Origin of the sequence: Leptospira bourretii, from assembly GCF_004770145.1 — a bacterium.
GTDB lineage: Bacteria > Spirochaetota > Leptospiria > Leptospirales > Leptospiraceae > Leptospira_A > Leptospira_A bourretii.
Genome location: NZ_RQFW01000015.1, coordinates 115343 through 160309, shown reverse-complemented (window position 1 = coordinate 160309; position 44967 = coordinate 115343). Strand labels below are relative to the sequence as shown.

At 39.2% G+C, this 44967-nt stretch carries 47 protein-coding genes and 1 tRNA gene (1 of these 48 running past the window's edge); 3 read left to right on the top strand and 45 right to left on the bottom strand.

What is annotated here, in order from left to right:
- Positions 1–170: 170 nt before the first annotated feature.
- The 3 genes from EHQ47_RS10370 to EHQ47_RS10360 form a co-directional block, all read right to left on the bottom strand.
- Positions 171–1358 carry an NHL repeat-containing protein gene (locus tag EHQ47_RS10370; protein WP_244290299.1) on the bottom strand — a complete coding sequence of 396 codons (1188 nt, stop codon included), beginning with the start codon at positions 1356–1358 and terminating at the stop codon, positions 171–173.
- A gap of 480 nt (positions 1359–1838) precedes the next feature.
- Positions 1839–2330 carry an SRPBCC family protein gene (locus EHQ47_RS10365; protein WP_135749676.1) on the bottom strand — a complete coding sequence of 164 codons (492 nt, stop codon included), beginning with the start codon at positions 2328–2330 and terminating at the stop codon, positions 1839–1841.
- Positions 2317–2646, bottom strand: coding sequence for an ArsR/SmtB family transcription factor (locus tag EHQ47_RS10360; RefSeq protein ID WP_135749675.1), 330 nt, complete (start codon positions 2644–2646; stop codon positions 2317–2319). Before EHQ47_RS10360 ends, EHQ47_RS10365 begins: the two co-directional genes overlap by 14 nt.
- A gap of 373 nt (positions 2647–3019) precedes the next feature.
- Here EHQ47_RS10360 and EHQ47_RS10355 point away from each other — a divergent pair, with 373 nt between their 5' ends.
- Positions 3020–4486 (top strand): flavin-containing monooxygenase, encoded by a 1467-nt coding sequence (locus tag EHQ47_RS10355; RefSeq protein WP_135749674.1) that lies wholly within the window; start codon positions 3020–3022, stop codon positions 4484–4486.
- Positions 4487–4553: 67 nt separating this feature from the next.
- Here the strand turns inward: EHQ47_RS10355 and EHQ47_RS10350 are convergent, their stop codons facing one another.
- The 3 genes from EHQ47_RS10350 to EHQ47_RS10340 all read right to left on the bottom strand — a co-directional run bounded on the left by EHQ47_RS10350 (position 4554) and on the right by EHQ47_RS10340 (position 6190).
- A complete protein-coding gene (locus EHQ47_RS10350; RefSeq protein WP_135749673.1) occupies positions 4554–5201 on the bottom strand; it encodes a hypothetical protein in 648 nt (215 codons plus the stop codon).
- A 148-nt stretch (positions 5202–5349) separates the two neighbouring features.
- Positions 5350–5805 (bottom strand): L,D-transpeptidase family protein, encoded by a 456-nt coding sequence (locus tag EHQ47_RS19830; protein ID WP_279638205.1) that lies wholly within the window; start codon positions 5803–5805, stop codon positions 5350–5352.
- Positions 5806–6114: 309 nt separating this feature from the next.
- Positions 6115–6190: transfer RNA gene (locus EHQ47_RS10340), tRNA-Asn, on the bottom strand.
- A gap of 221 nt (positions 6191–6411) precedes the next feature.
- Between EHQ47_RS10340 and EHQ47_RS10335 the strand changes: the two genes are divergently transcribed.
- Positions 6412–10029, top strand: coding sequence for a vitamin B12-dependent ribonucleotide reductase (locus EHQ47_RS10335; RefSeq protein WP_135749671.1), 3618 nt, complete (start codon positions 6412–6414; stop codon positions 10027–10029).
- Between the two features lie 332 nt (positions 10030–10361).
- Here EHQ47_RS10335 and gspN read toward each other — a convergent pair whose 3' ends face one another.
- From gspN to EHQ47_RS10265, 14 genes are all read right to left on the bottom strand, one after another.
- On the bottom strand, positions 10362–11324 hold the full coding sequence (gene gspN / locus EHQ47_RS10330) for a type II secretion system protein GspN (RefSeq protein WP_135749670.1): 963 nt from the start codon (positions 11322–11324) through the stop codon (positions 10362–10364).
- 1 nt (position 11325) lies between these two features.
- Positions 11326–11850: a hypothetical protein gene (locus EHQ47_RS10325; protein WP_135749669.1), complete on the bottom strand. Its 525-nt coding sequence runs from the start codon at positions 11848–11850 to the stop codon at positions 11326–11328.
- Entirely contained in the window at positions 11850–13472 is a 1623-nt protein-coding gene (gene pilM, locus EHQ47_RS10320; protein ID WP_135777136.1) for a cell division protein FtsA, read from the bottom strand. The genes EHQ47_RS10325 and pilM overlap by 1 nt, the downstream gene beginning before the upstream one ends.
- A 2-nt stretch (positions 13473–13474) precedes the next feature.
- Positions 13475–14575: a type II secretion system minor pseudopilin gene (locus EHQ47_RS10315; RefSeq protein ID WP_244290298.1), complete on the bottom strand. Its 1101-nt coding sequence runs from the start codon at positions 14573–14575 to the stop codon at positions 13475–13477.
- Entirely contained in the window at positions 14538–15179 is a 642-nt protein-coding gene (locus EHQ47_RS10310; RefSeq protein ID WP_135777135.1) for a type II secretion system protein GspJ, read from the bottom strand. The genes EHQ47_RS10315 and EHQ47_RS10310 overlap by 38 nt, the downstream gene beginning before the upstream one ends.
- Positions 15179–15706: a prepilin-type cleavage/methylation domain-containing protein gene (locus EHQ47_RS10305; protein WP_135749666.1), complete on the bottom strand. Its 528-nt coding sequence runs from the start codon at positions 15704–15706 to the stop codon at positions 15179–15181. The genes EHQ47_RS10310 and EHQ47_RS10305 overlap by 1 nt, the downstream gene beginning before the upstream one ends.
- Complete coding sequence (locus EHQ47_RS10300; protein ID WP_167482932.1) at positions 15684–16202, bottom strand: type II secretion system protein; 519 nt, start codon at positions 16200–16202, stop codon at positions 15684–15686. Before EHQ47_RS10300 ends, EHQ47_RS10305 begins: the two co-directional genes overlap by 23 nt.
- 88 nt (positions 16203–16290) lie before the next feature.
- Positions 16291–16752, bottom strand: a complete 462-nt coding sequence (locus tag EHQ47_RS10295; RefSeq protein ID WP_035983713.1) for a type II secretion system protein GspG — start codon at positions 16750–16752, stop codon at positions 16291–16293.
- Between the two features lie 5 nt (positions 16753–16757).
- On the bottom strand, positions 16758–17984 hold the full coding sequence (locus EHQ47_RS10290) for a type II secretion system F family protein (protein WP_135749665.1): 1227 nt from the start codon (positions 17982–17984) through the stop codon (positions 16758–16760).
- A gap of 5 nt (positions 17985–17989) precedes the next feature.
- Entirely contained in the window at positions 17990–19666 is a 1677-nt protein-coding gene (gene gspE / locus EHQ47_RS10285; protein ID WP_135749664.1) for a type II secretion system ATPase GspE, read from the bottom strand.
- The gene (gspD, locus tag EHQ47_RS10280; protein ID WP_135693278.1) at positions 19663–21426 is read right to left on the bottom strand and encodes a type II secretion system secretin GspD; all 1764 of its coding nucleotides are present in this window, start codon (positions 21424–21426) and stop codon (positions 19663–19665) included. The genes gspE and gspD overlap by 4 nt, the downstream gene beginning before the upstream one ends.
- Before the next feature lies 1 nt (position 21427).
- Complete coding sequence (locus tag EHQ47_RS10275; RefSeq protein ID WP_135749663.1) at positions 21428–22342, bottom strand: general secretion pathway protein GspC; 915 nt, start codon at positions 22340–22342, stop codon at positions 21428–21430.
- Positions 22343–22371: 29 nt separating this feature from the next.
- Positions 22372–23292 carry a peptidoglycan DD-metalloendopeptidase family protein gene (locus EHQ47_RS10270; protein WP_244290297.1) on the bottom strand — a complete coding sequence of 307 codons (921 nt, stop codon included), beginning with the start codon at positions 23290–23292 and terminating at the stop codon, positions 22372–22374.
- 96 nt (positions 23293–23388) lie between these two features.
- Positions 23389–23757 carry a type II secretion system-associated lipoprotein gene (locus EHQ47_RS10265; RefSeq protein WP_135693893.1) on the bottom strand — a complete coding sequence of 123 codons (369 nt, stop codon included), beginning with the start codon at positions 23755–23757 and terminating at the stop codon, positions 23389–23391.
- Positions 23758–23877: 120 nt separating this feature from the next.
- Here EHQ47_RS10265 and EHQ47_RS10260 point away from each other — a divergent pair, with 120 nt between their 5' ends.
- The gene (locus EHQ47_RS10260; RefSeq protein ID WP_135749661.1) at positions 23878–25323 is read left to right on the top strand and encodes an ATP-binding protein; all 1446 of its coding nucleotides are present in this window, start codon (positions 23878–23880) and stop codon (positions 25321–25323) included.
- On the opposite strand, the gene EHQ47_RS10255 is transcribed toward EHQ47_RS10260, so the two are convergent.
- The 25 genes from EHQ47_RS10255 to kdsA form a co-directional block, all read right to left on the bottom strand.
- Positions 25324–25524, bottom strand: a complete 201-nt coding sequence (locus tag EHQ47_RS10255) for a hypothetical protein (protein ID WP_100719942.1) — start codon at positions 25522–25524, stop codon at positions 25324–25326.
- A gap of 104 nt (positions 25525–25628) precedes the next feature.
- Entirely contained in the window at positions 25629–25976 is a 348-nt protein-coding gene (locus EHQ47_RS10250) for a YraN family protein (protein WP_135749660.1), read from the bottom strand.
- Positions 25977–26005: 29 nt separating this feature from the next.
- Complete coding sequence (locus tag EHQ47_RS10245) at positions 26006–27193, bottom strand: HD-GYP domain-containing protein (RefSeq protein WP_135749659.1); 1188 nt, start codon at positions 27191–27193, stop codon at positions 26006–26008.
- Positions 27194–27227: 34 nt separating this feature from the next.
- Entirely contained in the window at positions 27228–27488 is a 261-nt protein-coding gene (locus EHQ47_RS10240) for an EscU/YscU/HrcU family type III secretion system export apparatus switch protein (RefSeq protein ID WP_135749658.1), read from the bottom strand.
- Positions 27485–28141, bottom strand: a complete 657-nt coding sequence (locus tag EHQ47_RS10235; protein WP_135777134.1) for a hypothetical protein — start codon at positions 28139–28141, stop codon at positions 27485–27487. The genes EHQ47_RS10240 and EHQ47_RS10235 overlap by 4 nt, the downstream gene beginning before the upstream one ends.
- Positions 28122–28772 (bottom strand): ribonuclease HII, encoded by a 651-nt coding sequence (locus EHQ47_RS10230; RefSeq protein ID WP_244290296.1) that lies wholly within the window; start codon positions 28770–28772, stop codon positions 28122–28124. Before EHQ47_RS10230 ends, EHQ47_RS10235 begins: the two co-directional genes overlap by 20 nt.
- 113 nt (positions 28773–28885) lie before the next feature.
- Positions 28886–29323: a 50S ribosomal protein L19 gene (gene rplS / locus EHQ47_RS10225; RefSeq protein WP_167481627.1), complete on the bottom strand. Its 438-nt coding sequence runs from the start codon at positions 29321–29323 to the stop codon at positions 28886–28888.
- Between the two features lie 8 nt (positions 29324–29331).
- Complete coding sequence (gene trmD, locus EHQ47_RS10220) at positions 29332–29985, bottom strand: tRNA (guanosine(37)-N1)-methyltransferase TrmD (RefSeq protein ID WP_135777133.1); 654 nt, start codon at positions 29983–29985, stop codon at positions 29332–29334.
- Positions 29975–30511: a ribosome maturation factor RimM gene (gene rimM / locus EHQ47_RS10215; RefSeq protein WP_135777132.1), complete on the bottom strand. Its 537-nt coding sequence runs from the start codon at positions 30509–30511 to the stop codon at positions 29975–29977. Before rimM ends, trmD begins: the two co-directional genes overlap by 11 nt.
- The gene (locus EHQ47_RS10210; RefSeq protein ID WP_002974362.1) at positions 30501–30731 is read right to left on the bottom strand and encodes a KH domain-containing protein; all 231 of its coding nucleotides are present in this window, start codon (positions 30729–30731) and stop codon (positions 30501–30503) included. The genes rimM and EHQ47_RS10210 overlap by 11 nt, the downstream gene beginning before the upstream one ends.
- A 7-nt stretch (positions 30732–30738) precedes the next feature.
- A complete protein-coding gene (gene rpsP, locus EHQ47_RS10205; RefSeq protein WP_002973959.1) occupies positions 30739–30996 on the bottom strand; it encodes a 30S ribosomal protein S16 in 258 nt (85 codons plus the stop codon).
- Between the two features lie 47 nt (positions 30997–31043).
- Positions 31044–31706, bottom strand: coding sequence for a ribulose-phosphate 3-epimerase (rpe, locus tag EHQ47_RS10200; RefSeq protein ID WP_100742871.1), 663 nt, complete (start codon positions 31704–31706; stop codon positions 31044–31046).
- A 1-nt stretch (position 31707) separates the two neighbouring features.
- Positions 31708–32727: a PASTA domain-containing protein gene (locus tag EHQ47_RS10195; protein WP_135777131.1), complete on the bottom strand. Its 1020-nt coding sequence runs from the start codon at positions 32725–32727 to the stop codon at positions 31708–31710.
- The gene (gene fmt / locus EHQ47_RS10190) at positions 32724–33692 is read right to left on the bottom strand and encodes a methionyl-tRNA formyltransferase (RefSeq protein WP_135777130.1); all 969 of its coding nucleotides are present in this window, start codon (positions 33690–33692) and stop codon (positions 32724–32726) included. The genes EHQ47_RS10195 and fmt overlap by 4 nt, the downstream gene beginning before the upstream one ends.
- Positions 33693–33704: 12 nt before the next feature.
- Positions 33705–35657, bottom strand: coding sequence for a replication restart helicase PriA (gene priA, locus EHQ47_RS10185; RefSeq protein ID WP_135777129.1), 1953 nt, complete (start codon positions 35655–35657; stop codon positions 33705–33707).
- 1 nt (position 35658) lies between these two features.
- Positions 35659–36477: a hypothetical protein gene (locus tag EHQ47_RS10180; RefSeq protein WP_135749649.1), complete on the bottom strand. Its 819-nt coding sequence runs from the start codon at positions 36475–36477 to the stop codon at positions 35659–35661.
- A gap of 1 nt (position 36478) precedes the next feature.
- Entirely contained in the window at positions 36479–37831 is a 1353-nt protein-coding gene (locus tag EHQ47_RS10175; RefSeq protein WP_135749648.1) for a sigma-54-dependent transcriptional regulator, read from the bottom strand.
- Positions 37831–39654, bottom strand: coding sequence for an LIC_11548 family sensor histidine kinase (locus tag EHQ47_RS10170; protein WP_135777128.1), 1824 nt, complete (start codon positions 39652–39654; stop codon positions 37831–37833). The genes EHQ47_RS10175 and EHQ47_RS10170 overlap by 1 nt, the downstream gene beginning before the upstream one ends.
- Positions 39644–39919, bottom strand: coding sequence for an HPr family phosphocarrier protein (locus tag EHQ47_RS10165; RefSeq protein WP_167483280.1), 276 nt, complete (start codon positions 39917–39919; stop codon positions 39644–39646). The genes EHQ47_RS10170 and EHQ47_RS10165 overlap by 11 nt, the downstream gene beginning before the upstream one ends.
- Entirely contained in the window at positions 39894–40862 is a 969-nt protein-coding gene (gene hprK / locus EHQ47_RS10160) for an HPr(Ser) kinase/phosphatase (protein ID WP_135749646.1), read from the bottom strand. Before hprK ends, EHQ47_RS10165 begins: the two co-directional genes overlap by 26 nt.
- 4 nt (positions 40863–40866) lie before the next feature.
- Positions 40867–42288: an RNA polymerase factor sigma-54 gene (gene rpoN / locus EHQ47_RS10155; RefSeq protein WP_135749645.1), complete on the bottom strand. Its 1422-nt coding sequence runs from the start codon at positions 42286–42288 to the stop codon at positions 40867–40869.
- On the bottom strand, positions 42289–42996 hold the full coding sequence (lptB, locus tag EHQ47_RS10150) for an LPS export ABC transporter ATP-binding protein (protein ID WP_135592366.1): 708 nt from the start codon (positions 42994–42996) through the stop codon (positions 42289–42291).
- A gap of 55 nt (positions 42997–43051) precedes the next feature.
- Positions 43052–44389 carry an LptA/OstA family protein gene (locus EHQ47_RS10145; protein ID WP_135749644.1) on the bottom strand — a complete coding sequence of 446 codons (1338 nt, stop codon included), beginning with the start codon at positions 44387–44389 and terminating at the stop codon, positions 43052–43054.
- Positions 44386–44931, bottom strand: a complete 546-nt coding sequence (lptC, locus tag EHQ47_RS10140) for an LPS export ABC transporter periplasmic protein LptC (protein WP_135749643.1) — start codon at positions 44929–44931, stop codon at positions 44386–44388. The genes EHQ47_RS10145 and lptC overlap by 4 nt, the downstream gene beginning before the upstream one ends.
- A gap of 10 nt (positions 44932–44941) precedes the next feature.
- On the bottom strand, positions 44942–44967 hold the 3' portion of the coding sequence (gene kdsA / locus EHQ47_RS10135) for a 3-deoxy-8-phosphooctulonate synthase (protein ID WP_135749642.1). Its footprint extends 820 nt past the window's final position; the window shows 26 of its 846 coding nt (coding positions 821–846); the start codon falls outside the window, past its right edge — the gene reads right to left on this strand; it ends in the stop codon at positions 44942–44944.

The window sequence follows — 44967 nt, the reverse complement described above, 5'->3', positions numbered from 1 at the left end:
TCTTCGTTAACTTTGAATACCAAGGTTTTGAAGAAACAATCCTACGTTTGAATGCTATTTTTTTGGATCAAGTCGAGTTGCATATTGCTGCACGTAAGAATCTACTAAGAAATGCCAGTCGTTGCATCATAATAAAATGGTATCGAATTAAATGATTTTGAAGCTTACACTTATTTTCCCTTGAAGATAAGAACACGGTTATTTTCAAAATCGCTTACGAACAATTGTTTACCGGCCAGATAAACACCATATGGACTATAAAGCGTTCTGGATGTTGGAGTCACTCCAGCAACTCCGGTTTGCGCGTCGTCATTTGCAGCATTGTTTATAAAATTACTTTGACCCAAAACTGTGTCCGCCGGTTGTCCGTTAGTTGTAGGAATTGAATTCCAGATTAAAACCCGATGGTTATTGGCGTCACCTATGATCAACTGTACGCCAGTAGAAAATACATTATAAACACCACCTACAAAAAGGCCTCCTGCCGTCGTCGTAGAAACTGCACTCTCCATAGAAGACTGCCCCAAAACCAGATCCGCCGGTTGCCCGTTAGTTGTAGGAATCGAATTCCAAATCAACACACGTCCGTTGTTTGAATCCGCAACAAATAATTTTGTCCCATCGGTCCAAACCCCTCCAGGAGTTGATAGAGAACTCGCAGTTGGTGTGGGGCCTCCCCGGTTGGGATTACATGAAGTGAAATCAGCCTGGCCTAGAACAATATCAGCAGGTGTATAATTAGATGTGGGGATTGTATTCCAAATCAAAACACGATGGTGACCTTCATCAGCGATGAATAGTTTACCATTCGCACTGGAAACTCCCTCGCTCGAAGACAAATCAGTGTTGGAACAGGTCCCAGCACCGACCGTTGTAAAATTTGAAATACCTAATACAACATCTGCCGCTACATTTGTTGTGGGTAACGAGTTATAGATCAAATGCCGATTGTTAGTTGCGTCAGCTACAAAGAATCTATTATTAGAAGAAGTTATACTCCATTGGAAACTAAAGGATGTAGCCGTCGGGGGATTTGCCAAGTTAGAAGAAACTAAATCTGTTTGGCCGATCACAAAGTCTGCTGTAGAACCATTCAAAGTAGGAATCTGATGGTAACCCAATATACGATGATTTCTGGAATCGGATATATATAGTTGATTACCACTGACAGTCACTGGTCCCGGTTGGTTCAAACTTGCTCCCGACAAAGGAGTAGACGAATTAGTCTCAAAATTGGGCTGACCAATGACAATGTCAGCGCTCTGGAAATTCGAGAATATAACAGCTGTTCCAGTATTTTTAAACCCACAATGCGGAGTATGGTCTCCGAGAATTTCTTTTAAAAATAGGGATTCCAAATAGGTTTTGCTAGCAGGGTCACAAGGATTTCCCAAATCAATAGCAGAACAATCGCTTAAACCGAGACAGAACTGCAGTACACTTAGGTATAAGCAAGTTTTAGATTTCAGAATCACCTTCAATTTTATACTCCATTAATAGCAAAAACTGTGTGCGAGAATCAGAGAAGAAACTCACCATGGGGTTTTCCCTAATTTTTCGACATTATTAGCAGTAAAGGACTTTAACTAACGAAAGTCGAGAAAAAAAGTTGGCAAAGGTTGATAATAAATAACGAGTATTAAGCGGAAGATGGGATTTAGACAATTAGAGCATTATTTTTTTCTAAATTGAGTATTTGCGTTCGGACTACTTTACCATTCAAAGTTATCATTTTCCCGTTCACGATTGGTTATATTTTACGGTATTCCAACCGTTCGTTTCAACTATCGAACGGATGGTTTCCATGAAATAGGAATGGCTCCCTACTTTTTTCAGATTCAGTTTGGTTTTGAAATTTTCTCCAAATACTTCGCAAGATTTCCAATATGCTGTTTTCCACCTTCAATGGCCCCATATTTCTCATTTACTCTTTCTAACTCTTGTTTGCTGGAAAAAATCTGCTCCATAATGAGATTTGTACCTTCTCCAACTGTTTCAAAAATGATTCTGGATTGGAAATTTACATCTTCATCACCTTCGCCATCGCCAATGTGTTTATACAAAATGGACTTAGGTTTTTGAATGTTGATAAATTGAATTTTATTTTGATAATCATGTCCATCGGGTCCATGCATAATAAATTCCCAAATCCCACCATTTGAAAAATCCAAACTTTTGATTGTTAATGTAAATCCATCTGGTCCCCACCATTCCGTTAAATGTTCAGGCTTCGACCAAACTTCAAAAAGAAGATCTACTGGAACATCAAAATATTTTTTATACGTAACCTTGTTTTCTTCAATAACTGTTTCTAAATTATTTTTTATCATTTGATCTCTCCATTTTTAATTTCATTACATAACGATCCAATTTATCCAAACGTTTCACCCAGAGGTTCTTGATTTCGATAATCCAATCTTCCATTTCCTTCATTCCTTGTTGGTTCAGGCTATAAATACGTTTCTGCGCTTCTTTTTTCACATTGAGGATTTTTGCTTCTTTGAGTAATTTTAGATGTTGCGAGACAGCAGGAGGACTCATTTGAAAATTTTGACTAATTTCTGTGGAAGTGAGCTCTCCATTTTTAGCTACGAGTCGCACAATATCCCTTCTTGTTTCATCTGCCAACACAGCAAAAGCATTCATAACGCAAATATTAAGCAATCACTTAATTAAGTCAATACTTAATTAGAAAAACACGAATCCACTTCTTTTTTTAAATCGAATCCTTTCGAGTAGTTTTGGACCTTTTGGTGTTTGCTCTAGAAATCGATAGGATCTGCTAGTTTAACAGATGTTTATCGAAAGTCTCCTGAACTAATCTGATCTATGTTCATCTGCAAATTTCTAGAATCAGTATGATTCCAATTAAAAATTTACTTTTACCTTTTTTATCATATTTATGTTTTTTTTATTGCAAACGTTCTATAATCCTATGTCATTCTCATTCAGTTGTAAACTACAGAACCATGTTCTCGTAACAGACCAAAGATCGGAAAATACCAAATGAGGAACTTAAATGACAACATCACTTCTTAGAAATCCATCTGTCGTGGTGATCGGTGCAGGAATGACAGGCATCCTACTTGCGATTGAACTAGAAAAAGCAGGGATCACAGACGTTACCATCTTAGAGAAAAAAAACGATCTGGGAGGAACTTGGAGAGAAAATACATATCCCGGAGTTGCCTGCGACATTCCTGCTCATATGTATACTTACAGTTTTGAACCAAATCCGGAATGGAGCCATCGTTTTGCCCACGGAGACGAAATCCAAGCTTACTTCAAACGCGTTAGTGAAAAATACAAAGTCACACCCAAAATCCATTTCAATGAAGCCGTTTCAGAGGCCTCCTACCAAAATGGAAAGTGGACGACAAAAACGAATCAGGGAAAAACTTACGTTTCTGATTTTCTGATTTCTGCAACGGGGATTTTACACCATCCAGCTCGTCCGAACATTCCAGGCCTTGATTCCTTCCAAGGAAAATGTTTTCACACGGCTGAATGGGATCATTCGGTCGACTTAAATGGAAAACGAATTGGAATCATAGGAACAGGTTCTACGGCAGCACAAGTCATTCCTGAAATGGTCAAAGTGGGAAAAAAAGTTTCCGTTTTCCAAAGAACTCCCCAATGGATCGTTAAGGTTCCAGATGCCAATTATTCGGAAAAAGATAAAGAACGTTGGAGAAACGACCGTAATATCCTCAAACGATTTCATAAATGGTATACATTTGCTGTAGAACAAACGTTTTCAAAAGCCGTTATTGGCAAAAAACTCCCTCATATGCTCATGAGTTTTCTATGTAAACGAAATCTAAAAAAATCTGTCAAAGATCCAATATTACGGACAAAACTAACACCTAACTACCGCGTAGGTTGCAAACGTGTGATAGTGAATTCTACCTTTTACGATGCAATTCAAAAACCAAATGCAGATTTAGTAACAGAAGGAATCGAAAAAATCACAGAAAAAGGTGTGGTGACAAAAGATGGAAAACTCCATGAACTGGATGTTTTGATTTTAGCAACAGGATTTCACCCATTCAACTTTATGAGACCAATGAACCTAACAGGAAAAGATGGAATCTCGATCGAAACCGTTTGGAAAAAGAAAGTCCAAGCTTATCGCTCTCTCTTCATTCCTCACTTTCCCAATTTTGTATTGATGCTCGGACCAAATACTCCCATTGGAAATTTCTCTGTCATTGCAATGAGTGAAGTGCAAACTAAATATATAATGAAGATCATCCAAGATTGGAGAAAAAAGAAATTTGATTCTATTGAGACCACAGAGGATGCCTTAAAACAATTTGCGGCTTACCTCAAGGCTGGAATGAAAGATACAGTTTGGCTCGGTGGTTGTCAAAGTTGGTATTTGGATCCAGATGGAGATCCAGCGATGTGGCCTTATACCTGGAGTCGTTGGGAAAAGGAGATGAAAACTCCCGAATACAAAGACTTTGTTTTGCAGTCCTTTTGACTTTTTTTAAAATCCTAAACAACATTTTTACCGGTATTGCAAACCAATACCGGTTTTTTTTTCTACTTTAGTTTAAATTTTTAAAATGACTTTTCCAAATTGTACCTTCAAAACTTTCCGAAAGAACTGGTTTAAATGAATCAATTTCTTCTGGAGAATTTTTAATTTTAGTAATCGTTTCAATTCGAACCTGTTTAGTATGTCCGCCGATGACAGCCGTCAATAAAACATCTGCTCTATTGTTTTCTACACCTGGTGCGATTTTTTTTGACAGTTCTAGCTGGTTTCCTTGTAAGTTCAGACCATCTTTTGCAATCATACAGTATATAGTTCCTAGAATATTCATTTCATTCTCTTTGACTCGAAAGGTCGATTTTGTAATTGATTCATCATCTAAAATTACGAACAAGTCTGCAGAATGGTTGGACTGTTGGTCCAATCGATAAAAGCCAGCTATAACATAATCACCAGGTTCTAAATTTAAAAAAGTTACCTGATCACGACTTTCAAATGTAGATTCAACTACTGGCAATTCCGCATAGTTTTTTTTATCTTTTGATAATTTCATCAAAAATACTTTAGATGCTAATCTATCAGGCACCAAAGGAAAATATATGGGGAAACCAATTTTTAAGGTAACTGCACCTGATTTATTATTAATATTGTTAGTAGTGGGCTTCTTGACTGGAGTTACGCATCCAATGAATGTGATCAAAGAACATATCAAGAGAATGGATTTGAATGATTGTTTCATGGCTAAATAAAACACAAGTTATGTGTCGTTCGTCAAGTGTTAAAACGGGAGTTTCCTTTGTTTTATTGAAAATAAATATCAGAACTTCAATTAGCTTTTAATTTAAGAACTAAAAATTCTCTTCTGTTTCAACAATTACTAGAAAAGGGAATTTGTTTCCATCCAATTGGCTGACCAACTCCTCTAGCCATTTCAATTCGACACCCACACAACCAGATGTGGGTTTGTCCTCATTCCAAGGATGTAAAAAAATCATACTTCCAAACCCAGCCTTAGCCGGATTTGTATTGTGTTCAATCACAACAAATAATTCGTAAATTTCAGAATCCCATAAAGATACCGCACCTTTTTCTTTGTGTTTTATGAGTTGGTTGTAATTTTTAGAACTAGGAGAATCACTCCAATGAGAATTCTTTCGAATTTCAATGTATTCTAAATTTCTAATTTTCCTTTTTTGTTTGCCTACAATCCTTTTTATGGGAAAAATCCCTGCGGGAGTGTGTCCATCCCCTTCTCTTTTTTCCGCACCAAGGATGAGCCCACTTCGCCCAAGACGTACTGGTATTTTTTCAAGGATCGGCGTCCATTCTCCCTCAGTGAGTGTGTAAAAATTTAAAGTTCCGGTGGTCTCACCAGGTTTTGCGGTGATGAAAAGGATCTGTTCTGAGTCCAGGAGAGGAGAATCTGGTAGAGAATTTCCTTCACCAGAAAGCGGGCAGAGTGAAAAAAAACAAAGAAAACTAAAAAGAACAGTGATACAATAGATTTTGGGGCATTGAAATTGCTTGGATTTTAGGGAGAAACCTAAAAAATGGAAAGAGGATGCTAGGGATTTCGGAGAGTCGATGGATGTAAAACTCTAGGATGATTCGGATGGCTCCCCCTGCTGGGCTCGAACCAGCGACCCAATGATTAACAGTCATTTGCTCTACCGACTGAGCTAAAGGGGAATCTCGAATCTGTGACCATGCTACGTAGGAAGGTCGCTAGGTCAACGAAAAAAAATATTTAGAGCCAACAGAAATTTTGCAAAAATTCTAAAAAATCAGGGAAGCCAGGCTGAAAAAATGGATGTTTCCAACGAAAGATACCTTCATTGTGACATAATCCTCTCCGCTCCTGGTAGGGGACAAAAATAGAAATTGTATATGTTGTTGTAGATGGGGTCTGCATGAAAATTGAGAGGCATTTTACCAAAGGGAATACGGGTCTTTACCCGAATTTAACTTGGGTCCGTAAGGATTCTAAAATTACGAATACGGACGGGTCAGTTGTATTTGAGGCCAACGGAGTGGAAGTTCCGGATTTTTGGTCGCAGGTAGCAACAGATATCCTCGCGCAGAAATACTTTCGAAGAAAAGGTGTTCCCAAATATTTAAAGAAAGTAGCAGAAAAAGGAATTCCTGAATGGTTACAACGTTCGGTTCCAGATGATGAAAAACTTTCCGCTCTCAATCCAGAAGATAGATTTGTTGGCGAATCTGATTCCAAACAAGTTTTCCACCGCCTTGCGGGCTGTTGGACTTATTGGGGTTATAAATACGGTTATTTTACTGATGAAGATAGTGCTCGTGTCTTCTATGAAGAAGTTATTTTTATGCTCGCAAGCCAAATGGCTGCACCCAATTCCCCACAGTGGTTCAATACAGGGCTTCACTGGGCTTATGGAATTGATGGAAAATCACAAGGGCATTACTATGTGGATCCAAAATCAGGAAAATTAGTAAGATCAGCCTCTTCTTACGAACACCCACAACCGCATGCTTGTTTCATCCAATCTGTGGATGACGATTTAGTCAATGAAGGCGGAATCATGGATCTTTGGGTTCGTGAAGCACGTCTTTTCAAATACGGATCAGGAACAGGAACTAACTTTTCTAACTTACGTGCTGCCAATGAATCTCTCTCTGGTGGTGGAAAAAGTTCTGGGCTAATGTCCTTCCTTAAAATTGGGGACAGAGCTGCGGGAGCCATCAAATCCGGAGGAACCACTCGTCGTGCAGCGAAGATGGTTTGCCTTGATATGGACCATCCGGACATCGAAGAGTTCATTGATTGGAAAGTGCAAGAAGAGAAAAAAGTGGCATCCCTTGTTACGGGATCCATTCTCAACAACCGCCTCCTCAATGATATTATGAGCGCTTGTTCTTCCGCCAAACAAACACATGGTGAAGAAGCGGCTTACGACCCTGCTGCCAATTTAGATCTTAAAAAAGCGATCCAAAAGGCAAGAAAGGCATTTGTTCCAGACAACTACATCAAACGAGTGATTGACCTTTCCAAACAAGGTTACAAAGATCTACTCTTTGAAGAATTGACAACTGATTGGCAATCCGAAGCTTATAATACTGTTTCTGGACAAAACTCCAATAACTCTGTGCGAATCACAAATGAGTTTATGGAAGCAGTCGAAAAAGACCTTCCTTTCCACCTTTATAACAGAACGGAAAAAGAAAAAGCAAAGGCTGGGAACAGAGAAGCAAAACCTTCCAAAACTTTACGTGCGCGTGACCTCTGGGAAAGAATTGCGAATGCTGCTTGGAACTCTGCAGACCCAGGAACACAGTATCATAGCACGATTAACGAATGGCATACTTGCCCAGAAGACGGAGCTATCAATGCATCGAACCCTTGTTCCGAGTATATGTTCCTAGACAACACAGCGTGTAACTTAGCTTCCGCAAACCTTGTTAAATTCTTAAAAGAAGACGGAAGTTTTGATGTCGCGGGATACCGTTACTTAAACAAAATTTGGACCATCATCTTAGAAGTATCTGTGCTTATGGCGCAGTTCCCTTCCAAAGAAATTGCAGAACTCTCCTACAAGTTTAGAACTTTAGGATTGGGATATGCCAACCTTGGTTCCCTTCTTATGATCATGGGAATTCCTTATGATTCACAAGAAGCAATGGCTGTGACTGGTGCGATTTCTTCCATCATGCATATGACTTCTTATGCAACCTCAGCAGAGATGGCAAAAGAACTCGGACCGTTCGCTGGATACGAAAAAAATAAAAACCACATGCTTCGTGTCATTCGTAACCATAGACGTGCCGCTTACAATGCACCGAAAGAAGAATACGAAGGCCTCACAATCACTCCTGTGGGAATCAATCCATCTTTTCTTCCTTCCTACTTACTCGAAGCGGCGAAAGAAGATTCTGACAGAGCATTGGAACTTGGGGAATTGTATGGATATCGCAACGCACAGGTAACTGTGATTGCTCCAACAGGAACCATTGGTCTTGTGATGGACTGTGACACGACTGGAATTGAACCAGACTTTGCTCTCGTAAAATACAAAAAATTAGCTGGTGGTGGATACTTCAAAATCATCAACCAATCAGTGCCAGTGGCTCTTAAAAAACTTGGATATAGCCAAGCAGAACAAGATGCGATTGTAAATTACTGTAAAGGTCATGCTACTTTCAATGGAGCACCAGGTGTCAACACAGCTCGTTTGAAAGAAAAAGGTTTTACAGAAGATGTATTGGAAAAACTCGAAAAACAACTTCCATTTGTTTTTGATATCCAATTTGCATTCAACAAATTTACATTAGGTGAAGATTTCCTTTCCAAAACATTAGGAATTGATGCTAACGTTTACAACTCTATGAGTTTTAACCTTCTAGAGACACTTGGATTTTCTGCAGATGAAATCGCACAAGCAAACGATTATGTTTGTGGAACCATGACCATCGAAAACGCACCTTTCATCAAAGAGAAAGATCTAGCTGTTTTTGATTGTGCAAACAAATGTGGAAAATACGGAAAACGTTTCTTATCTTATCAATCACATATCCGAATTATGGCTGCGGCACAACCATTCATTTCGGGTGCGATCTCCAAAACGATCAACCTTCCCGAGGAGGCAACCATCGAGGATGTGAAAAACGCATACCTCATGTCTTGGAAAGTGATGATCAAAGCAAACGCACTTTACCGTGATGGATCCAAACTTTCACAACCGCTTAACTCCGTATTCCAGTTGTTAAGTGCTGTGGGCGAGGAAGAGGAAGAACTTCAAACTTCTTCTGCTCCTAAAACGGTCACAGAAGTGGCGGAAAAACTTGTTTATAAATACATTGCGGAAAGAAGAAAACTTCCACACCGCCGTGCAGGTTATACACAAAAAGCAATGGTGGGTGGTCACAAAGTATACCTTCGCACTGGAGAATACGAAGACGGCCAACTCGGTGAAATCTTTATCGATATGCATAAAGAAGGAGCGGCTTTCCGTTCTCTTACGAATGCGTTTGCAATTGCAGTTTCCCTTGGTTTACAACATGGAGTTCCACTAGAAGAATTTGTCGAAGCATTCACATTCTTCAAGTTTGAACCAAATGGTATGGTTTCTGGTAACCCTCATATTAAGATGTCAACTTCTGTGATCGATTACATCTTTAGAGAACTTGCGATTACCTACCTAGGAAGATACGACTTGGCACAAGTATCTCCCGAAGACCTAAGAACTGATGAAGTAGGAAGAAAAGCAGATCCGACAAAGGATCTCGGGGGAAAGCAGGAAAGTAGCGGACTCCGTGTTCCGCTACAAGTTTCTCCCATTTCCATGAAGTCTGTTTTGGAAGAAAAACCGGAACCGGTGGCAGTTGCTTCTGGAACACCAACAGCAGCACAATCGGCAGCAGCAACTCTCAAAATCATTGGAGAAGCGAGAACCAAAGGATATACAGGAGATTCCTGTACAGAGTGCGGTTCCTTCCAAATGGTTCGTAACGGAGCTTGTCTGAAGTGTATCTCTTGCGGATCCACGACCGGTTGTTCGTAAAACCTAAACTCCAATCAAGATCTTAAACTCTGATCGTTTCGACCCGAGTTTAAGATGGATAAAAAAAGAGATCTTTGGAACAAAACCCTTAGGTCTCTTTTTTTATCTCTTTTGCCTCTCTGCTAAATTTGAGATCTGAATGATCATCACCGTGTAGCCCACAAGCACAGTATGCATTTTGCGAGATGACTTATCAATCAAATACAATCTAGAGAATCTAGTTAGGAAATTATAATATTCTTAGAAAGGATGAACATAGTGACCCCTTAACAGGACGGGATGCCATTCTTTCAAAAGATCCTATTCTTTGGAGGGTATACTACGTTAAAAACTCAAGGAACCGGAGCCGGTTCAATCGAAGTATCTTCCGCTTTTGGTGCACCGCCACCTAACTGATTCAAGTTGGGAAGATCCACTTTTGGAGAAGAAAATGTGCCACGAATTGGGATACAAGTTTTTCCTCCTTCTTGGGGAAGTAAGGCAACCATTCCCACCAAATCTTGGCGTTCCTGGGCAAATTTTTCAGTCAGAGTAAAACAAACCTTTAGGTCCAATTGCGAAAATGATAAGGTATCAGAAAGACGGACCACTCCTTGGAATTGGAATTTGGCAAGGGAAGATTCCAAAATCCCACGTTCCAAAAGTAACTTTCCCGAACGAATTTTAAATACTATATTCGCCTTACGGATATCAGTTCCTTTTAAACTTCCTAAAAATGGAATTTCGGCAGATTCTTTTATTTTTCCACCAGAAAGGTCGATCTCCCCCTCTCCATTCCATTTTGTAATTTTGTCATCGATCGGTGATAAGCGAAGGGGAATGTCCAAAGTTTGGATGCTCATGGCCCATTCACTTCCTTCAAAACCAAAATAACCGATATTGGCATCACCTTCTAATTTTGATTGCAAAAGTCCCAAGAGAGAAATTCCTAAACTAATTTCTTCCGCTTTGATTGACGTCCCCGTTGGAAAACTCGCAACAAAACTATCAAAAGATTTTCTTCCAATCATTGGAAAGTGAATTTCTTTGGCATCCATAAAGATACCAGTTTCCTTTCCTGTTTTAATCAACACAGAACGAACAATTTCATTTAAAGGGAAAATAAATAAAGTGAATACCAAGAAGGAAACAACGGCAATCGCAACTAAAGTTAAAATTTGTTTGCGGTTGACTTTTGAATGTTCTTCATCCCCATCTTCATCAAACAAATCACCATCATCTTCCAAAAGACTCTCTTGGATTTCTTGGTCTTCATTGTCTAGGAAATCTTCTTCCAACTCATTTTCTTTTGGCATCTTATTTCCCTTTGGACAAACGACTATAGGATGAGACTTTTAAGTTTACATCATAAATTTCTTTTTCAGCAAACGGTTTTCGAAAACTAAGCAAATCTACCTTTGCTTGGATTTGTTTGTTCTTTTCTATATCATAGACAAGTTTGATAATGTCTTGTAAAAGCACCGAACGAAAGGATACATCAATCGTTATTTTATTATAGTCCTTTTGAATGACATTACTTGTGTCCTTCATGGTTTGAACTTTGTCTTTTAAGTTGTATCGAACGAGGATTTGATCCAATTTCGAATACATGATGCTTACATCTTCTTCACTTCCACCAGACTGCAAACCACGTAAATAATTGTATTCCCGAATCACTCGGTCGAGCTCTGTTGCCTGTGATCTGGTTTCAAAAATTTCTTCCGTTAAGCCATTTCTTAAGTCAGAAAAAAGTGTGATGATTGTATAAATCCCAAGTAAAGCCACAAAACTAATGAGCCCTGTGACTAAAACACGTTCTCTATCATTTAGACGATCAAACATTAAGGTTCATCCTTCGGAGTCACAACATCCATTTTGATTTTAAAACTGACTTTGAATTTGTTAACACCAGTGATGAGTCTTTTGTTTTGGATTTGAATATTCGTAAATTTTTCAGATTTTTCAAGTGCTGATTGGATGGTTCCAATTTCTCCAAATTCGTTCACTCGCCCGTAAATTTGAATTTCCTTTTCTTCAAAATTAAACTGATCCAAAATAAATGGTAAAACATCTGGGGATGGAAATTGTTCCGTGGCTTCATTCAAAACGTCCAAAACACTTTCTTGTGAAAGAAAAAGGCGGTAAATTTCGGTTTTTTTACGTTCTGCTTTTAATTTTTTACTAGCTGCGTCAAGTGGATCTTCATCTTCTCCCAGTTCTCCACCAATCCCATTTTTATATTTCTCCAGTAACACCTGTTTATTGGCAGAAATTTTTCGTTTATCTAAAATAATTCCGATAATGAAAACGCCAAACAAAAGAACAAGAGATATGCTAACTAAAATTAAATGAGGTTTAAAGGCAGATAATTTAAACCGATTTGTATGAATTCTTTTTGCAAACCCGGTTTCTAAAAAATTCACCCGGTTTCTGGATTCAAAATGTGTGCCTGTAGCGACCGCCGTCACAAAACTTGGATCTTCAATTCCTAAAAACTCATACCTTCCCGTTTTAATTCCTAATTTTTCTTCTAAATAAGAAGTAAGGCCAGGGTATAAACTAGCCCCACCTGATAAAAGAATTAGGCTTGGTCGTTCTGTTTCGGGAAGTGAAAAAATACTATTTTCAACTTCGTGAATCAATTGGTCAATTTTTGCTAAAATAAATTTTCGAAGAGATTTCCATTGAACAGAAGTCATATGAAACTTTGAAAGAAAACTACTTTCCTCTGATTTTTCAATAGTTTCAAAAAGAAATCCAACAGGAAGTGATTCCTTAAGAACCCGAGCATCTTCTAGTTCGATCCTTAACAAATTTGAAATCTCTAAACTTACATCCTCTCCACCAATATAAATTTGGCGAGTATGCCGAAGTTTTCCTTCAAACACCACATTGAGAATGCTATACTTTCCACCCAAATCGAGTTGTAAGATGGTTTGTTCTGCAAGTAACAAAGGATAGTTTTTTGTAACAAGAGACGACAAAGCAAAGGAATCAAGAGACAAACAAGATAATGAAAGATCTCCTTTAGCAAAAGGTTTTAGGGCCCGAAGCAATTCCGAGTGGTGTACATTAAAGGAAATGACTTCAGAGTTTTCTTTATTTCCTCTCCATGTTTTACCAATCACTTCCAATTCTTCCATGGGATAAGGAACCAGATTTTCCACTTCAAAAGGCAAAACTTCTTGGATGGCTTTTTCTGAAACCAAAGGAACTGTCAGATCGCGTACAAAAAGATTGTGGATTCCTAAGTTGAGGAGAAAACGATTCTCTTCGGGAAAAAAACTTTGAATGAAACGAATGATATTGTATTCGAAGGGATCCCCTTCTGATTCATCCAGTTCCACAACAGGAAGGCTTTCTGTGCGAAGGATCACAATTTTTCCAAGAACCTTTTTAAAAAGAACTCCTTTGAGAAACGTGGAACCATAATCGATTGCTAGGTATTGGTCAAATGATAACATAATTAATCTTCAGTATAGTATAACATTTGGTTGTTGGTAAGGTCAAAAAGACCCGACACTTTCCGAACCACTTTATCCTTGATAATCCCAACCCCTGTGATTTTATAAACTTCGCCCTTGGTTTTGATACGCCCACCAGAGACATCTGTTCCCTCACCCGCCAGTTCCTTATACAGAGTGAGGTCCCCTGTCGTTTTTACTTGGAATTCTGGTTCGGTCTCCAGATCTTTCAATTCTTTAATATAGCCTCCTTTCTGCAACTTGAGTTTCAAAATTTTCATGGCCGCCTGTTTGGTCATAAAGTCGGAAAGCGAAATTAGGACAAAATAGGGGGCTGTATTGATATTGATCCGATCATCGTAAGAATCGCCCGCAGGTAAATAGGCAGTGATATTGTTGGAGAGCACATAATCCTTATCGGAACGAAGGGCCCTTTCCTCTTCCGTCATAAAGTCCTTTGAGTTATTTTTGTCATAGTCCTTGGGTTTCAAACTTTCATAGACAACAGATCGATCAAATCCCTTCACACTCAAAAGCTCTGAAAGCGAATAGAGGGGTGCATTTTTGATTTTTCGAGGTGGTGAAAGCCTATTGTAATAGTACTGTTCTGCCCCTCCTCCCGTTTCTTGGTGGTTTTCATCAATCCAATCCAAAATAGGAAAAATCATCTCTCGTTTCAATCCAAACTGATAAAATAGACGAGTGACCATTTCAATGGTTCTTTGGTTGGGTTGGTCATCATAAATTTTTACAAGAGAGTTGATATTGATTTTTCCATCTTCCGGACTCATCGTGTAATAGATAACACCCCCACCCAAAGGAATGGGAGGCGGATCCATCGCAAGACCAGATTGGTATAAAACCTCTTCCGGAATTTTCTTAAGTGCTCCCACTGCCCCCATAAAACCTGCCTTGGCTAGCATATGGGCACGAAATCCGTCAGCCTGAGAACGAGCCACTCGGTACTCCGTTGCAGCATCTTCAAAGAATTTTGAGGCTGTGAATAGAGAAGCCGTACCTATGGCCATCACAAGGAGATAGACCATAAATCCTTTTTTGACTTTTTTATTTGTAGAGGATAACCGGATGCGCCAGCGATTCATATTTAACAAAGGCATTCCCCACTAGTGATATAATTTCAAACCGAATGAGTCTTGGAATTTTTTTGGTCGTACGGGAATTCCAATCATCAACCCATTTATCCCCCCGCTCAGAAAATTTCATTTGAAAACTTTTTACATTTTCTAATAATACATGTTCGACTCCACCTTGCGTTGGAAAGGTATCAATCATTTCATCTTCCCGGCGGATTAGATAAGACAATCCATCCATTTTGGGATTGGGCATCTTTCGCAAATAAAAAGAAACTTCTCTGACGGAAGCCTGTCCTTCTTCTTCGGAATTGGGATTAGAAGTGGCGAATACAATCCGGTCGTTTCTTGTACCTGTCACTCCATCTTGTTTGCCCACAAATAAAATTCTCTTTTGATTATCTATAAAATAGGTCCTAGAGAGTGTTCCCCGTATATTTTCCATTGCATAAAGGATGTCTTTACGATTAGCTCCTTTGTTCGAAGCTCCTTTTTTTGAAATCTTATTCGCTGTATAAAATACAGAGAATATTCCTGTAAAAATTACCGCCATAATCATCACAACAATGGAAATCTCCACCAATGTGAATCCACGTTTATGCCGATAAACAAACATTAGTATTTAGTACTCCTGAATGTTTCTACACTATATGTTTCTTTTTTGTTTCCATCCATATAAAAAATGGATACTTTTACTCGAAATACTTTTAAAACTCCACCTGTTTCAAAACTTTTTTTCTGACCTCTTTTTTTCATAAGGTCACTAAGCCCTACATCTTTATCACCTAACATGTCTTTCGGTGCTTTGTTTCGCAGAGCTTCCGCATTCGGACCACCTGCAAGTTTGAGTAGATCCATTTCTTCTTCTTTGATTTCTGTTTCGAAAGTGTATCCAGGGAAGGCATCGATGGAACCACGAGAGGTATCTGTTTGCATGGTAGTAGAGGAATCAACCTGAGCCATTTTAATCTTTGCCAAATGGACTGCGTTGGCTAGTAGGACAGCTTTTTTCTGATAAGAAATTCCTTCTGCAATCAGAGAATATGTATAAGTCATCACCATTGCTGCCATTGCCATTGCAATTGTGACCTCAAAAAGAGTAAAAGCTGGACGGAGATAACTATTTAGGTTGGGTTTTAGCATTGGAGTCTATCTGTTCATCTCTTTCATCGAGCCCATAGGAAATTTTCTGGATCTGGTTTGTTTCTGGTTCTGGAAAAAATTCTGTTTTATGGATTTTGATTTTTCCACCATATCGGTAGATTTGAATGGTTCTTTTAATTTCCGTATCGGAGCCAACGTATAAAAACAAATCAGTAGTGGTTCCTTGAGGAGTAAATACAATTCGAATTTTTCCTTCTGATTTTGGCTTACCACCTAAGTCACGTACGCTGACAATTTTTGAATAAAATGGTAAGGTAACCTTCTTTAAAATGGCTTCTTCTTCCAGACCTCCTTCCTCTCTTTTCAAAAGAAAAAACTGGTATTCTCTTTTTTCAAAGTCGTATTGGAATAAAACAGATTGGTTTGTGAGCTGGGCTTTGTTGTATCCGAATTTAAAAGATTCTTGCAGTTTTACTGCAAGATCTTCGGTAGAAGGGATGATTAGGTTACGAAGCGTTCCTCCGACAATCACCATAATCAGACCAAGAATGGAAATTACAACGGCAATCTCAATCAGAGTGAGACCACCTCGTAATTTCCTTTTGGTTTTCAAAACCGAAATTTTATCGGAAAGCGGCCGGGTAATCATCCGGTGAAAGGATATTAAAATCTTTATTTTTTCCTTCTCCACCTTCTTTTTTATCTTCACCCAAAGTGAGAATTTGAGGAACAGCTCCTTCAAATTTCAAAACATAAGGTGTTTTCCAAGGATCTTTTAATACTGCTTTTTCACGAACGATTGGTTCGTAATCATCACCGATTTTATCATCGTCTGGTTTTTCAATTAAAGCTTGTAACCCTTGTTCTTCGGAAGGGTATTTGTCATACACTTCTAAATAACGTTCCAGTGCCGTTTTCAAAACTGCGCTATCATTTTTAAGCTTCAATTTTTTTTCGCCTTCACCCCGGTTTCCGATACTGGAGTAAAGAATAGCCATAAGAGATCCTAAAATGAGCATTACCACGGTAATCTCGATTAGAGTTAGTCCCTCACGTATCTTTCTGTGTTTCCCTTTAGTTTTCATAAACTCTACATCCCCTGGATTTCTTGAGTTAGTTTGTACATTGGCGTCATAATCGCCGCCATGATTGTAAAAATAATTCCACCCATTACAATGATCATCATTGGTTCTAATGATTGGGTCAAAGATTTTATTGCCGTATCCACCTCGGATTCGTAGATTTCCGAGAGTTTATTCATCATTTCGGGTACTTTGTCAGACGCTTCCCCCGCACTGAGCATCCCAAGAACCATTTGCGGTAGGACCTGGGATCCTTGTAGAGAATCCGAAAGTTTCCCGCCCTCTTTGATTTTAATGATTGCCGCTTCAATTTCTTCTTTAAAAACCGTATGGCCTACAACATCGGATACAATGTTCAAAGAAACGATGAGAGGAACTCGATTCAGAAGTAAAATCGATAAATTCCTAGCAAAATTTGAAACCAAAATTTTTCTAAGTAAGGTTCCAATCACCGGTAACCTTAACAAAAATTTGTCCCAAGTTTTTTTCCCTTCGCCTGAACTTTTCCATTTCATAAAACTGAGGAACCCACCGGCAATGGCACCGAGAATTATAAACCAATAATTGGTCAAAATATAAGATAAAAAAATAACACCTCTAGTCAGTAAGGGAAGTTTGGCATCAAAGGAAGCAAACAACTGTTCAATTTGCGGAATGACCACCACAAGAAGGAAAATGGAAACACCTAAGGAAAGTAAACCCATGATCATGGGATAAATCATCGCCACTTGGACTTTGGATTTTAATTCAGAAGATTTTTCTTCTAATTCAGCTAACCGGTGCAAGGTGTTTTCGTAATTTCCAGTAGACTCACCGACTGAAATTAGACTTGGATACTGGTCAGGAAAAACTGTTTTATGTTTTTTCATGGACTCAGAAAGACTCATCCCTTCTGTGATGTCTGCCCGCATCTCAATCAAAACTTTTTTGAAGTAGATGTTTTCCACTTGGTCAATGATCGATAACAAACATTTATCAAGTGGGATACCCGCACCAAGTAGTGTTCCTAGTTGTTTACAAAATAACCCTACTTCTTTTCTGGGAATTCGATATAATAATTTTGATAAAAACGGGAAAAGTTCTCTTTCTTCTTTTTCACGATCTTCTTGGATGGAACGAACATAAAGCCCTTTCGCCTTTAGTTTGTTACGAGCCGCCTGAAGATTCGGGGCATCGATAATATTCTTTTCTTCTTTCCCCTTTCTGTTGAATGCAACATAAGTATAAAGTGGCATAAAATCTAAGATACCCGAAGGACTTCTTCTGGGGTAGTAACACCCTCAATCACTTTATATTTACCGTAATCTTGCAAAGTGGAAAGGCCATTTTTTACTGCCAGTTCCTTGATCCGATTGGAATCGGCTCCTTGCAAAATCGCACGTTTGATTTCATCGTTCATGGTGAGAAGTTCATACAAACCAGTTCGGCCTTTGTATCCAGAATTTAGACAAGAAGAACAACCTTTCCCCCTGTACAAAACACCATTTTTTAATTCTTTTCTTTGGATTCCAAGACCCGCTAAATCTTTATCAGTAGGTTTGTAACTAGTTTTGCAATCCTTACAAATCACACGAACAAGCCTTTGGGCCATAAAACCCAAAACAGAACTTGTAATGAGGTAAGGTTCGATTCCCATATCCACAAGTCTTGTCACTGCCGAAGAAGCATCATTCGTATGTAAGGTCGAAAACACTAAATGCCCCGTGAGTGAGGCTTGGATGGCAATCCTTGCCGTCTCCTCATCACGGATCTCCCCTACCATCACCACATCCGGATCTTGACGAAGGATGGAACGAAGGCCGGCTGCAAAGGTAAGGCCAATTTTTTCGTTCATTTGCATCTGAGAAATCCCATCCATTTGGTATTCCACTGGATCTTCGCAAGTAATGATATTTCTCTCTTCTGTATTGATTTCGGAAAGTGCGGAATAAAGTGTCGTAGATTTACCGGAACCTGTCGGACCTGTTACTAAAATAATCCCATATGGTTTGTAGATTAAATGTTTAAAATCATTTAGGATTTCTTTATTAAAACCCATAGTTTCAATCGAATACTTTTGGTCCGTTTTGTTTAAAATACGCATTACAATGCGCTCTCCAAACTGACAAGGGATGATGGAAACCCGAACATCTACATCTTTCCCTGCTAATCTAAGTTTGATTCTACCATCTTGCGGCAAACGGTTTTCCGCAATGTTTAGATTCGACATAATTTTTATACGAGTAGAAATACCCGCCAAATATGATTTAGGTGGGCTCAAAACCTTTTGCAAAACCCCATCCACACGATATCTGACTACTACAGATTTTTCAAATGGTTCTACGTGAATATCGGAAGCTCTTTCCGAAACAGCTTGTGATAAAATCACGTTCACCATCTTAATGATGGGAGCTTCATTGGATAAATCGAGTGCATCGGATTCAAAAGCATCGGAAAGATCTCCGAAACTTCCATCCATTTCATCCATCATCTCTTTTGCTTCGGCAGTGGTTTTGTCGAACTGAGAATGGATGATTCTCATAATTTCGTTTTCGGTGGCGAGAACGAACTGGATTTCGTATCCTTTTAGGAAAGATCTCATATCATCCATTGGATGGAGATCTGTCGGATCACAAGTGGCAACGATTACTTTTTTGCCTTTGACAGAAACAGGCACTATTTTAGAACGTTGGACAAGTTTTAGGGGAATTTTTCCAAACACATCCTCATTTCCAACAAACTCAAGTTTGTCGATAAACTCAATACGATGGAGTTTTGCCAGGGCCTTTAGAATGTCAGTTTCAGAAGCGAGACCTTTTTTTTGGATGATATGAGTGATGGGAAGATTCGTTTTTTCCTGTTGTTTGGAAATATCTTCGAGATCCTTTACGGTAAGGATCCCATCTTCTAATAGGATTTGGCCTAAACTCTTTCTCATCGTAATTTCTTTTCTCGTTCGTCGACCATCCTTTCTTGTTCATTTTTCTTTTGGATGGTCATACGATCCGATTTATCGCGGTCGTCTAGAATATGAGGAGTTAAAAATACCATCAAATTGGTTTTACGATTTTGATTGGTAGTCCTTCGGAATAAAGTTCCAAGAAGTGGAATCTCACCTAAAATGGGAATCTTTTGCACTTTCTTTTGTTTGTCATTGGAAAGTAATCCCCCAATCACAATGGTTTGGATATTGTCTACAACGATGGTAGTTTTGATATCACGTTTGTTAAAGGTTGGGTTTCCTCCCGTTGCTTCCGAAGAAATCCCTGCTACGTTTTTAATCTCTTGGTAAAGATCTAAAGTGATTCGATTATTTTTATTAATATGGGGAGTGAATTTGAGTTTAATCCCTGTTGGGCGGTATTCGAAGTTGGCTACTGTGACAGCGTTGTCTCCACCAAGACCTGCGTTACGGTTTTGTGTTCTCACAGGAACATCTTGCCCCACATTGATCTCTGCCTCTTGGTTATCCAAGGTCAAAATTTGAGGAGCAGATAAAACGTTAAAATTTTCATTGGTAGAGTTTGCATTTAAAATACCAATGATCTGTTGGCCCCCACGACGAATGAACCCAAGTGAAAATCCAGAAAGTGTGTTTACATTAGTCGGTCGCCCGTTTTTATCGATGACCCCACCAGTTGCCGCAAGACCCGTGTTAAACTGTCCATAAGCCAACTCTTGGTAACGCCAATCGATCCCGAAGTCATTAAGATCCGTAGATGTTAACTCAACAATCAAAACCTCAAGTAACACTTGTTTTCTGGGTGTATCTAGAATTTTTATAATTTTTTTGATTTCTTCCCATTCTTGGGGAGTTGCCGTCACAATCAGAGAGTTGGACTCTTTATGTGCCACAGCTTTGATTTTATCCTGTTTGCCTGGAACTTTAGCTTGTTGTGCCACAGGTTGTGGAGGTGGAGTCGGTTTTCCATCGGGTCCAGGTTCTCCTGGTTGACCACTTGGTGCTGGTGCCGTTGGTGCATCAGGCATATCCAACTTTACAAGGATTGCAGCAAGTTTTTCTGCTTCGTTGTATTCCAAGGTATAAATATGAATATCACCAGCAGAAGAAATGGATCCAGGTCCATCCACTCTGATATCCAAGTTATCCACTAACTTCAGTAACTTATTGATATCAGAGGTAGAACCGGAAAAAATCAATGTGTTTTGGTTTTTAGGAATGATGATATCTGTATCAGGAGAAGTAACCCTTTTAAGGATTGGCTCTAGTTCCACCGCATTTGAAAATTCTAAGGGAACAATTTGTGTGATGGTTTTATTCAGTGAAACTTCAGATTCAGAAACCGGATCTTTTCCAATTCGTACAATCGGAGACTTAGCAAGTGCATCTTTGATTTTGACTACTTTGATAAGATCATTTTCTTCAATCAGTCCGAAACCTTGGGTTTCTAAAACGGATTTCATAAACCCATAGGCATCTTCAATTTTCACTCGTTTCTGAGAAATGATCGTTACTTTTTTTCCTTTGACCGCATCATCAATCAAGATGTTTCTTTTGATGATCGCACTCATCCCCATAAGGAAATCTTTGAGTTCCGTATCTCTCCAATCGGCAGTAAAACTTGCAGGCTCCGGGGAAGATTTTGTTTTAGGTTTTCCCTTTTCCTGGGAAAAGCCCGGTGTCACAAATACATAAAGGCAAATACTAAGTACTACTAAAGGAAGACGATTTCTCATTTTAATTCCGAATGATAAATTCATATGTGATTATTTTGCCTTGTCTCTCTAAATCCACTGTAATTTTCGGAGCTTGTTTGATCGAACCCCAAATTTCCAACATTTTCTCTGTTTCGTTCAGTGGCATTCCATTGACACGTTTGATGATATCCCCGCCACGAGCACCGAGGGAATAAAACACATGGTCTTTTGCCACCTGATAGATCTTGTAACCCTCGATCTTTCCGTCTACTAAATGAGGACCAAACCTTGCATTTTTATAGATAGTATTCGGGTCCTTCAATTTCCTGTTTACGTCTTCTCGGGAAAGAACTTTTTGAACCGTTTGGCTGGATGGCCCTAAACTTGAAACCGAAGCTGCATCTTTCGGACGGATTCGTTCTTTGGCTTGGGCGGGAGTTTCGCCAATATTCACTCGAAGGCTAAGCCCACCTTTTTTTAGAACCACATAATGTTGTTCGATGGTTTGGACTTTGTATCCACCCACCATTTCACCCGTTCCATATTCTTCCGAATCATTGTTTTGTTTTTCTCGGATGGTCACTCGTGCAAATGACCAATGACCTGAAAGTGTCCCTGTGACAAGCATCTGGTCATCCTCTCCATTGTCCTGAGCAATTTCTGGATCTAGCGGTGTGCCATCTGCCCCGCGTTTGGTGGCGTCATTTGGATCATATACTTGGCCGCGAATCAAATTTCCCGTAACGATGTCTTCGTAGGTACTCACTGCCAAAATCACTTCTTGGCGCATTTGTTTGGGACGAGTGTTACCTGCAACGCTGATCCCGGTTTCTGTGGAAAACAAAAGGAGAAGGACCAACTTCAATAAATAGGCAAGAGAAAAAGAAAAGAGTAAAACCGCCGGAATCAATGTCAAAAACTGACTCGACTGGATTCTTTGAAGGATTAGATTCATGCTCCCCACAAACCGGAGAAAAACTCCGATTACATTCCGGCTACTTCAGATTTAGGGAGTCTTGTGACTTGTTTTTCCGTGATGCTTAAAGCGGATTCAGGATTCATAATTTTCCCGTTTCGAAACACTTCAAAATGCAAATGTGCCCCTGTTGCCGTTCCCGTCCTTCCGACGAGAGCAACCACACGACCCATCTTCACCGTTTCCCCAACCTCAACTAAAATCTGTGAACAATGGGCGTAAACTGTTTTATAACCATTTTTATGTTGGATGGTAACTGAATTTCCATACCCGCCGTTGCGACCTGTAAAAACCACTTCTCCGTCGGCAGCAGATAAAACGGGAGCTCCTACTTTGGCAGCAAGATCAAGTCCCGTATGATAGACTCGATTGTATTTATTAAAAGGATCCACACGTCGTCCAAACCGGGAAGTCACTCGGCTTTGTGGTACAGGCATAATGAAGATTTTTTTGAGAACCACTCTGGAAGAAGAAGCATTTTTTACTTGTACAGGAACTTCCAAAACTTGGCCAATCTTCAACTGGTCACTGGCAAGTCCGTTGTGTTTCTTTAATTTGGCCAATTCAATAGAAAAAGAACGGGCAATCTTTGATAGGTTGTCTTTTTTTTGTACTGTATATTTTTTTACAATGATTCCGGATTCGTGAACGACGGTATTACTCACAACGGGCGACACATCAATGTATTTGGGTAAATCAAGAGAAGCTAGTTCCACTTCCTCTTCATCAGAAGAAACATTGACACCGGCAGAAAAGAGTTTATGAACTTCGGAATCTTGGGATTGAGAACCAAAGAGACGAAACATCCCAGATTCTCCACCGGGGAGAGATTCATTGATTTCGGAATGGATTTTTTGGAAAGGGTTTGCGAGAAGCCCGGATCCAAAAAGAACCAAAAGAGAAAATGTTACCAACCGGAGAACTTTCACGATTAAAATATCGGGACTAAAGGGGAAGAATCTTGAACCAGAAACAAAGAAAGAAAAAAAACGAAATGCTAGCGACAATGGAGACTTCCCAAACCTTTATTTCTTTGTTTTTTTGACACTGGGTTCGACAAGAGTGAATTTTTTAGAAACCCATTCTTCCACATCTTCCAAGTCATACTGCTTCTTTTTTATATCATCATTGATGATATAGGCTGCCAATTTTCCCACAGAAGACTCTCTAGACTCCGCAATGGGATACACCTTCAATTTCAATAGAGAAGGTGTGGATTCGATATAAATCTTAACAAGAGTTCCTTTTTTCCAAACTTCTGTTTGGGAAAATTTGATCTCCTCTTGTAAAGCATATGTCTTTCCATCATAGTATTCATTGATTTCCCTTAATCTTTCTTTTTTGATCAACCTTTGGGAACAATGACTGAACACAAGGAGAAGAACGAAGGGAATTACACGAATGACACTACAATTCAAAGCAAACTCTCAGGAAAAGTCACCATGATGCCTCATTTATGAAAAGTCTTTTTTATTTTTTGGCCCAAAAGAGGTAGAAGATTACCCCTTCTCGTTGTGATCCCCAAACGCGCAGAAGTTGGTAGCCTGTTATATGAATGGAATGGGACAAAAGAAATCCAAGTGGAGGTTGGGATCCGAAGAGGACTTCCCTATTTCCAAATTTTGGGTTCTGCGACACTATCCACCAAAGAATCCAAAGATCGCATCCGTTTGGCTCTGGAGGCATCAGGATACCAGTTCCCACTCGAAACCATCATCATCAATTTAAAGCCGGCTCATATCCCGAAAAGGATGGTTTGCCTGGACCTAGCCATTGCAGTGGGAATCCTCCTTGCAACAGAGCAAATCCAAATTCCCGAAACCCAGATCCTTTTTTTGGGAGGGTTAGGACTTGATGGATCGATTCTCGGAGGAAAGGAACTATTGCCCTATCTTTGGCAAAACCAGAAACAAATGGGGGCTTCCCTCTGCCTGCCTCGTTCTTTGGAAAAAGAAACTCTACCCGATGGCCAGTATTACTTCCTCGAAAACCTGGATGGACTTCGTGAACTAAAAATCTCGATACCCGACACTCGGGACCTGCCTTCCTCACCCTCAGAGCCTCTGACTTGGAACGAAGTACATTTAGATCCTTACCAAATGAAAGTCTTTCAAGGGCTTTTGTATTCTGTTCTTGGAAAACACCATAGCCTCCTTTTGGGTAGCCCCGGTTCTGGAAAAACGATGCTCCATAGAATGTTAGAATCATTATTACCTGTAAAAGAAACAAGAGACCAAAAGAGCCAAGGGATTTGGACTTTGGAAGGAGAGTTCGAAATTCCCTCGAACAAACGCCCTTTTCGTTCCCCTCACCATTCTGCGACAGAAGTGGGCCTTGTGGGAGGAGGACTTCCCTTCCAACCAGGAGAAATCTCTAAAGCCTTCGGAGGAATTTTATACTTGGACGAAGCCTTGGAATTCAAAGACAGAATTCTAGAAAGCCTCAGAATGCCTATGGAAGATTCGTATTTGGAAATTGTAAGGATGAATGAAAAAACAAAGTTAAAAACTGATTTTACCTTAATGTTATCGGCAAACCCCTGCCCCTGTGGAAATTACCATAGTCACCAAACTTGTCATTGTTCCTTACAAAGAATTCGTCTCTATTTACAAAAAATAAGTGGGGCTTTTTTGGATCGAATCACCGTCTTTCAAACGTTATTCGAAACATCAAATGATCGGTGTATCAAATTAGAAGAATTTAAAATGAGACAAATTCTGCTGGAACGATTTGAATTTAGAAATACAAATCTCATTCCAGAAGAAGAAGATAAAAAAATTCAAAAAACTCTGGATACAGAAAATCAAACCAAACAACTGTCCTTACGAAAGAAAAAACAAATCATATCTTTAGCAAGAACCATTGCAGATTGGAATCTATCCCCCCGAACCAAGGAAGTACATATTTGGGAGGCCGTTGACTATTGTATCGGATACCAATGGATTTATAGTTTGGGTTAATTACTTTGAAATAAAGTGCGAAATTTCCATCGCAATTTTATTTATCGCATAATCCATGTAAGCCGGATCATCGATCTTCTTTTTGTAATTTTCGAATTTTTTCTGGATGGTAGATGCCATCCCTCGTTTCCGGAGTAAAACCGGATCTGGACCAAATTCTTCGGTTTCTGCTAAATTCCCAAAAATACTAAATTGACTCATGTGGTTACTTCCTTGTAACAATCAAACTCTCATCCTTGAGAGCGTTTTCCCTTATGGGATACATGATCAATCGGCCCGGTACAAAAATCCCTTGATGAAGTATTTTAGAAGATTGACGAATAAAAACGCACTTCCTTTTTTTCGGTGATATGGATCAAATTAAACGAAGGTGTTAGGTGATAAAAAGCAGGAATCTCTTTCAATAAATAGTAATATACCTTCCGCATTCGCTTGCGTTTTGTCTCATGAAAACATTCCAAAGGATGAAATCCACTGCGTATATCCCAAGTTTTCACCTCAGAACAATGGAGTAAATCGTTCTCGAGGCTAATTATGTCCAGTTCTCCAAAAGATTTTCTGAAATTACGAAAGAGGATGGTATGACCTAAAGAATCCAAAAATTCAGCAGCCAAATCTTCTCCTGACCTACCCAAATCCGTTTTTTTCGGCATTTTCCGGGCCACACATCACCAAAGAAGGATCAGTAAATTTGTGAAAACGGAATCGCTTGTTGGATGTAGAGATTGAGGTCTTTCATAAGATCCACAAATTCTAAATGTTTGAGGCGTTTGCCTTCTGCATCTTTTGTGACTCGGATGACAGGGCGAAGAGGTTTGTCTTTATTAGATTCAATGACCATACCCATCCTTAGGTCAGAAAGAACGACACCGGACCCCACAGGAAACATTGAAAGTTTATTTAAAAATAGTCGTACCATTTTTAAATCAAAACGGTTCACGTTTTCACTGATCATAATCTTCATCGCTTCATAGGGAAGGATGGCTTGTCTATACGGCCTTGGATGGATCATAGCAGCAAATTGGTCAGCGATCATAAATACTTTTGTGAGTTCTTCGATTTGGTTGGCAAGAATCCTCTGCGGATAACCAGAGCCGTCCACTGCTTCATGGTGTTGGAGAGCAACAATCGCAAGAGAGTTTTTTAATTTTAATCTTTGAGTTAGGATTTGGTATCCTGTGACGGGATGGCGTTTGATGGTTTTTAAATCTAGTTCCGAAAGATTTCCTTTTTTTTCAGACACTTCCTCTGGGACAGTCACCATTCCTATGTCGGCAAAAAGAGAGGCCAAAGCCAAATCGATGAGTTTGGGTCTAGAAAATTCTAAAAAGTTTCCAAGCATCACCGAGAAGAACGTCGCATAACAGATATGAGTGTATAAATAATGACCTGAATGAGAATGGGATAAAAGTAAAATGGGAATTTGGGCGTTGGCTTTTGTATGGTCTGCAATCCGTTCCGCAATCTCACGAAATTCGCGAATTTCCGTATAACGACCTTCAGATGCTGATTTATAAGTTTTTTGCACTAAATCAAAACAGTCTTTAAAAACTGCGTTAAACTCAACCTTTGTGGTATTGGTTTTTTCTAATAAATACTTAAAACGTGTGGAATTTTCATCATCTTGGTAAAAAGGAAGGTTGGTATCAAAATATCCAGGACCTGCTCCAGCGGTTGCTTTTTCACCTGCTTCGGCCAATACCTTTTCTCCATCCGTTAAAACAAAGCTGATTCCAAATTGAACCAAGCGGTCTAAATCTTGTTGGGTGATGGGTTGGTCAGCTCCGACAAAAACAGTGTCTTTGTCTAAATAAATTGACTTAGTAAACTTCGAGCCAGGTTCTAAGTCTCGAATGGAAATTTTCCGCATAATTGCGTAAATCCTAGTAAGAAGCTTAGAAACATCAATTGTTTTTCTTTTGTCTCTCTAAAACAAGAATTCGAAACACTGCTGCCACTGCTTCATACAATTCTCTCGGAATTTCTTTCCCATTAGGGAGATGATCTAAGGTTTGAATCATCACTTCATCTCGTATGATAAGAACACCAGACTCTTTGGCGAGCCGAATCAAATTTTCAGCGAACCTTCCTTCTGCCTTTGCCACAAGTTTTGGTGCGGAATGAAAGTTCGGATCATAAGCAAGTGCTGCCATTTTTTGTTTCATCTATAATCTCCGTTAATGGTTTCTTCCTTCCAAGTTTCCACTTGTACCGAACGGATTTGGGGAAAGTCCCGAACAAGGTTTGCCAAAGACTGACTTAAGTTTTGGTTTTGGAATGGCTTTTCTCTTGTGATTTGCACAAGGATCGGTTTTTCTTTTTCTGGATCATAATGGAATTGGATTCCCATTGCACCTGTTATTTCAGATTCCCAAAATACATAGAGAACCAAACCTTTGTTTTTTGGTTCTACTACCATTTGTAATGATTCTTTGGCATCAGGATCAATATAAGTAAGAAGATCCGAAAATCCAGTTTCGCCTAAAAGATAATTCCAAATTGGTTTTAAGTCAGAAACCTCCATCGATTTGGAATCCGATTGTATCGCCATCCACTGGGTCCAACGCAAACGATTTTCAACTTTCCAAGAATTTGTTTGGACTTCTCTTTCGAGTCCGTTTGCCAAGAGAGTTCTTTGATCCGTTGCAATCTTTTTGGTTTGTCCAAGAGAGTAAGAATGCATTCCTTTGGAAGGAACGGATCCTTCTTTAGATGCTTTGGTTTCGAATGGCGAATTTTTTACCTTTTGCTTGTGGGTTAGTTTGCCCAGAGAGAAAAATGGAGAAATAGAATTCTGATTAAAAAAGAGAGGGCTCACTTCCCTCAGATCGGAGAAATTTACAAAAACTCAACCTGTGGATGGGAGAAATTCCGAGTTTTATCAGGGCCTCTCTATGTTCTTCTGTACCATAACCTTTGTGTTTGGCAAACCCGTAACCGGGGTATTTCAAATCCATTTTTTCCATATATTCGTCTCTATAGGTTTTGGCAAGGATGGAGGCCGCAGAAATGGAAGGAATCAAATCATCTCCTTTGGGAAGAGAAAAATATCCTTCTATTGGTTTTGTGATCTTTAGTTTATAATTTCCATCTGCCAAAAGATAAGGCCTACCGTTTAACCATTTGTCTTCATTGCGATTTGTCTTTTCTTCATGAGTAGAAGTAGACAAATGCAATTTTTCATTCGCCGTTCTGTTTGCTTCGAATGGTTGTGGGTTTGTCGGCAAACAGCGGTTCATCCCATAAAAAATAGCTTGGTTGATATTAAACCGATCAATGAACTTGGCACTCACAAAACTCACTCGGAAATAGGAAGCATACTGTATGATTTCCTTTCTGAGTTCGATTCGTTTGGGTTCGGGAATTTTTTTGGAGTCGCGAAGACCTTTTAAGATTTCACCATTTTTGATTTTTTCTAATGTTTCGAGGGTAAAAGAAACACAACCCACTGAGACGGGGCCAGCAAGCGTACCACGACCTGCTTCATCGAGTGAATAACAGGTCAGGTGAGGAATTTGAAATTCAGGAAAGAACGGCCGAGTGACGGCCGCTTCAAGAGAGATTATGCGCTAGGTGCTTCTGCAGCTTTTGCTTGTGCAAGAGCGGCTTTAGAAGCCTCATCCTGTCTCTTTTTATCTTTGGCAACAATTGCTTGTCCGCCTTTTCTTTCTTTGATACGTCCCGCTTTTCCTTTTTTATCACGGAGATAGAAAAGTTTTGCACGACGAACCGATCCTTTACGAACGAGTTCAATCTTTGCAATGCGTGGGCTATGAAGTGGGAAAATTCTTTCCACTCCGATATCATAAGACACTCGTCTTACTGTGAAAGTTTTGCTTTGAGATTTGTTCGCGATGGAGATCACAATGCCTTCGTAAACCTGAACTCGTTCTTTTCCAGATTCAACGATTTTGTAGTGAACTTTTACAGTATCACCAATTTCGAAATTAAGTTCGTTCTTTGCTTCGCCTGCGAGTGCTGTTTCTAGAATCTGATTCATGGCTTCCTCTAAGAATGATTTCTTGTTTTGCGGTTTTTCTGCCGCCATTTACGGATCTCTTCATGATGCCCACCGAGGAGAACATCTGGAACCGTCCAACCCATAAAATCATAGGGTTTTGTATACTGGGGGTATTCTAATTCTTCCGTTTCGTTGTGCGATTCCTCGAGAAGGCTTTCTTCTTTTCCTAAAAACCCCGGAACAAACCGAGATAGGCAATCGGCAACAACGAGAGCAGCTAAATCCCCCGATGAAATAACATAGTTTCCAATGGCCACTTCCCTGTCAATTAAATGCTCCGCGACACGATGATCCACCCCTTCATAATACCCAGAAATTAAGGTAATGGTTTCTGAGGACTCGTAAATCTCCCGAGCGAGCGTTTGGTTGAAAAGTTCCCCCGATGGACTGAGGAGGATGACCTTCCCTTTATTTTCGCCAAGGGATTCTAAGGCCCGGTAAATCGGGCCCACTTGCAAAAGCATCCCTGGTCCCCCGCCATAGATGGTGTCATCTACCTTTTGGTGTTTGTTGTCTGCAAAGTCACGGAGGTGGACAGTATTGATTTCTACCACCCCTTGTTTCACAGCCTTACCTGGAATTCCTGTTTCAAAATAGGAGGTGATTTTTTCTGGGAAAAGCGTGATGAAATTAAACTTCAATCCACTGCTCCCAGTGAATGATTTCTAAGGTTTTGGATTCTAAATTCCAGTCGCCGACAAACCGATTGAGAAAAGGAATAAGAACTGTTTCGCCTTCCCCTGATTTCGGTTTTAGTTCTAAAATAGGATGAGCGGGATTGTCTATGACTTGGGTCACAACATAATGCAGCGATTGACTTGTTTCTTTGGAAATGGCAACTAGTCCCACTAAATCCTCGGTGTAAATTTCGCCTTCAGTCGGTTTGGGAAGATCTTCTCTTTTCCATAACAAAGAAAATCCACGGTATTTGATGACGGTTTCCGGAGTTTCAAAACCCTTTAGTTTGACTAGGAAATGATTTCCATTAGGTTTGATTTCATCGATTTGGATGGTAGTCTGATTTCCACGTGGGTCTTCGACTGTGCAGGTAAACGGTGGTTTGGCGGATAATAGGGTGTCACCTTCGGTGAAAACTTTGATGAACCCTTTGATTCCATGTGAGGATCCGATGACCCCCACTTTCACTAAACTTGGTTTAGTCGACAATTTCTAAAGTATAGTTTTTGCCTTGTTTGGTTCCGGCTGCTTGTAAAACAGTACGCAAAGATTTTGCAATCCTTCCGTTTTTTCCGATCACCTTCCCTAGGTCTTTTGCTGCTACCCGAAGTTCGATCACTGTTTCTTCCTCTCCGGGGACTTGGTTGACAGCCACTTGTTCTGGTTGGTCAACGAGAGATGTAACGATATAACGAACTAAGGATTCCATGTATCAATTAACCTTTGAATTTTGACCAAACGTCGTCTTTTTTCAAAAGAGCAAGAACTGTATCAGTTGGTTGTGCGCCTTTTTTTAACCAAGAAAGAGTTTTTTCTTCGTTGAAAGTAGCTTTTTTCACAGAGGAAGTAGATGGATGAAAATGTCCAATCGCTTCAATGAACTTTCCGTCACGTGGAGCACGGATGTCTGCTGCGACAATGCGATAGTGCGGGTCTGCTTTTGTTCCCGTTCTTTGTAATCTTAATTTAACCAAGGAAAAATACCCCTTTTATAGCGAGTTTTTTAAATAAGGACGATCTGTCAAGAGCGAGTTCTAGCACTTGCAGCGAGTTCCTTTAATTTTTTGCCCTGTGCGTTCGGATCTCCTGTTTTATAGAGACCAGATCCCACAACGGTGATGTCCACTCCGAGTTTTGCAAGCTCCTCCATATTGGATTCGTTCACACCCCCATCCACCTCCAATTCAATATTGTAAGGTTTGGTGAGTTTGCGAACTGCGGCGATCTTCTCAAAGCCGGATTTAACAAAGGATTGTCCATAAAATCCAGGATCGACCGTCATGAGTAAAACAAGGTCCAAATATGGAAGGATTTGAGAGATGGATTCCGGAGGAGTTTGGGGATTCAGAGACACTCCCACTTTGATTCCTGCTTTCCGAATTTCTTCTGCCAGTCTCACAGAGAAGTTCGTGGTTTCAATATGGAAAGTAATACAATAAGGATTGAGGTCAAAGTATTTAGGAACATGGAGTTCGGGATTACTCACCATTAAATGTACATCGAGTGGGATTTGGGTATGGGACTTAACTTCTTTGGTAAAAGCTTCTCCAAAGGAAATTTGAGGTACAAAGTTTCCATCCATCACATCGATGTGAATGAGGTCGATATTTTCCTGTTTGTAAGTGGGTAGTTCCTGAGAAAGGCCCGTCAGTTTTGCCGCAAGGATCGATGCAGAAATTTTCATATTAATAAGTTCCTTTGAGTTTCCAAACCTTAGCCACTCCGGTTTCTTTGCCGATAAGAGTAAGTTTTACATTTCCCGATCGATGGATGAGAAAACGCACAGGTTCATCTTCTTTTAGTTTTTGGTCGGTTAAGATTTCTTTTTCGATTTCTGTATCTTCCCCAGGTTTTGTATAACTAAGTTTGGCTGAGTACAGATCATCATCATCCACTTCATATTCCAAAAATTCATAATCTTGGACAAGTGATTCTGAGGGTTTTAAATAGTAAGCACCCAATTCCGCGCCAGTCGGTTTTAATTCAAACGAAGATGTGAGTCCATGTGAATCACGAAACTCTGGTTTGGTGGCTTCTTTTAAAAGATAAGGAATTTTTTTTCTTTGTAAAAAATCGACAACAAAGGGAACAGGAGTTCCTACAAATTTTGTGGAATCCAAAGGTTCATTTGCCGATTGGTTGGATTTTTTTTCTGTATTTGGTTCTGTTACGAGTAGGTAAATTTTTTCACCGGAATGAGTTTCTTTTCCAGGCCCAGGGATTTGGTCAATGATGGTGTCAGCAGGTTCATCACCCACAGCAGGCACATATGTGATTCCACCAATTTGTAAAGGAACATACACTTCCCCAGAAAGTACCTTTTCTAAAATGGCTTTGGCACGTTTTAGATCCTGTCCTTTGACATCGGGAATGGTGACCCGATCAAATCCAATGTTAACAGTAAGATAAAGTTTAGATCCAGCTTCCACTTCCTTACCGGGATCAATGGATTGAGCAAGAATGATCCCATCTGTTTTTTCAGGAATCCTTTGGGTTTCTAAACGGACTTTGAGTTGGAGTCTTTGTAATTCGTTATGAACCTCTATGTAGTTTTTGCCAATCACATAAGGCATCATTACCTTTTGTTCTTCTTTGGTTCGAACCACGACCACAAGGAAGGCTGCGACAAAAAAAACAAGGAGCCCTAAACCAACAAATAGAACATAACCACTGTAAGGTAGTATTTTTAGAAACTTTTCTTTCACGTAAATGATTCTCCGGCTAAAACCCGAGCCCCATTGAAAAACTCAAATCCTTTCATGGGTTTTTTCCCTTCGGGTTGTAAGGTGTCTATACCAAGCAGGTTTCCGTCTCCACAGAGGCAGAAAAGCCTTTTTTTCTGGTATAGAAAAAAGGAACCAGGGCTGAGACCTTCCGGTATCGGAACCGGTTCCTCTTCGGTACTGGGCAGAAACGAAGAGATCAGGATGAGTTTTTTTTCCCGAAATTCGGTCACAGCCAAAGGATCAGGATACAGGGCACGGATTCGGTTGTGGATGTTTTTGGCAGATTCCGACCATTGGATGGGACGGTCACTGGCTGTTATTTTTTTGCAATGTGTGGCCTCGGTAGCATTTTGTGGCTTCGAGGTCCAAACGCTACCTGTGGATTCTAATTCCTTAAGGAGACGGATAAGTTCTTCTCCCCCTTCTCTCGTGATGGATTGCAAGAAAGAGGCTGTGGTTTCTGTGGTTTCCACCTTCCAAGATTTTTGGGAAATGATATCTCCCGAATCTACTTCCTTGGCTAAAAACTGAATGGTAAACCCAGAGTTTTCTTCTCCACTGAGGAGGAAACTTTGGACGGGAGAGGCTCCGCGGTATTTGGGGAGCAAACTTCCGTGTAAGTTGATGCTACCGAATTTGGGATCTTTGAATACATTATCGGGAACGATCGATCCATAAGCATAAACGATGTGAACAGGAGAACCGTAAGATAAGATTTTTTTTTGAGCTTCTTCATCGGTTCGGAGTTTCGGAGATTGGATGACAGGGATTCCCTTCGACACAGCAAATTCCTTTACTGGTGTGGGAGTGATGATTTGTTTTCTTCCCACAGGTTTGTCAATATTGGTCACAACAAAGTCGATGGTGATTCCTGCTTCGAGTAAGATAGAAAGTAATTCTTTGGAATGTTCCGGGGATCCAAAGTATCCAATTGAAAGTTTCATAAATTATTCCTATTAAACAAGTTCTAAAGGATCCAAATCATATTCAATATAACATTTGGAATCGACTTTAAATTTATTTTTGGTTTCACGTAAAAGATTTCGTAAGTTAGTGATGGATTTTGATTTTAACAAAATATGATAGCGAAAGTTATTATCGATTTTGTAAAAAGGACATTGGCTTGGGCCAAGAAGAGTAATGGATGCATCCATATTTTCTTTTAAAGTTTCCGCATAAACAACAGATTGTTTATTTGCTATTTCCTCATACTTTGATCTGAAAACAAGTCTCGCCAAACGAGAAAAAGGCGGATAAAACAAATCCCTTCTAAACGTTAGTTCCCATTCAAAAAAAGCAGGATAGTTTTGTTCCATCGCCATCTTAAGGACTGGATGTTCAGGATCATTCGATTGGATGAGGACTTCCCCTTTTTTTTCACCCCGACCAGCACGACCTGCCACCTGTGAAATCAGAGAATAGGTTCTTTCGCTACTGCGAAAGTCAGGAACTCCCAACCCATGATTGGCATTTAAAATTCCGACAAGAGTGACGTTTGCATAATCAAGTCCTTTGGCGATCATTTGGGTTCCCGTAAGGATGTCTAAATTTCCTTCGCCTAACTTTTCGAGAACATCGCGGGTGAGTTCTTTATTTTTGGAACTGTCTTGGTCCAATCTTTCAATCCGGGCTTTGGGAAAATGGGAAAGTAAATACTCTTCTAATTTTTGAGTCCCAGCACCAAATAAATCCAGTTCCTCACCGTGAGTCTGTTTTAAATTTTGTAAGGTCGATTTATACCCGCAAAGATGACACCTTACCGTTTTATCCGAATGATAACAAAGTGTTGCCGTACATTTTGGACAATGGATGAATTCTTTGGTGGTTGTGGAATAAATAAAAGGATTATACCCTCTGCGATTCAAAAGGATGATGGTTTGTTCTTCCTTTTTCAATCGGTCTGCAATTTTAAATTGTAAATCCCCTGATAAAAGTTCACTATCTTCCTTTTTCTCTGTGATTTCCACTGCAGGAAGAGAAGCCTCTGGATTTGCCCTTTCCTTTAATTCAGAATATCCAATTTGGCCTGCTTTTGCTAAGTAAAAAATTTCTAAACTTGGAGTGGCAGAACCTAATAATAATTTACCGTTGGTTTTTAAGATTCTTTGTAATGCCACTTGGCGTGCATGGTAACGAGGTGAGCCATGTTCTTTGTACGAACCATCATGTTCTTCATCTAAAATAATGAGGGCAATGTCAGACAAAGGAGCAAAAACAGCGGAACGAGTTCCGATACAAATCCGTTTTTTTCCTTCCTTTAAATCCAAATAGTTTTGGAATTTTTCTGAGGTTCTGAGATGAGAATGTAAAACCGCCACTTGTCCAGGAAAGATCCGTTCAATCCTTGTAATGGTCGGGTAAGTGAGTGAAATTTCAGGAACAAGAAAAATCACTGATCCTTTGGGTTTGGAAAGAACCTCAGCCATGAGGTGGAGATAAACTTCTGTTTTTCCACTTCCCGTAACTCCATATAACAAATGTGTGTTGAAATTTCCATTCGCCTTTATTTCATCGAATGCTTTTTTTTGTGCAGAATTTAAAGGAAGTAATCGATCCAACTGAATTTGAACGGGAGATTGTTTTTCCTGTTTTCTTTTTTTTCCTTTGGGGACCATAAGAAACAAAGCTTCCCCAAGAGAAGAAAGATAATTTTCTGCCATCCACTCGGCAAGATCCAATTGGTCTTCCGTTAGGACTGGTTCCGAATCCAAATTCTTTAGAATGGATAGAGTTTCATAATTTGGTTCATTCGAATGAATCTCGATCACAACCCCTTCCCATTCCTTTCCATTCAGTGGAACGAGAACACGAACACCTCTTACTAAGTTTGGAATGTCCTCGGGAATTTCATAGGTTAAGGTTCTACTTTCCCAAGATAGGTTGAGAGCAACTTCCGCAAATTGGATCATACTAGAGATAAGGTTTTAAAAGAGATAGATGAGAGATAAAACTTTCTTCCAATTCTTGTTTTTCTTTCCCGTATTGGAAAAGGTTACTTTCTGAATCCGTTTTTTTAGCCTTTTCACCAAGGAACACAAGGGCTTCCGGAGACCTTGTCGTGACAATGGGAATCGAGAGTCCAGACAAATCCCACTGGGTTTGTTTTCCAAGAAATTCTTTTGCTTTCTCTGCACCAAACAATAATTTAGCGGATGAACCCAAAATCACGATGGATTTGATCCCATATTCTTCGACAGTATCTTTTACATGAAATTTGCAATTTTCCACTCTGGTTTGCCAATCGTTTTCCTTTGAATCGGTATTCGAAAAATTACAAGCCGGATATTCTTGGTAATAAAATTCCTCAAAGGAAAAACCAAATACTTTTTGGATGAGTTCTCCCCAGCTACTTTCCGTTAGTTTGTCTTTAAATATTTGGTTTGGTTTTGTTTTTGTAAATGGTTTTTCTTTTGGACTTGTGGCCCCAGAATAATGAAGGACCAAAACAGGTTTTCTTCCTTTATGTAAAAACTGCCGAACTCCGCTGAGTTTTCCTTGGCAAAGTGTACAAGAAAAATTAACTAGATCCTTGTTTTTCCTTTGGTTCTCTTTTTGTTGTTTTTTCTGGATTTCAATGGACTCAGGAACTTTAGATTTCCAAGGGAAAACAAAATCATTTGGATCTTGTTCCTCTTGGAACTGATAAACAGAAACCGATTTGTTCTGGATTAAAAATTTAGTTTCTTTAAGAATGTCAGTAAAACGTTCTAAAATTGATTTTTGATCCATACTAACCTTCGTTCAACTGTTCAACAGAAATATTTAGGGAGCGTAATTTCCGATACAAATGTGTTCTTTCAATTCCCAAAGCCTTAGAAGTTCTTGTCACATTCCCTTCACATATTTGTAAGGTTTTGATGATGTATTGTCTTTCGAACTCTTCTTTGGCATGTTTTAAATCCCCACGAGCCACCATTTCATTTGCTTTTTTAAATCCGTGGAGGGCTTCCTTTACATCTTTGGCTCGGATGGTATCCCCTGGAACCAGAATACTCAAACGTTCCAAAATATTTCCAAGTTCTCTTACATTCCCTGGCCAAAAATGAGTGGTGAGGGCATCAAGACCCTCTCTGTCAATGGTTTTTGGAGAAAGTTTATTTTCAGAAATGGATTTATTCAGATAAAATTCCGCAAGTAAAGGGATATCCAAATTTCTTTCTCGTAACGGAGGTAATTCCAATGGAATGACACTCAATGCATAGTATAAATCTTCTCGAAATCGTCCCTCCCTGATGGCCTCTTCCACATTGGAGTTGGTGGCAGCAATGATTCGAACATCGACGGGAACAAATTCCTTTCCACCCATACGTTCTAATTTTTGTTCAAGGATTACCTTTAGAACTTTGGATTGAATGGAAAGTGGTAAATCACAAACTTCATCTAAAAACAAAGTTCCATTCCCAGCAGCTTCCCATTTTCCGATTTTGATTTCTGGAACTGAATGCTTTCCTTGTATTTCAGAACCAAATAACTCTTGTTCTAAGGTTTCTTCAGGAACTGAGGCACAATTGAATTCAATATATGGTTCGTTTTTTCTTTTGGAATTTTGGTGGATGGCCCTTGCTGTCAGTTCTTTCCCTGTTCCGTTTTCGCCAGAAATAAAAACACGAGCATTGGTTTGCGCCGCCTGAAAGATAGCAAACTTAACACGTTTGATGGGAGCAGATTCTCCTAAAATTTCGTCTACCTCGAGTTGAAATTCGGGAATCGCATGGTCTTTGGTTTTTTCTAAAGCAGACTCAATGGTTTGGATGACCTTTTCGATGGAGAGTGGTTTTTCCAAAAAATCAACGGCACCTTTTTTAGTAGCATTCACTGCAAGTTCAATGGTTCCGTGTCCCGAAATCATCACAATCGGCAAACTGGAATATAATTTTTTGCATTCATCTAATATAGAAAGTCCATCTTCCTTTCCAACCCAAACATCCAATAGAACCAGCGATGGCCTTTCTTTAGATAAAGCTTTGAGTAGAGATTTTCCATTAGCAAAATCTTCCACTGAATAATCTTCGTCTTCTAAAATCACCCGCAGGGATTTTCTGATTTCTTTTTCATCATCAAGTATATATATCAATTTTTGCATCAGTGACTATCCAAAGGAAGTTCGATTCTAAACTTACAACCACCTAACTTAGAATCTTCGACAACAATGTGTCCGTGGTGGTCAATAATAGTTTTTTGAACTATGGCAAGGCCAATCCCTGATCCATGGTTTTCTTTTGTAGAAAAATAAGGTTCAAATATCTTTTCTTTCCATTCCTGTTTTAGACCGGGTCCCGAATCATCAATTTCAATCACAATGGATTTGCGAAGTGCTTTCTTTTGTAATTTTGACATGATTCGAATTTTTTTCCGTTTCAGACTTAAAATATCCATTTCCTCTTTGGGATTTTCTGCGGATTGAATGGCCTCAACAGCATTTTTAATTAAGTTATTGATGACACCAAGGAACAATCGTTTGTCGAGAAATACTTCAGGAAGATTTTCAGCTAATTTTAATTCAAATTCAATATCGGTAGTGTCTTTGAAAAGGGCAACTGCCTCTTCCAAAATGGGATTTAGTTTTTGATTAATAAGTACAGGAACAGGCATTCTTGCAAATTCGCTAAATTCTTTGACAAGATGTTCGAGAACGCGCACTTGACCAATGATTGTATCTGTCGCATCAAAAATAACTGATTCTAAATTTTCTGATTTTGGATTCTGAAATTTTCTTTGGATCCTTTGTGCAGAAAGTTGAATAGGAGTGAGCGGATTTTTGATTTCATGGGCCATCCTTTGCGCAACTTCTTTCCACGCAGCAATCCTTTGGGTATGCATAAGTTCTTCTGACTTTGCATTTAAGTCACTAACCATTTGATTGAAACTATCAATCAGAATTCCCATCTCCCCTTCTTCAGTTTTTTCTAAACGAATATCAGATTCACCTAACGAAACTTTTTTTGTAGCATTTGCCAAATGAATGATGGGCCGAGAGATACGTCTTGCAAATAAAAAGGAAAACAAAATGGCAATTAGAAACATTGCAAATGAAAAAGAAGCAATGGTGATCCGAACGCTAAAAGGAATTTTTTCTTTCCACAAACTTACCTTTTCATAGGTAGAAGTTGCATTGACAATATTCTGAACATCTGATTCCAAACCCTTGTGGATTCTTTGTCCAACATAAACTTCCATTCCTTGTCCCAGAAAAAATTTACAAAGGATATAAGAACGATCACTTAAATACAACCGACTCACAAAGATTCCGTTTTGTTTTGATTCTACAAATTCCAATCCTTTGAAATTACGAAACAAACCTCTAGATTCAAAACCGAGTTTTCCTGATTCAACAAAACCTAAATAATACTCATTTTTCTCAAACAATCCGTTTTGTATGCTTTTTTGGAATACAGAGTATCCGTCCGGTTTTATCCCTTTCAGCCTAGAACGCAAAATACCTACTTTGCTTATAAATTCTGTCTCAATTTCTTTTTCCTCATTTTGGATGATCAAATTGGCAGATCTGAGGGCATTGGAAATATCAACACGATAAAACCCTTCAATCAACCTACCCGTCAAATTGGAAGAAAGAATAAATATAGGCAATGATGGGATTAGGGCAACAAATAGAAAAGCAAGTGTTAGTCGGTAACGGATGGAGCTTCTAATTTTCCCAGTCTCTCTATTACGTCGATTGCGATAAACATAACTAAGGATTAGTGAAAGTACAAAAAATGGAATTAGGATGAATACATAAGTATCCAACTTGGAAAAAAAAGAAATGTCTTCTTCCTGGCGAAAAAAAACAAACTCTGAAAAAACTACGGAAACAACTATGGTCAGAAAAAAGATAAAAATATCGCGAAGATAATACCGATTTTCATCGGATAATCTTGGTAGTATTTTAAAGAATCTAATTGGCATTGGCTTCAAAATTTCGACCAACCAAAGCTTCTAAAGCAAGAAGTGCCTCCTCTTCTCCTTTTCCATCTGCTTTGACAAAAAATATAGACCCGGGTCCAAGAGCTAACATCATAAGACCCATAATGGATTTCCCATTGACTTCAATGTCATCTTTAATGACAAAAATTTCACAAGGGAAACTTGCAGCCATCTTTACAAACAAAGAGGCTGGCCTTGCATGAAGTCCCGAACTATCTTCTCTAATCTTTAATTGGATTTGTTTCAATTGAATTCTGTTGAATATAAGTATTTAGTTTATTAGAAAATTCTTTAGCACTATTTTTCCCCATTTTACGCAAACGTTGGTTCATGGCTGCCGTTTCGACAATGATAGGGATATTTCGGCCTGGTTTGACTGGAATTTCAATGTACGGGACAGAAACACCAAGGATCTCTTCCATACTTTGTTCGATTCCGGTCCTTTCGTATTCACCGGAAGTTTGTTCTTCCCATTCTTTTAAATTGATAATGAGTTCAATGAGTTTATGGTCTCTGACAGATCCGACACCAAACAAATCTTTGATGTTCAAAATCCCCAGGCCCCGAATTTCCATATGGTGACGCAGTAAATCAGAACAAGATCCTATCAGATAACTTTCACTTAGGCGACGAATCTCTACCATATCGTCCGCAACAAGTCTGTGACCTCTTTCAATTAGTTCCAAAGCAGTTTCACTTTTTCCTACTCCAGAGCGACCTGTAAGCAAAGTCCCGATTCCAAATACTTCAATGAGAACACCATGACGCATCGTACGGGGTGCAAGAGCCCGATCTAAAATTTGGGATATCAGTGTGATGAACCTGTGAGTGGCAATTTCTGTTTTAAAAAGAGGAATCCCTTTGGCCTTTGCTCTTTCTACAAACGGAACTTGTGGTTCATTACCATGCGTATAAATGATACAATTCAAATGAAATTCAAAAAACTTCTCTGTAATTTCGTGGAGTTTATCTTCAGCAAGAGAATTGAGATAGGCCCATTCTCCTTTGCCTAAAATTTGAATACGATCATTAGCAAAAAAATCAAAAAATCCAGTAAGAGAAAGTCCAGGGCGATTGATTTCAGCATTATTGATCCGATTGGAAAGCCCAGCTTCACCAGTCACTAAAACCAATTGAAGGTCTTCATGATCTCTAAGAATTGTATCAACAGTGATCCCTGGAACTGGCATTGGATTACCCCTTTAAAGAACTGATCCTTTTTCTTTCGTTAGAAGGAAGGATTCTTAAGACCTTTCTATACTTTGCAACTGTTCGACGAGCAATTTCAATTCCTTTTTTCTCCATGAGTTCAACGATATCTTGGTCAGACAAAGGATTGTTTTCATCCTCATCTTTTACCAAATTACGAATGATTTCATGAATTTTTTTGGAACTTTCCTTTCCACCTTCTGCAGACTTCACCCCAGAGGAGAAAAACCATTTGAGTTCAAAAATCCCCCAAGTGGTTTGGATATATTTATTTGTTGTTATGCGAGAAATTGTAGATTCGTGTAAATTGAGTTTTTCTGCTACTTCCTTTAAGGTAAGTGGTTTGATAAACCCGATCCCACCTCGAAAAAAATCTACCTGAAAATCAATAATACAACTCACCACACGTTGTAAGGTCTGTCTTCTTTGTTGGATGGATCGGATGAGCCACTGTGCTGAGCTATATTTTGTTTGAAAATATTCCTTTTCTTTAGGAGGCAGTTTATGATTTAAAAGTTCTTTGTATTCTTCTTGGATCGAAAGTTTTGGTAACCACTCATCGTTAATGAATATATTAAACTCATTTCCAACCGCTTTGACAACTACATCAGCAACTACATAATCAATTTTTCTTCCCTGGTATGTTGTGGCAGGGTATGGTTCTAGTTTTTTGATTAACCTTGCTAAAATTAGGATCTCTTCTTCCGTAATTTTAAGGTTTTTTGCAATTTTTTTATAATCAACTTTTTCTAGATCAGATAAAAACTCCCCAATCAATTGGTGCAAAAGGATATTATCAGGAAAAAGAATTTTTCCCTGGATGAGGAGGGTCTCTTGCATATCCTTCGCGCCAATCCCGATGGGATCCAGTTCATTGATAACTTGTAATACCCGTCGAACTTTTGTTTCAGGGTATCCCATTTCTTTTGAAACAATAGCCAAATCATCGGTGATAAAGCCCTTATCGTCAATCATACTGATCAGCACTTCGCCAATCTCAAATTCTAATTTGGTAAGTTTGATAAGCCTTAATTGATTTAATAGATGTTCTTCTAATGTTTCTCCACGAGTAGAGGATTCGATGTATTTTTGATTTCTATCACTAGCTTCTGTATCATAAGAACGTGGGCCTTCTAAAGAATAAGAATCTTGCCAATTGACATCGGTACTTTTTTCATGATTTAATTTTTCTAATCGTTTTACTTCATCGATAGAAAAGAGTTCCGGCATTTTGGTTTTTTCATCCACCCCGACTTCATCTAACAATGGATTTTCCAAAAGTTCATTTTGGATTTTATCAGAAAGTTCTAAAGTAGATAAAGATAACAATTCAATGGACTGGCGTAAGTCTTGGGTCATCACCAATTTCTGCGTTTGGCGTTGTGAAAGTGAAGCCCCGAGTTTCATTTATAGTTTAAAATCCTCACCCAAATAAATTCGTCTGGTTTCTGGATCATTGATGAGGTCATCGGCTGTTCCGGAAATGAGAATTCGACCACTATACATGATGTAGGCTCTGTCCGTAATTTTTAGCGTTTCTCTAACGTTATGGTCGGTGATTAAAATTCCAAGACCACGTTCCTTTAAGGATTGAATGACATTTTGGATGTCTTTCACCGCAATCGGATCCACACCCGCAAATGGTTCATCCAAAAGTATAAAATCGGGATTCGTCACGAGGGCCCGTGCAATTTCACAACGCCTTCTTTCACCACCGGACAAAGTGTACCCTTTTTGGTTAGCCACTCGCATGATCTGTAACTCCATTAGGAGTTCATCCCGACGACGAATGATTTCATCCCCTGGAAGATTCATCGTTTCCAAAATGGCTTCTAAGTTTTCAGCAACGGTTAATTTACGAAAAATACTTGCTTCTTGTGCCAAATAACCAACACCCATTCTGGCTCTTATATGCATGGGAGCTTTTGTTAGGTCTTCATTATCTATAAAAACATGGCCTTCATCTGGTGTGACAAAACCAACACTCATATAGAAGCTTGTAGTTTTTCCGGCACCATTGGGACCAAGAAGTCCAACAATTTCCCCTTTTCGAATATAAAAACTTACGCCATCAACTACTTTTCGTTTGTTATATATTTTAACAAGATTTTCCATCCGGAATGTTTTTACATTCGGATCAATCTCTTGTTTCTGCGTTTGTGTTTGAGTTTTACTTTTTTTCGCCATTCGGTATTACCTTCAGCCCATCTGTCAGATAGGCTTTGTCCGATTTAGGAAAGAGAATGATCTTTCCTGCAGAGACCTTTGTATTGTCCTTTACCAGAGTCGGATTTCCTTCTAGAACCAGTTCATCCCGTTTTTCAAAATACGTTGCATATTCTCCAGTGGCGGTGGCGGTTTGTGTTTCTACTTCCACATTGCCTCTTGCCACTGTTTCAAACCGCTCATCAAACCTTTCCAAAAATACAGCGGTTAATTTTCCCCGTTCTTTTAATTCTTTTTTGTCCAAAAAAATAATTTGGGGGTTTTCTGTTAGATAGGAATATCCTTTCTCTTTATCATAGGATAAGAATCCACCTTCCATACGATAAGCGTTTTCGCGATCTAAATAACTGACGTTTCCTGTGGCTTTGATATCTTTATTGTTTCGACGACTTTCTAAAAGATTGGCTTTAAACTCAGAATTTTTCCGATACATAAAGGCATCTCCACTCATAGAAGTTAGAGTATCTTTGCCTTTATTTTTGTGAGTTAAAGTTTTTCCGGTAAACAAAGTGACAACGCGTTCTTTTGTTGTCGTATCTTTTTCTTTGTCTTTTTTATTTTCATAAGATACTTGGTAGATGGTTGCATCTCCATCCAATTGAATGTTTCCTTCTTTCACAAAATAAGAAAGAGTTTGGCCAATTAAAAAACGATTTTCTGAAAAGAGGAATGGTTCCCCAGCCAAATCAATCCGATCTTCTTTTTCGGAAAATACAGCATCTTCACCAAAAACTTGGAATTCATCCGAAGTCACCACTACCTTACCTGCTAAATTTGTTTTGGCTTCTTCTAAATAACGAACTATGGATTGGCATTGGATTTTAACGACCTTCCCATCTTTTTTCTGCACAAGCACGGGATTGTTTTCTAAACTTACCGTTCCGCCTATTTTATTATAAATCCCTTTGGTAGCTGTCAACGTGACTCCATTTTGAAAGTCTTCCACAACCACCTGACCTTTTAAATTCCCGATGAGAGCATCTTCTCCAATGATTTCAATTTCACGAGCACTCAGTTTGATGGTTTTATGCATAATATAAGCACCACCACCTAGAATAAAAACCTTCATGGGTATTCCATTGATGGTTCTTTCTTCCTGAGTTAGACTGCTCCCTCCCCAAATGACTGGGATCTTGTCCTTCTTATCTTTTTTCTTATCTGGAGAAAGGAATGAATCTTCTTTTTTCAGAAGATCTTCTGATCCGTATAACACAGGTATTGGCGAAGGATTTGCAGAAAGCATAGAAATAGAAAAACAGAAAATTAGAATTATCTTTTTCATTGTTTTTCCTTCAGCGGGTTACTCCCACCCACAGTCACTGCTTTGGGTTGGATGATGGTAAATTTATTCAGTCCTTTGTCTGCACGAAGTCCCTTTCCTCGAATGGTTGTCCCATCGGAATATACCAAAACGTCTTCTTCTGAAGATAAAGTTTTTTCATCCAAATTGTAAGTTAAGGATTCTGATTCTATAAATTTCCCATCATTGGTTTTGAGTCTCACCTTTCCACTTAAGAGCACTGTTTTTGTTGAATGATTGATCTCACCGCGCTCTCCAGTCATTGCAGAAGTGGCATTTCCCTTTTCATACTGTTTGAATTCGAAACCGTAAATGATGGTTTTATTTTCTTTTGGAAAAATATAAGACTCTTCTCCTTTTAGTTTCCATTCCAATTCCCCAGAATCTTTATAAGAGGAACGAGAAAAATGACGCATTGAAACCATGGAACCCGATTCTCTTTCCACTTCGATGCGAAGGTATTCCTTATCTTTGCAATTGATCATTGCCAAAAGAAAAATGGAAATCATCATCCTGCGCATCATAGAAGTTGCTTTAGGCCTCTAAAAACTTGGTTTTAA

Coding starts and splice junctions, on each gene's coding strand:
- EHQ47_RS10365 (WP_135749676.1), bottom strand. CDS start 2,330: ATGATAAAAAATAATTTAGAAACAGTTATTGAAGAAAACAAGGTTACG.
- EHQ47_RS10360 (WP_135749675.1), bottom strand. CDS start 2,646: ATGAATGCTTTTGCTGTGTTGGCAGATGAAACAAGAAGGGATATTGTG.
- EHQ47_RS10355 (WP_135749674.1), top strand. CDS start 3,020: ATGACAACATCACTTCTTAGAAATCCATCTGTCGTGGTGATCGGTGCA.
- EHQ47_RS10335 (WP_135749671.1), top strand. CDS start 6,412: ATGAAAATTGAGAGGCATTTTACCAAAGGGAATACGGGTCTTTACCCG.
- gspN (WP_135749670.1), bottom strand. CDS start 11,324: ATGCCAAAAGAAAATGAGTTGGAAGAAGATTTCCTAGACAATGAAGAC.
- EHQ47_RS10325 (WP_135749669.1), bottom strand. CDS start 11,850: ATGTTTGATCGTCTAAATGATAGAGAACGTGTTTTAGTCACAGGGCTC.
- pilM (WP_135777136.1), bottom strand. CDS start 13,472: ATGTTATCATTTGACCAATACCTAGCAATCGATTATGGTTCCACGTTT.
- EHQ47_RS10315 (WP_244290298.1), bottom strand. CDS start 14,575: ATGAATCGCTGGCGCATCCGGTTATCCTCTACAAATAAAAAAGTCAAA.
- EHQ47_RS10310 (WP_135777135.1), bottom strand. CDS start 15,179: ATGTTTGTTTATCGGCATAAACGTGGATTCACATTGGTGGAGATTTCC.
- EHQ47_RS10305 (WP_135749666.1), bottom strand. CDS start 15,706: ATGCTAAAACCCAACCTAAATAGTTATCTCCGTCCAGCTTTTACTCTT.
- EHQ47_RS10300 (WP_167482932.1), bottom strand. CDS start 16,202: ATGGTGATTGTCGGAGGAACGCTTCGTAACCTAATCATCCCTTCTACC.
- EHQ47_RS10295 (WP_035983713.1), bottom strand. CDS start 16,752: ATGAAAACTAAAGGGAAACACAGAAAGATACGTGAGGGACTAACTCTA.
- EHQ47_RS10290 (WP_135749665.1), bottom strand. CDS start 17,984: ATGCCACTTTATACTTATGTTGCATTCAACAGAAAGGGGAAAGAAGAA.
- gspE (WP_135749664.1), bottom strand. CDS start 19,666: ATGAGAAAGAGTTTAGGCCAAATCCTATTAGAAGATGGGATCCTTACC.
- gspD (WP_135693278.1), bottom strand. CDS start 21,426: ATGAGAAATCGTCTTCCTTTAGTAGTACTTAGTATTTGCCTTTATGTA.
- EHQ47_RS10275 (WP_135749663.1), bottom strand. CDS start 22,342: ATGAATCTAATCCTTCAAAGAATCCAGTCGAGTCAGTTTTTGACATTG.
- EHQ47_RS10255 (WP_100719942.1), bottom strand. CDS start 25,524: ATGAGTCAATTTAGTATTTTTGGGAATTTAGCAGAAACCGAAGAATTT.
- EHQ47_RS10250 (WP_135749660.1), bottom strand. CDS start 25,976: ATGCCGAAAAAAACGGATTTGGGTAGGTCAGGAGAAGATTTGGCTGCT.
- EHQ47_RS10245 (WP_135749659.1), bottom strand. CDS start 27,193: ATGCGGAAAATTTCCATTCGAGACTTAGAACCTGGCTCGAAGTTTACT.
- EHQ47_RS10240 (WP_135749658.1), bottom strand. CDS start 27,488: ATGAAACAAAAAATGGCAGCACTTGCTTATGATCCGAACTTTCATTCC.
- rplS (WP_167481627.1), bottom strand. CDS start 29,323: ATGAATCAGATTCTAGAAACAGCACTCGCAGGCGAAGCAAAGAACGAA.
- EHQ47_RS10210 (WP_002974362.1), bottom strand. CDS start 30,731: ATGGAATCCTTAGTTCGTTATATCGTTACATCTCTCGTTGACCAACCA.
- rpe (WP_100742871.1), bottom strand. CDS start 31,706: ATGAAAATTTCTGCATCGATCCTTGCGGCAAAACTGACGGGCCTTTCT.
- fmt (WP_135777130.1), bottom strand. CDS start 33,692: ATGAAACTTTCAATTGGATACTTTGGATCCCCGGAACATTCCAAAGAA.
- priA (WP_135777129.1), bottom strand. CDS start 35,657: ATGATCCAATTTGCGGAAGTTGCTCTCAACCTATCTTGGGAAAGTAGA.
- EHQ47_RS10180 (WP_135749649.1), bottom strand. CDS start 36,477: ATGGATCAAAAATCAATTTTAGAACGTTTTACTGACATTCTTAAAGAA.
- EHQ47_RS10175 (WP_135749648.1), bottom strand. CDS start 37,831: ATGCAAAAATTGATATATATACTTGATGATGAAAAAGAAATCAGAAAA.
- EHQ47_RS10170 (WP_135777128.1), bottom strand. CDS start 39,654: ATGCCAATTAGATTCTTTAAAATACTACCAAGATTATCCGATGAAAAT.
- hprK (WP_135749646.1), bottom strand. CDS start 40,862: ATGCCAGTTCCAGGGATCACTGTTGATACAATTCTTAGAGATCATGAA.
- rpoN (WP_135749645.1), bottom strand. CDS start 42,288: ATGAAACTCGGGGCTTCACTTTCACAACGCCAAACGCAGAAATTGGTG.
- lptB (WP_135592366.1), bottom strand. CDS start 42,996: ATGGAAAATCTTGTTAAAATATATAACAAACGAAAAGTAGTTGATGGC.
- EHQ47_RS10145 (WP_135749644.1), bottom strand. CDS start 44,389: ATGAAAAAGATAATTCTAATTTTCTGTTTTTCTATTTCTATGCTTTCT.
- lptC (WP_135749643.1), bottom strand. CDS start 44,931: ATGATGCGCAGGATGATGATTTCCATTTTTCTTTTGGCAATGATCAAT.